The 56,919-nt window shown below is 62.7% G+C and carries 55 protein-coding genes and 1 tRNA gene (2 of these 56 only partly in view); 24 read left to right on the top strand and 32 right to left on the bottom strand.

Annotated elements, in window-relative coordinates; all coding sequences use genetic code 11:
• Positions 1-218, bottom strand: the 5' end (the start) of a protein-coding gene (gene ahpC, locus HSDC_RS11010; protein WP_064699992.1) for an alkyl hydroperoxide reductase subunit C. 346 nt of this gene lie to the left of the window's left edge; 218 of the gene's 564 nt are visible here — the first part of the coding sequence; its start codon is at positions 216-218; its stop codon lies off the left edge, out of view.
• A 152-nt stretch (positions 219-370) separates the two neighbouring features.
• Entirely contained in the window at positions 371-1,060 is a 690-nt protein-coding gene (locus tag HSDC_RS11005; RefSeq protein ID WP_064699991.1) for a type 1 glutamine amidotransferase domain-containing protein, read from the bottom strand.
• Positions 1,061-1,290: 230 nt separating this feature from the next.
• Between HSDC_RS11005 and HSDC_RS11000 the strand changes: the two genes are divergently transcribed.
• Both HSDC_RS11000 and HSDC_RS10995 read left to right on the top strand, forming a co-directional pair.
• Positions 1,291-2,916, top strand: a complete 1,626-nt coding sequence (locus tag HSDC_RS11000; protein WP_064699990.1) for an amidohydrolase — start codon at positions 1,291-1,293, stop codon at positions 2,914-2,916.
• On the top strand, positions 2,873-3,790 hold the full coding sequence (locus HSDC_RS10995) for a CobW family GTP-binding protein (protein WP_082920018.1): 918 nt from the start codon (positions 2,873-2,875) through the stop codon (positions 3,788-3,790). Before HSDC_RS11000 ends, HSDC_RS10995 begins: the two co-directional genes overlap by 44 nt.
• Position 3,791: 1 nt before the next feature.
• On the opposite strand, the gene HSDC_RS10990 is transcribed toward HSDC_RS10995, so the two are convergent.
• The 7 genes from HSDC_RS10990 to HSDC_RS10960 form a co-directional block, all read right to left on the bottom strand.
• Positions 3,792-5,255: a sodium:solute symporter family protein gene (locus tag HSDC_RS10990; protein WP_064699988.1), complete on the bottom strand. Its 1,464-nt coding sequence runs from the start codon at positions 5,253-5,255 to the stop codon at positions 3,792-3,794.
• Entirely contained in the window at positions 5,252-5,476 is a 225-nt protein-coding gene (locus tag HSDC_RS10985; protein ID WP_064699987.1) for a hypothetical protein, read from the bottom strand. The genes HSDC_RS10990 and HSDC_RS10985 overlap by 4 nt, the downstream gene beginning before the upstream one ends.
• A gap of 52 nt (positions 5,477-5,528) precedes the next feature.
• Positions 5,529-6,716: a M20 aminoacylase family protein gene (locus tag HSDC_RS10980; protein ID WP_064699986.1), complete on the bottom strand. Its 1,188-nt coding sequence runs from the start codon at positions 6,714-6,716 to the stop codon at positions 5,529-5,531.
• Positions 6,717-6,952: 236 nt separating this feature from the next.
• Positions 6,953-7,029, bottom strand: a tRNA-Arg gene (locus HSDC_RS10975).
• 368 nt (positions 7,030-7,397) lie between these two features.
• Positions 7,398-9,167 (bottom strand): GMC family oxidoreductase, encoded by a 1,770-nt coding sequence (locus tag HSDC_RS10970; RefSeq protein ID WP_064699985.1) that lies wholly within the window; start codon positions 9,165-9,167, stop codon positions 7,398-7,400.
• 76 nt (positions 9,168-9,243) lie between these two features.
• Positions 9,244-10,593, bottom strand: coding sequence for a c-type cytochrome (locus HSDC_RS10965; protein ID WP_064699984.1), 1,350 nt, complete (start codon positions 10,591-10,593; stop codon positions 9,244-9,246).
• 60 nt (positions 10,594-10,653) lie between these two features.
• A complete protein-coding gene (locus tag HSDC_RS10960) occupies positions 10,654-11,388 on the bottom strand; it encodes a gluconate 2-dehydrogenase subunit 3 family protein (protein ID WP_064699983.1) in 735 nt (244 codons plus the stop codon).
• 425 nt (positions 11,389-11,813) lie between these two features.
• On the opposite strand from HSDC_RS10960, the gene HSDC_RS10955 reads away from it, so the two are divergent.
• Positions 11,814-12,260: a c-type cytochrome gene (locus tag HSDC_RS10955; RefSeq protein WP_064699982.1), complete on the top strand. Its 447-nt coding sequence runs from the start codon at positions 11,814-11,816 to the stop codon at positions 12,258-12,260.
• A gap of 89 nt (positions 12,261-12,349) precedes the next feature.
• On the opposite strand, the gene rep is transcribed toward HSDC_RS10955, so the two are convergent.
• Genes rep through pyrE form a run of 3 tightly spaced genes read right to left on the bottom strand, consistent with a single transcriptional unit; the run spans position 12,350 to position 15,653 of the window.
• The gene (rep, locus tag HSDC_RS10950; RefSeq protein WP_064699981.1) at positions 12,350-14,407 is read right to left on the bottom strand and encodes a DNA helicase Rep; all 2,058 of its coding nucleotides are present in this window, start codon (positions 14,405-14,407) and stop codon (positions 12,350-12,352) included.
• A complete protein-coding gene (gene trmL, locus HSDC_RS10945) occupies positions 14,404-14,892 on the bottom strand; it encodes a tRNA (uridine(34)/cytosine(34)/5-carboxymethylaminomethyluridine(34)-2'-O)-methyltransferase TrmL (RefSeq protein WP_064699980.1) in 489 nt (162 codons plus the stop codon). Before trmL ends, rep begins: the two co-directional genes overlap by 4 nt.
• 47 nt (positions 14,893-14,939) lie before the next feature.
• Positions 14,940-15,653 carry an orotate phosphoribosyltransferase gene (gene pyrE, locus HSDC_RS10940; protein ID WP_064699979.1) on the bottom strand — a complete coding sequence of 238 codons (714 nt, stop codon included), beginning with the start codon at positions 15,651-15,653 and terminating at the stop codon, positions 14,940-14,942.
• 70 nt (positions 15,654-15,723) lie between these two features.
• Here pyrE and HSDC_RS10935 point away from each other — a divergent pair, with 70 nt between their 5' ends.
• Positions 15,724-16,491 (top strand): exodeoxyribonuclease III, encoded by a 768-nt coding sequence (locus HSDC_RS10935; protein WP_064699978.1) that lies wholly within the window; start codon positions 15,724-15,726, stop codon positions 16,489-16,491.
• Between the two features lie 81 nt (positions 16,492-16,572).
• Here the strand turns inward: HSDC_RS10935 and rph are convergent, their stop codons facing one another.
• Positions 16,573-17,310, bottom strand: coding sequence for a ribonuclease PH (rph, locus tag HSDC_RS10930; protein WP_064699977.1), 738 nt, complete (start codon positions 17,308-17,310; stop codon positions 16,573-16,575).
• Positions 17,311-17,492: 182 nt separating this feature from the next.
• Here rph and HSDC_RS10925 point away from each other — a divergent pair, with 182 nt between their 5' ends.
• Both HSDC_RS10925 and HSDC_RS10920 read left to right on the top strand, forming a co-directional pair.
• On the top strand, positions 17,493-18,356 hold the full coding sequence (locus HSDC_RS10925) for a YicC/YloC family endoribonuclease (RefSeq protein WP_064699976.1): 864 nt from the start codon (positions 17,493-17,495) through the stop codon (positions 18,354-18,356).
• A 170-nt stretch (positions 18,357-18,526) separates the two neighbouring features.
• Positions 18,527-19,477 carry a bile acid:sodium symporter family protein gene (locus tag HSDC_RS10920; RefSeq protein ID WP_064699975.1) on the top strand — a complete coding sequence of 317 codons (951 nt, stop codon included), beginning with the start codon at positions 18,527-18,529 and terminating at the stop codon, positions 19,475-19,477.
• Between the two features lie 53 nt (positions 19,478-19,530).
• Here HSDC_RS10920 and HSDC_RS16700 read toward each other — a convergent pair whose 3' ends face one another.
• A complete protein-coding gene (locus HSDC_RS16700; protein WP_137055269.1) occupies positions 19,531-19,767 on the bottom strand; it encodes a hypothetical protein in 237 nt (78 codons plus the stop codon).
• Here HSDC_RS16700 and HSDC_RS10915 point away from each other — a divergent pair.
• From HSDC_RS10915 to thpR, 6 genes are all read left to right on the top strand, one after another.
• Positions 19,766-20,956 carry an MFS transporter gene (locus tag HSDC_RS10915; RefSeq protein WP_064699974.1) on the top strand — a complete coding sequence of 397 codons (1,191 nt, stop codon included), beginning with the start codon at positions 19,766-19,768 and terminating at the stop codon, positions 20,954-20,956. The genes HSDC_RS16700 and HSDC_RS10915 overlap by 2 nt on opposite strands.
• A 79-nt stretch (positions 20,957-21,035) precedes the next feature.
• Complete coding sequence (gene gmk / locus HSDC_RS10910) at positions 21,036-21,668, top strand: guanylate kinase (protein ID WP_064699973.1); 633 nt, start codon at positions 21,036-21,038, stop codon at positions 21,666-21,668.
• Between the two features lie 82 nt (positions 21,669-21,750).
• A complete protein-coding gene (gene rpoZ, locus HSDC_RS10905) occupies positions 21,751-22,017 on the top strand; it encodes a DNA-directed RNA polymerase subunit omega (protein ID WP_064699972.1) in 267 nt (88 codons plus the stop codon).
• Positions 22,018-22,083: 66 nt separating this feature from the next.
• A complete protein-coding gene (locus tag HSDC_RS10900) occupies positions 22,084-24,219 on the top strand; it encodes a RelA/SpoT family protein (RefSeq protein ID WP_064699971.1) in 2,136 nt (711 codons plus the stop codon).
• Positions 24,220-24,310: 91 nt separating this feature from the next.
• Positions 24,311-24,700, top strand: a complete 390-nt coding sequence (gene ridA / locus HSDC_RS10895; RefSeq protein ID WP_064699970.1) for a RidA family protein — start codon at positions 24,311-24,313, stop codon at positions 24,698-24,700.
• Positions 24,701-24,738: 38 nt separating this feature from the next.
• Positions 24,739-25,248, top strand: a complete 510-nt coding sequence (gene thpR / locus HSDC_RS10890; RefSeq protein ID WP_064699969.1) for an RNA 2',3'-cyclic phosphodiesterase — start codon at positions 24,739-24,741, stop codon at positions 25,246-25,248.
• Positions 25,249-25,273: 25 nt separating this feature from the next.
• Here thpR and HSDC_RS10885 read toward each other — a convergent pair whose 3' ends face one another.
• Positions 25,274-26,152, bottom strand: a complete 879-nt coding sequence (locus HSDC_RS10885; RefSeq protein ID WP_064699968.1) for an SDR family oxidoreductase — start codon at positions 26,150-26,152, stop codon at positions 25,274-25,276.
• Between the two features lie 97 nt (positions 26,153-26,249).
• On the opposite strand from HSDC_RS10885, the gene HSDC_RS10880 reads away from it, so the two are divergent.
• Both HSDC_RS10880 and recG read left to right on the top strand, forming a co-directional pair.
• A complete protein-coding gene (locus HSDC_RS10880) occupies positions 26,250-27,167 on the top strand; it encodes a hydrogen peroxide-inducible genes activator (protein WP_064699967.1) in 918 nt (305 codons plus the stop codon).
• A complete protein-coding gene (gene recG, locus HSDC_RS10875) occupies positions 27,164-29,245 on the top strand; it encodes an ATP-dependent DNA helicase RecG (RefSeq protein WP_064699966.1) in 2,082 nt (693 codons plus the stop codon). The genes HSDC_RS10880 and recG overlap by 4 nt, the downstream gene beginning before the upstream one ends.
• A 53-nt stretch (positions 29,246-29,298) precedes the next feature.
• On the opposite strand, the gene HSDC_RS10870 is transcribed toward recG, so the two are convergent.
• The 6 genes from HSDC_RS10870 to HSDC_RS10845 form a co-directional block, all read right to left on the bottom strand.
• Positions 29,299-30,042: an ankyrin repeat domain-containing protein gene (locus tag HSDC_RS10870; RefSeq protein ID WP_137055267.1), complete on the bottom strand. Its 744-nt coding sequence runs from the start codon at positions 30,040-30,042 to the stop codon at positions 29,299-29,301.
• A 96-nt stretch (positions 30,043-30,138) separates the two neighbouring features.
• The gene (locus HSDC_RS10865) at positions 30,139-30,516 is read right to left on the bottom strand and encodes a hypothetical protein (protein WP_137055265.1); all 378 of its coding nucleotides are present in this window, start codon (positions 30,514-30,516) and stop codon (positions 30,139-30,141) included.
• 240 nt (positions 30,517-30,756) lie between these two features.
• The gene (gene yccS, locus HSDC_RS10860) at positions 30,757-32,934 is read right to left on the bottom strand and encodes a YccS family putative transporter (RefSeq protein WP_064699963.1); all 2,178 of its coding nucleotides are present in this window, start codon (positions 32,932-32,934) and stop codon (positions 30,757-30,759) included.
• A 126-nt stretch (positions 32,935-33,060) separates the two neighbouring features.
• Positions 33,061-33,417, bottom strand: a complete 357-nt coding sequence (locus HSDC_RS10855) for a hypothetical protein (protein WP_064699962.1) — start codon at positions 33,415-33,417, stop codon at positions 33,061-33,063.
• A 75-nt stretch (positions 33,418-33,492) separates the two neighbouring features.
• Positions 33,493-33,768 (bottom strand): HU family DNA-binding protein, encoded by a 276-nt coding sequence (locus HSDC_RS10850; protein ID WP_064699961.1) that lies wholly within the window; start codon positions 33,766-33,768, stop codon positions 33,493-33,495.
• A 227-nt stretch (positions 33,769-33,995) separates the two neighbouring features.
• Complete coding sequence (locus HSDC_RS10845) at positions 33,996-35,156, bottom strand: NAD(P)/FAD-dependent oxidoreductase (RefSeq protein ID WP_064699960.1); 1,161 nt, start codon at positions 35,154-35,156, stop codon at positions 33,996-33,998.
• A gap of 161 nt (positions 35,157-35,317) precedes the next feature.
• On the opposite strand from HSDC_RS10845, the gene HSDC_RS10840 reads away from it, so the two are divergent.
• The 4 genes from HSDC_RS10840 (at position 35,318) to phoR (ending at position 38,943) form a co-directional block, all read left to right on the top strand.
• A complete protein-coding gene (locus tag HSDC_RS10840) occupies positions 35,318-35,797 on the top strand; it encodes a chorismate--pyruvate lyase family protein (RefSeq protein ID WP_082920020.1) in 480 nt (159 codons plus the stop codon).
• A 130-nt stretch (positions 35,798-35,927) separates the two neighbouring features.
• On the top strand, positions 35,928-36,821 hold the full coding sequence (gene ubiA / locus HSDC_RS10835; protein ID WP_064700015.1) for a 4-hydroxybenzoate octaprenyltransferase: 894 nt from the start codon (positions 35,928-35,930) through the stop codon (positions 36,819-36,821).
• A gap of 108 nt (positions 36,822-36,929) precedes the next feature.
• Positions 36,930-37,619: a phosphate regulon transcriptional regulator PhoB gene (gene phoB / locus HSDC_RS10830; protein WP_064699958.1), complete on the top strand. Its 690-nt coding sequence runs from the start codon at positions 36,930-36,932 to the stop codon at positions 37,617-37,619.
• 1 nt (position 37,620) lies between these two features.
• Complete coding sequence (gene phoR, locus HSDC_RS10825) at positions 37,621-38,943, top strand: phosphate regulon sensor histidine kinase PhoR (protein ID WP_064699957.1); 1,323 nt, start codon at positions 37,621-37,623, stop codon at positions 38,941-38,943.
• A gap of 13 nt (positions 38,944-38,956) precedes the next feature.
• On the opposite strand, the gene cysZ is transcribed toward phoR, so the two are convergent.
• The 6 genes from cysZ to HSDC_RS10795 form a co-directional block, all read right to left on the bottom strand.
• Positions 38,957-39,709, bottom strand: a complete 753-nt coding sequence (gene cysZ, locus HSDC_RS10820; RefSeq protein WP_064699956.1) for a sulfate transporter CysZ — start codon at positions 39,707-39,709, stop codon at positions 38,957-38,959.
• An 86-nt stretch (positions 39,710-39,795) separates the two neighbouring features.
• Positions 39,796-40,518 (bottom strand): phosphate signaling complex protein PhoU, encoded by a 723-nt coding sequence (phoU, locus tag HSDC_RS10815; RefSeq protein ID WP_064699955.1) that lies wholly within the window; start codon positions 40,516-40,518, stop codon positions 39,796-39,798.
• A gap of 24 nt (positions 40,519-40,542) precedes the next feature.
• Positions 40,543-41,355 (bottom strand): phosphate ABC transporter ATP-binding protein PstB, encoded by an 813-nt coding sequence (gene pstB, locus HSDC_RS10810; protein ID WP_064699954.1) that lies wholly within the window; start codon positions 41,353-41,355, stop codon positions 40,543-40,545.
• Positions 41,356-41,388: 33 nt separating this feature from the next.
• Positions 41,389-42,942 carry a phosphate ABC transporter permease PstA gene (gene pstA / locus HSDC_RS10805; RefSeq protein ID WP_064699953.1) on the bottom strand — a complete coding sequence of 518 codons (1,554 nt, stop codon included), beginning with the start codon at positions 42,940-42,942 and terminating at the stop codon, positions 41,389-41,391.
• Positions 42,942-44,165, bottom strand: a complete 1,224-nt coding sequence (locus tag HSDC_RS10800; RefSeq protein ID WP_064699952.1) for an ABC transporter permease subunit — start codon at positions 44,163-44,165, stop codon at positions 42,942-42,944. Before HSDC_RS10800 ends, pstA begins: the two co-directional genes overlap by 1 nt.
• A 71-nt stretch (positions 44,166-44,236) precedes the next feature.
• Positions 44,237-45,184, bottom strand: a complete 948-nt coding sequence (locus tag HSDC_RS10795; RefSeq protein WP_064699951.1) for a phosphate ABC transporter substrate-binding protein — start codon at positions 45,182-45,184, stop codon at positions 44,237-44,239.
• A 160-nt stretch (positions 45,185-45,344) separates the two neighbouring features.
• On the opposite strand from HSDC_RS10795, the gene HSDC_RS10790 reads away from it, so the two are divergent.
• Positions 45,345-45,755, top strand: coding sequence for an acyl-CoA thioesterase (locus HSDC_RS10790; protein ID WP_064699950.1), 411 nt, complete (start codon positions 45,345-45,347; stop codon positions 45,753-45,755).
• Between the two features lie 36 nt (positions 45,756-45,791).
• Here the strand turns inward: HSDC_RS10790 and HSDC_RS10785 are convergent, their stop codons facing one another.
• The 3 genes from HSDC_RS10785 to hexR form a co-directional block, all read right to left on the bottom strand.
• Entirely contained in the window at positions 45,792-46,892 is a 1,101-nt protein-coding gene (locus HSDC_RS10785) for a TRAP transporter substrate-binding protein (RefSeq protein ID WP_064699949.1), read from the bottom strand.
• 184 nt (positions 46,893-47,076) lie between these two features.
• Positions 47,077-49,281 (bottom strand): DNA helicase II, encoded by a 2,205-nt coding sequence (uvrD, locus tag HSDC_RS10780; RefSeq protein WP_064699948.1) that lies wholly within the window; start codon positions 49,279-49,281, stop codon positions 47,077-47,079.
• Between the two features lie 142 nt (positions 49,282-49,423).
• Positions 49,424-50,284 (bottom strand): transcriptional regulator HexR, encoded by an 861-nt coding sequence (gene hexR, locus HSDC_RS10775; RefSeq protein WP_064699947.1) that lies wholly within the window; start codon positions 50,282-50,284, stop codon positions 49,424-49,426.
• A gap of 241 nt (positions 50,285-50,525) precedes the next feature.
• Between hexR and HSDC_RS10770 the strand changes: the two genes are divergently transcribed.
• Complete coding sequence (locus tag HSDC_RS10770) at positions 50,526-50,738, top strand: PA3496 family putative envelope integrity protein (protein ID WP_064699946.1); 213 nt, start codon at positions 50,526-50,528, stop codon at positions 50,736-50,738.
• Between the two features lie 102 nt (positions 50,739-50,840).
• Here HSDC_RS10770 and HSDC_RS10765 read toward each other — a convergent pair whose 3' ends face one another.
• Entirely contained in the window at positions 50,841-52,181 is a 1,341-nt protein-coding gene (locus HSDC_RS10765) for a sodium-dependent transporter (protein WP_064699945.1), read from the bottom strand.
• 324 nt (positions 52,182-52,505) lie between these two features.
• Positions 52,506-53,366, bottom strand: a complete 861-nt coding sequence (locus HSDC_RS10760) for a DUF72 domain-containing protein (protein WP_064699944.1) — start codon at positions 53,364-53,366, stop codon at positions 52,506-52,508.
• Between the two features lie 321 nt (positions 53,367-53,687).
• Here HSDC_RS10760 and nrdH point away from each other — a divergent pair, with 321 nt between their 5' ends.
• From nrdH to nrdF, 4 genes are all read left to right on the top strand, one after another.
• Complete coding sequence (nrdH, locus tag HSDC_RS10755; protein WP_064699943.1) at positions 53,688-53,912, top strand: glutaredoxin-like protein NrdH; 225 nt, start codon at positions 53,688-53,690, stop codon at positions 53,910-53,912.
• Between the two features lie 14 nt (positions 53,913-53,926).
• On the top strand, positions 53,927-54,331 hold the full coding sequence (gene nrdI / locus HSDC_RS10750) for a class Ib ribonucleoside-diphosphate reductase assembly flavoprotein NrdI (protein WP_064699942.1): 405 nt from the start codon (positions 53,927-53,929) through the stop codon (positions 54,329-54,331).
• Positions 54,321-56,501: a class 1b ribonucleoside-diphosphate reductase subunit alpha gene (nrdE, locus tag HSDC_RS10745; protein WP_244534483.1), complete on the top strand. Its 2,181-nt coding sequence runs from the start codon at positions 54,321-54,323 to the stop codon at positions 56,499-56,501. The genes nrdI and nrdE overlap by 11 nt, the downstream gene beginning before the upstream one ends.
• 137 nt (positions 56,502-56,638) lie before the next feature.
• On the top strand, positions 56,639-56,919 hold the 5' portion of the coding sequence (gene nrdF, locus HSDC_RS10740) for a class 1b ribonucleoside-diphosphate reductase subunit beta (RefSeq protein WP_064699941.1). The gene runs 694 nt beyond the window's last position; the window shows 281 of its 975 coding nt (coding positions 1-281); its start codon is at positions 56,639-56,641; its stop codon lies off the right edge, out of view.

Below are 56,919 nucleotides of genomic sequence, written 5' to 3'. Positions count from 1 at the left end.
GTGGAGACACTGTAGATTTCCACGCCCAGCTTCTTGAACTCTTCGTAGTTGTCGGCCAGATCACCCAGCTCGGTCGGGCAGACGAAGGTGAAGTCGGCCGGGTAGAAGAAGAAGATGCTCCACTGTCCCTTCAGGCTTTCCTCGGTGACGTCGATGAATTCACCGTTGTGGTAAGCGGTGGCCTTGAACGGCAGGACTTCGGTATTGAGCAGTGACATCGATGATGCTCCTTGCTGTCGTGGATGTACGTGTGTAAGACGCCGCCTAGCATATCTATCAGCGTCGCATAGGGTAAATTGAACGCTCTGATCCAGCCGATAGGGAGTTCCTAAGAACCGCCCCTTGCCGATCGCAGACGCCCTCGCGGCGCTCAGTCCCGGGACAAGAGCCGATCGCGCAGGGCCTCGCCCACACCGGTGGCCGATTGCGGGTTCTGCCCCGTCACCAGACGACCGTCGGTGACCACCTGGGCCGTCCAGTCGGCGGCAGGATGTAGCCTCGCCCCACGCTCGGCGAGGGTCGATGCCAGCAGGAAGGGCACCACCTCGGTGAGCCCGACCGCAGCCTCCTCGGCATCGGTAAAGGCCGCCACGTCGCGATCGGCGACCAGGTAAGTGCCATCGGACAGGGTCACGTTCACCAGCGCGGCAGGTCCGTGACAGACCGCCCCGACCAGGCCACCCTGCTCCCAGATCGCACGGGTCTTGTCGTTCACGGCAGCGTTCTCGGGAAAATCCCACATGGCGCCATGGCCGCCGGCGAAGAAGATTGCCGCATATTCGGCGGGGTCGATCTCGGCAAGCGCCCTGGTATTGCGGAGCCGTTCGCGGAAATCGGCATCGTTCCAGTAACGGGCATTCGTCTCGTCGTCGAGGTCGAAGCCGTCCACGGGCGGCTCGCCGCCTTGAATGGAAGCGAAGTCCACCGGGATGCCGGCCGCCTCGAACACCGCCAGTGGATGGGTGACCTCGGACAGGAAGAAACCGGTCGGATCACCGCCCTCGCCCTTGGTGCCATGGCTGGTCATCACGATGAGAATCGGTTGGCTCGCATTACTCATGGTTCGACTCCTCCGATCAGGCGATGCACGCCTGTAGTGGGATGTACCCGGAACATTCGGGCATGAACGCCATAAAACAAGGCCTGTCCTGCAATCGCAGATGACGCTCGGTCCATCACGTCGCCCATTCCCGCTCCCCCCGGCCCTCCTCGCTCCATTGTCTGGCGTTCCCGAACGGGTCGGAATCGTCTTCTCCTACACTGAAAGGGATGGCGTCTGGAGGAGGTCGTATGTCCATCACTGCCTACACGGCGAAAACCATTCGTACCATGAATCCCTCGCAACCTGCCGGCCATTGCGTCGCCGTGCATGAAGGCCGAGTCCTGAGCGTTGGACCGCTGGAGGAGATCAGGCGCTTCGGCGAGGTAGAGATCGATGACCGCTATGCCGACAAGGTGCTGGTGCCAGGTTTCGTCGAAGGGCACAGCCATGCACTGGAAGGCTCCCTCTGGGAGCATCTCTATCTGGGCTATCACGACAGGATCGACCCTGACGGAGCTCGCTGGGAAGGCCTGAAGACGCCAACAGCCGTGCAGCAACGCCTGGCGGCCCATCTCGACGAGGGTGCGCCGGCGACTCCCCTCATCGGCTGGGGCTTCGATCCGGTCTATTTCGACGGCGAGCGCCTCGACAAGCGCCTGCTCGACGCCGTCAGCCACCAGCGGCCCATCGTCGTCATGCATGCCAGCCTGCACGCCATGACGGTCAACAGCGCGACGCTTCGCCTGATCGGGCTGGAAGAACAGGTGCTGGAGGGCATCGTCCGCGATGTGGAGGGTCAACCCAATGGCGAATTGCAAGAACTGCCGGCCATGCACCTGGTCTTCGATGCCCTGGGCTTCGATATCTTCGACGGCGCCTCCAGCGAGCGAGTACTCGTACGCTATGCCCGGGCAGCCAGGCGAGCAGGGATCACGACTCTGACCGACCTGCTCAATCCGCTGAGCGATGCCACAGTCGATGCCCTGCGTAACGCCACGGCTCGTCCCGATTACCCGGTTCGCCTGGTCCCCGCCCTCAACGCCCTGGCCTGGGAGCCGGAAGCCGGCAGCAGGCGCCTGCACGAGGTCATGCAGCACAATCACGAACGCCTGCACTGCGGCCTCGTCAAGCTGGTCACCGATGGTGCCATCCAGAATTTCACGGCACGCCTGCAGTGGCCGGGTTACCTGACCGGTCCTCGGAACGGTGTCTGGAATGCACCACCGCAGACATTCCATGACATGGTGCAGCACTATCATCAGGCCGGGCTTCAGCTGCATGTCCATACCAATGGCGATGAGGCTGTGGCGATCATCCTCGACGCCCTGGATGAGGCCCTGGCGATGTGGCCCCGACCGGACCACCGCCATACCCTTCAGCATGTTCAGTTGATCCGCCAGGACCAGCTACGACGTGCCGCGCGGCTCGGTGTCTGCCTGAACATCTTTGCCAACCATATCTATTACTGGGGCGATATCCATTTGACGCGAACGCTGGGTTTCGACCGGTGCCAACGACTGGAGCCTGCCGCCAGTGCGGATCGCCTGGGCATTCCCTTCGGTATTCATTGCGATGCACCGGTCACTCCCCTCTCTCCGCTGTTCACGGCATGGTGTGCCACGACACGAGAGACCTCTGGCGGTACATCGCTCGGCGATGCCGAGAAGATCAGCCGCGCCCGGGCACTGGAAGCCATTACCCTGGGCGCTGCCTATACCCTCCGCCTGGATGACTGCATCGGCAGTCTGGAGCCAGGCAAGTGGGCGGATATCACCGTGCTTGACGAGGATCCCCTGACGAGCGAGACACCACTCAAGGATATTCGCGTGCATGACACTCTCCTCGGCGGGTACCCGACCGGCAATGGCGAGTAACGAGATGGCAGCAGACATCCCCACCACGCTGTTATGCGGCTTTCTCGGCAGCGGCAAGACGACACGCATCAACCATCTGATTCATGCCGGCAAGCTGCAGGATGCCCTGTTTCTGATCAATGATTTCGGCCGCCTCAACATCGACGCCGAGCTGGTCGAGTCACGGCAGGACAATATACTGCGGCTGACCAACGGCTGTGCCTGCTGTGGTATCTCGGGCAATCTCTCGGTACAGCTGCGCGATATCCTCGGTTGGTCGCGACGCCCCGGACGCCTCGTCTTCGAGGCCAGCGGTATCGCCCGACCGCGGCCCCTGATGCAACTGCTCGATGCCGCCCGGGGTTATCGGCTCGACGAGAGCGAGTCACTGGTCGATGCCAGCGCCGTCGAACGGCACTTAGGCGACGATGCCATCAATGAAGTCTTCACCGCACAGATTCGCGAGGTATCGCGGCTACGCATCAATCGGATGAACTGGCTGAGCGACGAACACCAGGCCTCTGTCCTGCGGCGTATTACCGCCATCAATCCCGGCGCGCGCATGACGCTCGAAACAGCGCCACAAGGGCCGCCATCGGCACCGTCATGTCCAGGGTCCGGCACCGGCCCGCTTACCACGCAGAGCGTGAGATTTGCACATCCTATCGACGTGGCGACGCTCGATATGCTGCTCGCTGACGCGGCAACGGAGCTGCTTCGGGTCAAGGGCCTGGTCATCGCCAACGATGCTGCGCGAAGCCGCTACCTCGTGCAGGTCGCCGGCGGTCGCATGACGCGCATTGCCACCACCGCCGGGCGTTCTCAGGCCCTGGTCGTGATTGGCCACAAGGGCGACGCGCTCCAGGCATTGCTGGATGCGTTGCACGATCTCTGACTCAGGCGTTGCGGTATTCATCCGCCAGCGCTTCGGGAACGGGACGCGTCAACATGCTGATGGCCACGAACACGACGATGTTGCATAACAACCCGATGAAACCGGCGTTCATGTCCAGCGGCGTGACATCGGCCACGATCTGATAATAGTAGTTGACCGCAATGCCCACGATGAGCCCCGCGATGGCGCCGCTCTTCGTGGCCCGCCGCCAGATCAGGGCACCGTAGACGGCCGGCACGAACTGGGCGATCGAACCATAGGCACCCACCAGCAGCGCGATGATCCCCGCCGCGCCGAAGATCGACAGCCAGTAGGCAGCGGCACCGATGGCGACGACCCCTAGGCGCATGATCCAGATCTGGGTACGTTCGTTCATGTCCGGCTTCAGGGGCAGCAGCACATCCCGCCCAAGCGACACCGAGCCACCGTGGGTAATGGCATCGGAAGACGACATTGCAGCCGCCAGCGAGCCGGCACCGATCAAGCCGTAGAGCCAACCACTCGCGCCCAGCTCGTAGGTGATCAAGTGCGGCAGGATCTCGTCCGCACTCCCCAGGGCATCAGGCGATACCACCCCGATGGCCGAAAAACCGATGAATAGCACCGGCACCATGAAGATCCCGAACAAGGGAAACGCCAGTGTCGTGAGCTTGATGCGCTTCTCCGTCGTGGTATAGGACTTGGTGAACAAGTGCGGCCACATGAGAAAGCCCAATGCCGATACCAGTATCACGGTGGTATAGGCCATTCCCGACATCGTGGAGCCTTCATTCCCGATGGTCAGGAAGCCAGGACGCGACTCGCTGATGGACGTGAACATGTCAGCCGGGCCACCCTGTAGCGCATAGACGAGATAGAAGCCGACGGTCCATGCCACGACAAGCATCAACGCCCCCTGAAAGACATCGCTCCAGGCCGCTCCACGTACGCCAGAGCTGGCAACATAGATCACGACGATCCCGTAGGCGAGAAGTGCGCCCAACCAATAGGGAATTACCCCGTCGGTCAGGATATTGAAGATGAAGGCCATTCCCTTGATCTGCAGCGTCAGGTACTGGATGAAGGCCAGCACCGAAATGACGCCCACGATCACGGTCAGTGACCGAGACTGATAGCGGTCTCCCAGAAAATCTCCCATGGTGAAGAAATTCTTGCGTGCTCCAATGCGCCCTACCTTAGGCCCCAGCAGGTACCAGGGCAGGATGCCCAGAGCCACGTAAGTCGGCACGAAAAAGGCCGCAGCCCCCTGGGAAAATGCCATGCCTGGCCCACCCAGGAAGGAAAAGGCACTGAAGACCGTGCCGCCCATCATGAACCAGATCACGACAAGGCCGAGGCCTCGGTCGGCAACAGCATACTCCGATACCGACCAGAATGAGCGTCTACGCCCGGCAAGCAGCCCCAGCACGAAAGCCAGCACCAGATAGACTAGCATCGCGGTCAGGGCAAAGACCCAATTGTTCATCGGTGATCTCCCTTGCCGTATTCATAGCGATAGAAAACGCAGAGTACGAGAAAGGCGACCCCCTCCATGAGCACGATCCAGAACAGACCGAAGGGTAGTCCTGCAACGAGCGGAAAGACCCGATTGGCGATGGCATATACCGGGAACGTCAGCAGCAGAAAGAGTGATATCAGAAATACCACATATGCCTTGGCGACCTTCTTTTCCTTGTTGATGGTCATCCAGTCTTCTCCCGATCATCGATTACACTGTCGGCTCATCCTTACGTTTTCGTCATGAATATTGTCGATTCAATGATGCAACCGCCAAGCGAGACAGCAAGCTTACGCCCAGCGGAATAATGCTATCATTGAAATCATATTGTGGATTATGCAAGCCATGAGGGTGATCCTCATCGCCGGAGCCGACATGAATATAAGAGCCTGGTCGAACGGCCAGCATATAGGAGAAATCCTCGCCTCCCATGCTTGGCTTGTAATCCCGAACCAGAGCATCTTCCCCGAAACACTCCTGAATCACCTTTCTTGCAGACTCCGTCGCCTCGGCGTCATTGAAGGTCACACCGAACTTGTCTTCGATCTTCAGTTCTATCGTGGCGCCGTAATAGTGCTCAAGGCTTTCGCAGAGCCGCCGCAGCCCGGACGCCACGATGGTTCGGGTCTCCTCGTCCAGAGCGCGAATCGTGCCACTCAACTTCGTGGTATTCGGGATCACCGCAAAGCCGTCCAGATCGCCCCCTTGAATGGCGCAGATACTGAGAACGGCCGGGTTCAGGGGATCCACCTCACGGGATATGATCGTGTGCGCCTTGCTGATGAGTTCCGCTGCGATGCGTATCGGATCGACACACCCATGCGGGTTGAGCCCGCCGTGCCCGCCGCGACCCTGGATCGTGATATCGACACGGTCGCCACTGGCCATGATCGGGCCGCTCACCAGTCCGAACTTGCCGACCGGTAATCCCGGCCAATTGTGCAGACCATATACTTCCTTGATGGGGAATCTTTCGAACAGGCCATCATCGACCATGGCCTTGCCACCCCCGACCCCTTCTTCAGCCGGCTGGAAGATGAAATAGATCGTGCCGGAAAACGCCCTGTTGTGCCTGAAGTACTCGACAGCCCCCAGCAACATGGTCGTATGGCCATCATGTCCACAGGCATGCATGCGTCCATGGTGCCGGGACGCATGATCGACGCCACTGTGCTCCTCGAGCGGTAGCGCATCCATATCGGCACGCAGACCAACACTCGCCCCATGCCCCTCCCGGGAGCCGACTATCCAGGCCACGATACCGGTCTTGCCGATACCCGAGACATATTCGACATCCAGCGCCTCCAGATACTCACGGATCTTGCGCGATGTCTCGTGTTCCTCGAAGCCAAGTTCGGGATGCCGGTGAACATCTCTCCTGAACGAGACCAGCTTATCGAGGTTCACTTCCACCAGATTCTTTTCCATGGCCAGTACCGGTCTTGAAGCCGTGCGATCGGACACCCATGAAAGCTAGGTGACAGTCCCTCGACTGTAAAGACAAGGCCTGCGCCTCGACGGACCGAGGCTATCGCCGGGGCGGCAAGCCGCCATCTGATCCCGTGGGGTGTTCGAGGCGCAATGGCCGAATGAGAACTCGCCCGGATGGCGCAACGAGAAACGGCCACCGCGCTGTGAGCGAGGTGGCCGTTTCTCTGCGATTCTGGCGCGCCCTAAAGGATTCGAACCTTTGACCTTCGCCTCCGGAGGGCGACGCTCTATCCAGCTGAGCTAAGGGCGCGTATTTCCTGCCTTTCGGAGTTTTCATTCACTCCGCTCGCCGGCAGCGCTTCGCGCTGCTGACGCTCCCCTCAGGCATTGCCTTCGGGTCCTGCCGATCGCCTTGCATGGCGCTCGGCGCTCCACCGGCCAGAAGCTTCGCTTCTGTTGATCCGGCTACGCCCAGCTGAGCTAAGGGCGCGTATTTCCTGCCTTTCGGAGTTTTCGTTCACTCCGCCGTCGGCAGCGATTGCGCGCATTATCCTACCTTGCCGCCCATCGGCTGTCCACCCGCCGGTGATCCTGCGTCAGGCAATCGGTGCGAGGCGAGAGCGTGGCCGTGGCCAGCGATCCCGCCTGCCTCGCTCCATGTAACGCCAGGCCAGGTGATCAGGCACGCGACATCAGCGGTCCCGGGTTTTTCAGGTACGTTTCCTTGATCTTCTTGGCCGACCAGTACGTCAGCGCGGCGATCAGATCGGTAGGATTGGCCTGGAAGTTCTGCGGGAAGGCGTTGCCGCCGGGAACGAAGACATTGTGCACGTCCCAGCTCTGAAGATACCGGTTGAGCGCCGAGTTGCTCGGATCGGTCCCCATGACCGCCCCGCCGACATTGTGCGTCGAGACGTAGTTGGTCACCTTGAAGTGATCGCCACTCAGCTGGAAGCTCTCGTCCATGTGATCCGGCTTGAGCACCTTCGCGATCTCTCTCAGCCGGTCGCGCATGAAGCGTGACAGCTTCAGTTCGTTCTCCTTCCAGTCGAAGGTCATGCGCAGCAGCGGCAAGCCATAGGGGTCCTTCCAGGTCGGATCGAGGTCGAGCATGTTGGTACGATAGGACATCACGCTGCCGGCCATCGAGATCTCCATGTGGTGACCGTAGTACTTCTTCAACGCATCCTTGTAACCTTGGCCCCAGCTGGGTGTGTGGTTGGGCAGCGGCGTCTTGATCGGCGTGCCGCTCGCCTGCGAGGCGTGCATCTTGGCGCCACCGATAAAGCCATAAGGCGCGCTGTCGAAGTTGCCCGGCGAGAAGTCGTTGAACATCCGGCCGGTGGCCCCTGCGGTGGCAAACGGGTTGAACTCGATGTCGTCGAAGTACAGATGAATGCCGCCGCCTATCTGGTAGGCGTAGTTGCGTCCTACCGTACCGGTGCGTGAAACGGGATCGTACATCTGGCCAATGCCGGAGTTGAGCATCAAACGCACGTTGTTGAGCGCGTAGGAGGCCAGGACGACCATATCCGCCGGCTGGAATACCTCATCGCCGTTTTCGTCGATATAGGTCACGCCGGTCGCGGTCTTGCCATCAGGCGCCAGCTCGACACGAGTCACGTTGGCGTGAGTCCGATAAGCGAAGTTACTGCGCTGCTTGAGCGCATTCAGGATGCAGGTCTGCGGCGAGGCCTTGGAATAGTTCACGCAGCCGTAACGGGAACAGAAGCCACAATAATTGCAGGGACCGAGCTGCATGCCATAAGGATTGGTCCAAGCGCGCGACACGTTGGCCGAAGGGTTGGGGAAAGGATGGTATCCCAGCTGACGCGCGGCCTTGTCGAACATGTCGGTGCTCTGGGTGTCCTGTAGCGCCGGCAGCGGATAAGGCTCGCTGCGTGGCCCTTCGAACGGATCGCCGCCTTCCTGGATCTCGCCGCGCAAGTTGCCGGTGGTGCCGGACTGACCACACACTTTCTCGAAGAAAGTGAAGTGCGGCTCCAGCTCGTCCCAGGTCACACCGAAATCCTGAATCTGCATGTCTTCCTGCAACACCCCGGGCTCGAAGGCCTGGTCGGCGAAGCTCTTCAACTGCAGGTCGGTCGGCGTCGGCCGAATCAGCACACCTGTCCAGTGCGCGCCGGCACCGCCCACGCCGTCACCGGGCAGGAAAGCACCCAGCTTGCGCTGTGGCAGCGCACGCTCGTCGAGATTGCGGCGGATGGTGACTGCTGACTGTTTCGGCTTCTGCATCATGGTGTGACGAACGCCGTACTGAAGCTCATCCGCCGCCTTGGGATAGGCGAAATCGGCATTGGTGCGATCGGCACCACGTTCCAGCGCCAGCACGTTCAGCCCCGCATCCGTCAGTTCCATGCCCATGATGGAACCGGTCCAGCCGAGGCCGACGATGACCGCATCGACTCGCGGTTGTTGCTTAGCCATGTGTTAACTCCTCGATTCATTCGATGCGCACTCCGGCGCATCGGCATGGCCGCCTCTTCGGGCAGCCCGCCTTCCGTTACTGGTCACCGTCTTCGTGGTTGAGCGAGCCGTTCGGATCCGGGGCCCGACTCAGCGGGGCCTGCTTGATCGATGCACGCACCCTGGCGACCTGCTCGGCCGTCACCGGCTCGGCGTCATTGCCCCAGGCACCGCGCACGAAGGTAGCCAAGGTGGCGACTTCCTCGTTCGACAGGCGCCAGCTGAAGCCGGGCATCGGCAGTTGGGCAGGGATCGTCGGCGTCGCCGGCGGCCGGGCGCCCGCCAGGATGGTGTGGATCAAGCCAGTCGGATCGTCGGCATTGATCAAGGAGTTGCCGGCGAGCTGCGGGAAGACGCGGTCGGCCCCCTCACCGGCGTTGAAGTGGCATGCCGCACAATTGTCTATATAGAGGCGCTCGCCGTCGCTCAGATGCTTGGCGGCGGTCAGGCGCGCGGCCGTCTCGCGGGTGGCCTGCTCACGTTCGTCGGCCGACGCGACACTCTCGTTCGCCGGATTGGCGGGCAATGACTTGAGGTATTGCGCAATGCTCGTCAGGTCCTGATCGGTGAGATGCGACGTACTGTGGGCAATGACAGACGTCATCTCGCCCCCCACGGTGGCGTGCACATTGCGGCCGGTCTTGAGGTAGTCGACGATCGCCTGGGTGTCCCAACCTTCGATGCCTTGCCCATCGCCACCCTTTCCGGCACGCAGGGAAGGCGCCCACCAGCCGTTCAGCTCGGCACCGGCGAGATAGGCATCGTCGCCATCGTCGAGGGCTTTCTCCTGCTGGGCGATGCCGCGCGGCGTGTGGCAACTACCGCAGTGGCCAAGCCCCTCGACCAGGTAGCGACCGCGCTCGGTCAACGCATTCCGGTCGGCTTTCGGCGTGAAGGTTTCCTGGTCGGCGAACAACCAGTTCCAGGCGGTGATGCCCCAGCGCTGGTTGAACGGGAAACCGAGCGACGTCTCCGGCGGCTGGGTCGCTACAGGCTCCACGCCTTGCATGAAGTAGGCATAGAGCGCATGGACATCCTCGTCGGTCAGGTTTGCGTAGGAAGGATACGGCATGGCCGGGTAAAGGTTGGCGCCATCGGCACGCTTGCCGTCGCGCAGGGCAGCGGCAAACTGCTCCTCGGTGTAGTGGCCGATGCCATGTTCCGGGTCCGGGGTGATGTTGGTCGAATAGATAGTGCCGAAGGGGCTCTCGATCCCCAGGCCGCCGGCAAAGCGCTTGCCCTCCGGTGCGGTGTGGCAGGCGGCGCAGTCGCCGGCACGGGCCAGGTAAGCGCCACGCTCGACGAGGTCATCGGCGTCGGCGAACACTGGGGAGGCGGTCAGCAGGGTGCAACACGCCAACAGTGGAATCAGATATCTTGCAGTCACGGTGGAAGTCCTTTTTCTAACCCTGGTGGCGAGAGATGGCTCGCGATGCCCGCCTCGCGCTCAGCCTCGCTCGCCGGTGAGACTGACCGGTCCCAGTGGGTATTCGACGTCGTGCTGGCCAACCCAATCGCGATAGCTGGCGCGAGCACCGGGAAACCCGATCATCTTCCACGCCGCCATGTGCTTGTTGCCGCCATGGATGGGGTCGGCCAGGTAGCCTTCCTTGGTGTTCTGCAACAATTGCGAGAAGAAGTCCGCTGCCTGCAGCTTATGGATCCCGCTCAGGGCGGCGAAATCGATGTCGTTGGCTTCCAATCCCTGCAGGACGCTGTCCTGAGTATTGCCATCCAACTGCTCGAAACGCTTGCCGTACTGCTGCTTGCAATACTGCTGCGTCATCGCAATGCCCTTCTGGTAGACCTCGCGCGGCGTATAGGGATATTGAAAGCCCAGGTCGGGAGAGCCATCCGTAACGAAAGGCCCTTCCATGTACCAGCGATCGGCATGGCCGTAGGGAGCATCCATCTGGCGGTCGAGGAAGACCGGCACGTTGGTATCCAGGGCACCGGGGCCCTGGCCGGCACTCTCACCGGGAATCAGGCGGTCGCAGGCGGCGAGCAGGAAGGACCACTCATCTTCACTGAAGAAAACCGGCTGGTATTCGCTGAGATTGGGAGCGGGTTCGTTCGCCTGGGCAGTGAGGCTGACGCCACCAGCCAGGCCAACGGCGGGGATGAGGGTCACGGAACCGCGCAGGAACGCGCGCCGCGACACGTTATCGGGCTGGGACGCCATTAGCACTGTGTCCTTCTGGTAACGGTCGTTTTCGTGATAGCTCGGCAAGAGCCCGGCCGGGGCGCAGGAACCTGAGTGGTGGCGCCTCCTGCCAGATACAGGCCTCAGCGTGAGGAATCCAAAAAAGCATGCGAATTAGTAACAAACTATCTTTTTATACTTTAATCGATTTTTGGGCTCACCGCACTCTGCCGATAACACGGCCGTATCTCCGGGAAGAGAACGAAAGGGGGCACCTGCCTGGTCCCCTCTTCGCGTGCCGGATGAAGTCGCTCGGGCTTGCCAGTACCTGCGCGTTTTTCCGCTTTTGCCGATGCTGGTTATACTGACCACCATCGCATGGCCTTCGGCATGCCCCGCGTGGCTCGAAGGTCGGCCGTGACGCCGTCCGGCAATTGCCGTCCAATAACAAGAGAGGTGGCACAGTGAGTTCCAGCAAGCTGATCGTGGGGTGCCTGGCCACCCTCGGCCTGACGGGCCTGACCTTCGCCCAGGAAGACGCCAGCCACGAGGCCATCGCCAAGCGTCTAGCCCCGGTGGGGGAGCTCTGCCTCGAGGGCCAGGATTGTGGCACCAGCGCGTCGTCGACCGGGGGTGGCGACACGGGGTCAGGAGGAAGCGGGGGTGGCGACATCGATGGCGCGGCCATCTACGACGCCGTATGCATGGCCTGCCATGATACCGGTGTGGCCAATGCGCCGAAGATTGGCGACACCGAGGCCTGGTCGCAACGCCTGGAGAAGGGAACCGATACGCTCTATACCCACGTCATCGAGGGCTTCAATGCCATGCCGCCCAAGGGGGGCGATCCCAGTCTCTCCGATGCCGAGGTCAAGGCGGCCGTCGACTATCTGCTCGACGAATCGCAATAGCCGGGCAAGCCCAGAGGTTCCTGCCTCCCCCTCACAGATGACTTGGCCTGACCGGGGCAGGGCTTTGCTGGATATGCGGCCAATCGCCATCAACCCAAGAGCGAGCGAATCCCCGCCAGGGCATCCTGGCCGCGAGCCTGTTTCTTCTCGGGGTCTTCGCGGTCGGCCCGGCCTTCCCATTCCAGCGCATCCTCGGGCAGTTCATCGAGGAATCGGCTCGGCGTGCAGTCCATCAGCTCGCCATAGGCCTTGCGTTGCCGGGCCAGCGTCAGGGTCAGGGTACGCCGCGCGCGGGTGATGCCTACGTAGGCCAGGCGACGCTCCTCCTCCACGCTTCCCGTTTCGATGGCGTTGCGGTGTGGCAGCAGTTCTTCCTCGAGGCCCATCAGGTAGACATGCGGGAACTCCAGCCCCTTGGAGGCGTGCATGGTCAAAAGCTGAACGCGATCGGAGTCGTCTTCCTCGGCCTGTTGCTCGAGGATGTCGCGCAGCACCAGCCGCGAGATTGCCGCTTCCACATCGTCGGTTTCAGTATCGGTGCTGGGGCTGTCCTCGTCGGGATCGGCCCGCATCGATTTCTCGAGCTGATCGACCAGGGTCCAGACATTGGCCATGCGCCGCTCGGCGATGGTCGGCGCGCTGGCGTTCTGGTAGAGCCAGGCTTCGTAGTCCATTTCATGCAGCATCCCGCGAATGGCGGCGATGGCATCGCCGCCATCCATACGACGCCGCACGCCGTCGATGAAGTGGGTGAAGCGCCCCAGACGTTCGACTGCCCGCGCCGGCAACTGCTCGGCCAGCCCCAGTTCATGGCAGGCAGCGAACAGCGAGGTCCCTCGGTCGGTGGCGTAATTGGCCAGCTTTTCCAGGGTGCCGGGGCCGATCTCCCGGCGCGGCACATTGACGATGCGCAAAAAGGCGTTGTCGTCGGCCGGGTTGATCAACAGCCTCAGGTAGGCCATGGCGTCCTTGATCTCGTTGCGCGAGAAGAAGGAGGTGCCGCCGGAGAGCTTGTAGGGAATCTGGTAGTGCTGCAGCTTGAGCTCCAGCAGCCGCGCCTGGAAGTTGCCGCGATAGAGCACGGCGAAGTCGCGCCATTCGGCGCGCTCCTTGATGCGCCGGGTGAGAATCTCGCTGGCCACCCGTTCGGCTTCCGCTTCCTCGTGGCGGTTGACCACCACGCGGATCGCTTCGCCCTGGCCCATGTCAGACCACAGCGTCTTCTCGTAGACGTGAGGGTTGTTGGCGATCAAGGTGTTGGCGGCACGCAGGATGGTCCCGGTGGAGCGATAGTTCTGCTCGAGCTTGATGACGTTGAGGCGCGGGAAATCCTCGCCCAAGGTCACCAGGTTCTCGGGCCGTGCACCGCGCCAGGCATAGATCGACTGATCGTCATCGCCGACCACGGTAAAGGTCGCCCGCTCGCCCATCAGCATGCGCACCAGCTGGTACTGGCTGACGTTGGTGTCTTGATACTCGTCCACCAGCATGTAGTGGATCTTGCGTCGCCAGCGCGCCAGCGCCTCGGGATCGTCACGCAGCAGGGTCACTGGCAACAGGATCAGGTCGTCGAAATCGACCGCATTGTAGGCCTTGAGATGACGAACATAGGCCTCGTAGACCCGAGCGGCGAACAGTTCGTCCTCATCGGCGGCATGAGACAGGGCCTGGCCCGGCAACACCAGATCGTTCTTCCAGTTGGAGATCACCGACTGGACCCGATTGATCTGGTCGGCATCGACCTGAGCGTCCTTGTTCATCAGATCGCGCAGCAAGGCCTTGGCGTCCTCGGGGTCGAACAGCGAGAACCCCGGCTTGTAGCCCAGTGCCTTGAGCTCGCCGCGGATGATGTTGAGCCCCAGGGTGTGGAAGGTCGAGACCCTCAGCCCATGTGCCTCGCGCCCCTTGAGCATCTGGCCCACCCGCTCCTTCATCTCCCGGGCCGCCTTGTTGGTGAACGTCACCGCCGCGATGCGCCGAGCGCTCATCCCGCATTCCTGCACCAGATAAGCGATCTTGGTGGTGATTACGCTGGTCTTGCCGGAACCGGCGCCGGCCAGCACCAGGCAAGGCCCATCGATGGCCTTCACGGCCTCTTGCTGCCGGGGATTGAGCTTGGCGAGGCGGCTGGCAATGCTGATCGTCATGACATGCTCCCGGCCGTCGGCGTCAGGGCGCCTTCGAAATCGAGCTGCCGCCACGCCTCATAGACCAGGATGGCGCAGGCGTTGGAGAGGTTCAGGCTGCGGCTCTCGGGGAGCATGGGGATACGCAGCCGCTGTGCTTCGGGGAGGGTATCGAGCATCGCCTGCGGCAGGCCGCGGGTCTCGGGGCCGAACACCAAGGCGTCGCCCGGCCCATAGGCCGGCTCATGATAGCCGGTGCGGCCGCGCGTGGAGACGGCAAAGACCCGTCGGGGCGAGACCGTCCCGATGAAGGCCTCCCAGTCTCGGTGCACACGGACCCGGGCCCACTCGTGATAATCGAGCCCGGCGCGGCGCAGTCGCTTGTCATCGAGTTCGAAGCCGAGCGGCTCGATCAGGTGAAGGCGGAATCCGGTATTGGCGCACAGCCTGATCAAGTTGCCCGTATTGGGCGGAATCTCGGGCTGGAAAAGCACCACATCGAGCATAGTCGGCTACCTGGGGTCGAACGCCGACGAGGCACGGCTGACCTCGTTCAGTTGGCGGTCACGCCATAGCGATCACGGTAATCGCGGATGGCCTCGGCATGACCCCGCAACGCCTCGCCGGCATGGACTTCGAGATACTCGAGCACCATATCCAGGTTGACGATGCTGACCACCGGCATGCCATAGGCCGCCTCGACCTGCTGGATGGCGCTACGCGCATCGCCGTCATCGCCGCCGCGCTCCTGGCGATCCAGGGCCACCACGACCCCGGCCGCCTCGGCGTCGGCGCTCTCGATCAGGCCCATCACCTCGCGCACGGCAGTGCCGGCCGTGATGACATCGTCGACGATCAGGATGCGGCCGGCGAGCTCGGCGCCGACGATATTGCCGCCCTCGCCATGCGACTTCGCCTCCTTGCGATTGAACGCATAGGGCAAGTCGCGGTCATGATGATCGGCCAATGCCACGGCTGTGGTCGCAGCCAATGGGATACCCTTGTAGGCAGGGCCGAACAGGACATCAGCCTCGAGCCCGCTATCCGCGATGGCCTGGGCATAGAAGCGGCCCAACTGGGCCAGGGCGGCACCGGACTTGAACAAGCCGGCGTTGAAGAAGTAGGGGCTGACCCGGCCGGACTTGAGCGTGAACTCGCCGAAGCGCAGCACGCCCTGCTCGATGGCGAACGCGATGAACGCCTGTTGATATGGTTGCAGGGACGATGCGACTCGATGATCCGCCACGGGGCCTCCTATCACGTTCATGGACCGATGCCATTTACCCAAACGTCGAAACGTCGGGTATCATACACGCGCGACGCAAAAGGGACCATGTATGAAAATCGCCACCATCAATGTCAACGGCATTCGCGAGGCAGTCGGACGAGGCTTTCTCGACTGGCTGGCCAACCAGGACGCCGACGTCGTCTGCGTGCAGAACCTCAAGGCCAAGAGCTTCGAACTCGACGACAGCATCCTCTTTCCGGAAGGCTACGAAGGCTACTTCCTCGACGCCGAGCAGGACGGTTTCTCCGGCGTTGGCCTTTACTGCCGCAAGATTCCCAAGGCCATCATGTACGGGCTGGGCTTTCCCCAGTGCGACCATGAAGCGCGCTTCCTGCAGGCCGACTACGACCGTTTCAGCATCGCTTCCTTCCTGATGCCCGACGGCAGCGACCCAGCCGCCAAGCAGAACTTCATGGCGCAGTACCAGGAGTACCTGACCAAGATGGCGCGCAAGCGCCGCGAGTACATCATCTGCGGCACCTGGCACATTGCCCACAAGACCATCGACCTGGAGAACTGGGCGGACAACCAGACCACGCCGGGGTTCAAGCCCGAAGAGCGCGCCTGGATGGATCAGGTCTTCGGCCCGACCGGCTTCATCGATACCTTCCGCGAGATCAACCGCGACGCCGGCGAATACACCTGGTGGCCGGCGCTCGACCAGGATCAGCCGCGGGAGCGCCAGGAAGGCTGGCGCATCGACTATCAGATCGTCGGACCCAACTTCCGCCGCCATGTAGTGGATGCCTGGATCGACTACGACGCGACTTTCTCCGAGCACGCGCCGCTGATCGTCGAGTACGACCTGACGCTCTGACGCACCTCCCTACGTCGCCATCGCGCTGTCGCGCGATGCAACACGCCGGCCGGAAGCCGGCGTGTTGCGTTCGAGGTGCGTTCAGCGACGGATGCCCAGCGCCTCGCGCTGATGCTCGAACAGCTCGCCACCGGCCTTCTCGGCCAGGTCGAGCATGGCGTTGAGTTCGGCACGGCTGTAGGTGCCCGATTCAGCGGTACCCTGCACCTCGATCAGTTCGCCGTTTTCGGCCATCACCACATTCATGTCGGTTCCGGCACGGCTGTCTTCCGGATAGTCCAGATCGACCACCGGCGTGCCCTGATAGATCCCCACCGACACCGAACTGATCAACTGATGGAAGGGGTCGCCCTTGATCAGCTTCTCGCGCTGCAGGTAGCGCACGGCATCCACCAGGGCCACGCAGCCCCCGGTAATGGCCGCCGTACGGGTACCACCATCGGCCTGAATGACATCGCAGTCCACGGTGATGGTGTACTCACCCAGCTTCTTTAGATTGATCGAGGCACGCAGCGAGCGGCCGATCAGGCGCTGGATCTCCACCGTGCGACCGCCCTGCTTGCCGCGGCTGGCCTCGCGACCGCCCCGGGTATGCGTGGCCCGCGGCAACATGCCGTACTCGGCGGTCACCCAGCCCTGCTTCTTGCCACGCAGCCAGCGCGGTACGCCGGCCTCGACACTGGCATTGCACAACACGCGTGTATCGCCGAACTCCACCAGCACCGATCCCTCGGCATGACGGGTGTAGTCGCGGGTCAGGCGAATGTCGCGGGTCTGATCGGTCGCGCGTCCGCTGGGACGCCGGATGTCCGAGGGCATGGCACCTCTCTTGCTGTTGGCTGTAAAGGGAATCGGATACGAACGGAATGGGCACATTCTACACGCTCCACCACAAGAATCGTGGCCATTCCGGGAAAACACCCACCCAAGACGAACCCCAGGCATTTGCCGTGGGTTTCCCTTACACTGCCAGTTTCACTGACCGCCGACCGGAGTCTGACATGGTCCACAGCATGACGGCCTTTTCCCGGCAGGACCTGGATGCCGACTGGGGGTATCTGCAACTGGAGCTGCGCTCGGTCAACCAGCGCTATCTCGAACCCCATTTCCGCCTGCCCGAGACACTACGCGACCTCGAGCCTGATTTCCGGGAGGCCCTGCGCGGCCGACTGGCACGCGGCAAGGTCGAGTGTCATCTGCGCTTCACACCCGCCACCGGCGACGCCCAGCTGAGCGTCAACCGCACGCGCCTCGAGGCACTAGCCAACGCCCTGGCCGATGTGCGCGCCGGCGTGCCCCAAGCCGCCATGCCCGATGCCCTGGCGCTGCTCAACCACCCCGGCGTTCTGGAAATCCCCGGCCCCGACATGGACATCGTCAAATCCGAGGCGCGCGCCCTCTTCCGTAGCGCCCTGGATGACCTGGAGGCCGGCCGTGCCCGTGAAGGCGACAAGCTCGCCGCCCTGATCGACGCGCGTCTCGACGCCATTCTCGAACAGGTGGCCGAGGTCCGCCGCCTGCTGCCCGACATACTGGCGCGTCAACGCGATCAACTCCACGAGCGACTGGAAAGCGCCAAGACCGAGCTCGACCCGCAACGCCTCGAGGCCGAGATGGTGCTCGTGGCCCAGAAGGCCGATGTGGCCGAGGAACTCGACCGCCTCGAGGCACATGTCGGCGAAGCGAAGCGACAATTGGCAAGCCGCGGGCCGGTCGGCCGCCGGCTGGACTTCCTGATGCAGGAACTCAATCGCGAGGCCAACACCCTGTCATCGAAATCGGTCGTCACCGACACTACCCGCTGCGCCGTCGAGCTCAAGGTGCTGATCGAGCAGATGCGCGAGCAGATCCAGAACATCGAGTGATGCCGGCCCCATCAACCCGTGGGCGCGCTGTGATGCACAGAAGGTCGACTTTCGAGCACCGTGGCCATTGCGGCATCATATGGCGTCTCAACGCGACGTCGCCCGACGCCTCGCGATAAACAGAGCCGCTTCAGCGGCCGTCAATCGATCCTTCAACGCCTGGAACACACATGCCCACCTTCGAACGCATCAATCGCCTGTTTCCCGTCTGGGCCATCCTGCTGGCCGTCATTGCTGCCCTCGTGCCGGAGTTTTTCACCGGACTGGCCGGCTATATCAAGACATTGCTGGTGGTCATCATGTTCGCCATGGGGCTGACGCTCACCAAAAGTGACTTCGCGCGCGTGGTGAAGTCACCCAAGCCGATTGCCGTGGGCGTTCTCCTGCAGTTCCTGGTGATGCCGCTGGCGGCGTTGGTGATCTCAAGACTTCTCGGCCTTTCCACCGAACTGACCATTGGCATGGTGCTGGTGGGCGCTACGGCAGGCGGTACGTCATCCAACGTGATGACCTGGCTGGCCGGCGGGCATGTGGCCCTGTCGGTATCGATGACCATGGTGTCAACCTTGATCTCGGTCATCGCCACGCCGTTACTCACGCTGCTGCTGCTGGGCCAGAGCATCGATGTGCCGGTTCTGGGGATGCTGATGAGCATCGGCCAGCTGGTGGTGGCCCCCATCATGCTCGGCATGGTGATTCACCATTTCCTGGGGGTGCATGTTCAGCGTGTGGAACCGGCCCTGGCGACGTTGGCCATGGCGTCCATCGTCTTGATCATCGCCATCGTGGTAGCGCTCAATGCCGGGCGACTGACCACCTTGGGGCCGATCGTGGCGCTGGCGGTCATCGCGCATAATGGCATCGGTCTCGCCGCGGGGTACGGTCTGGCGCGGTTGCTGCGCTTCGACACGCGCACCGCTCGTACCATCGCCTTCGAGGTCGGCCTGCAGAACTCCGGACTGGCGGTGACACTGGCCAACCAGTTCTTCAGCGCCGGCGCGGCGCTGCCCGGGGCGCTGTTCTCAGTGTGGCACAACGTGTCCGGCTCACTGCTGGCCGGTTACTGGAAGCACCGGCACGTCTCGCATGCACCGCCTGCGACTGCCACACCACGAAGATGACATCTTGGCCGGGCATGCTGGAATGCCCGGCCTTTTCGCCCCAGCCTGAGCGTTCATATCCCCTTGCTGCGCCAGCGGCCATCGCCCCCTGCCGCGCCGTGGAACTCAAGATCGAGAATGAGGGCAGTCCGCAGGGTGATCCGCTCGGGATCAAGGCGAGAGGAGGTGCCCACGGCAAATGTGAACGCCTTGGGTCGCATCCCGCGCCACCACCCTTTATACTTTCGTAGTAATTTTCCGCGATCCTGTCCTCCCGGCAGGATCGCTTTCGTTTTTTCGGAGAACACCATGTCGACCGACACCAAGGCGCACAACCCCCGCCTGGCCGAGCTCGCGCTGGCCCTGGGCGGTTTCGGTATCGGCACCAGCGAGTTCGTGATCATGGGCTTGCTCGAGCGAGTCGCCGCCGACCTGCAGGTCGCCACTGCCGAGGTGGGCTATGCCATCTCCAGCTACGCCCTGGGCGTGGTGGTCGGCGCCCCGCTGATCTCGGCGCTGGCCGCACGCGTTCCGCGTCGCCTGCTCTTGATCGTCCTGATGCTGGTGTTTGCCGTCGGCAACATCGCCAGTGCCCTCGCCACCTCCTTCTGGCCCTTCGTCGGCTTGCGCTTCCTGGCCGGCCTGCCACATGGCGCCTATTTCGGCGTTGCCGCGCTGGTGGCCGCCGCCGCCGTCCCCATCGAACAGCGCGCCCGAGCGGTCAGCCGCGTCATGCTGGGTCTGACCACCGCCATCGTGATCGGCGCTCCCCTGGCGACCTGGACGGGCCAATGGCTCGGCTGGCACAGCGCCTTCCTCGGCGTAGGCGTCATCGCCCTGCTCACCGCCTTGATGATCCGCCTCTGGATACCGAGTCAACCGCACGACCCCAACGCCAGCCCTAAGCGCGAGCTTTCGGCGCTGGTCAAGCAACGCGTACTGTTCACTCTGGGCGTGGCCAGCATCGGCTTCGGCGGCATGTTCGCGGTATTCAGCTATGTGGTGCCCACCCTGTCGAATCAGGCCGGCATGTCCGAGGCTGTGGGGCCCTGGGTGCTGACGATCTTCGGCATCGGCACCATCATCGGCAACCTGGTTGGCGCACGCGCGGCCGACAAGAATCTGATCAAGGCGATTCCCTGCATTCTGGTCTGGTGCCTGCTGGTACAGGGCGGCTTCTTCTTCGCCGCCAATCATCTCGTCACCGGCCTGATCTTCGTCGGCCTGGTGGGTACCAGCATGGCACTCGGCCCGGCATTACAGACCCGTCTGATGGATGTCGCCGGCGATGCCCAGACCATGGCCGCCTCGATGAACCATGCCGCCTTCAACTGCGCCAACGCCCTGGGCGCCTGGCTCGCCGCGGTGACCATCAAGGCCGGCGCCGTCTGGTCATCCTCCGGTCTGGTGGGCGCAGGCCTTGCCTGCGGCGGCCTGGTGGTCTTCACCATCGGCCTGTGGCAGGAGCGCCGCCGCTACGGAACGCCGAACACGGCCTGATCATGGGGTAGGGCGATGGAGGCGAATATGCGATACTCGCCTCTTTCCACGAGCCGCCCATTGCTTAGGATCTCCGCCCATGCCCCAAGGTACGCTGTTCATCGTTTCCGCTCCCTCCGGCGCCGGCAAGACCAGCCTGGTGCGTGAGCTGATCGAGAGCCTCGACGGCCTCAAGGTATCGGTCTCGCATACGACGCGCCCGCGCCGCGAGGGCGAGGTCGATGGCGTGAACTATCACTTCGTCGACCATGCGACCTTCGAGGCGATGATCGAGCGTGGCGAGTTCCTCGAGTATGCCCAGGTCTTCGACAACCTGTACGGCACCTCCCGCGCCGCCGTGGAACACCTGCTGAACGCCGGCCAGGACGTGATCCTCGAGATCGACTGGCAGGGCGCTCGCCAGGTACGGGCCCTCTTTCCCGATGCCGTCTCGGTATTCATCCTGCCGCCCTCGCGGGAGGAGCTGGAACGTCGCCTGGCCGGCCGCGGCACCGACCAGCACGCGGTGATCGCCTCGCGCATGCACGAGGCGATCAGCGAAATGTCGCATCATCATGAATACGACTACCTGGTCATCAACGACGACTTCACCACCGCCCTGCGCGAACTGCAGTCGCTGGTGACCGCCCACCGCCTGAGCCAGGCAAGAGCCAGCGAGCGCCTGGCGCCCCTGCTGGACGCGCTCTTGTCAGAGGAGCCGGGGGTCGAGTAATCTACCCTGTCTATCCACTGGAATCCCCGGGGCGCCAAGACGCCGGCCGGGGCTTTTCCCGTCAGCTCTCAGGAAGGCATCCATGGCGCGAGTCACTGTCGAAGATTGTCTGGAAAACGTCGAAAACCGCTTCAAGCTGGTCATGATTTCCACCCAGCGGGCCCGTCAGCTGTCCCGCGGCTCCCGTGACGCCCTGTTGCCGTGGGAAAACGACAAGCCCACCGTGATGGCGCTGCGCGAAATCGCCGCGGGCCTGGTGGACGCCAGCGTGCTGGACGAACCCCTGGAGGCCAGTACCCCGCCAGTGCGGCCAGATAATACCGAACAGGGTGCCCCCCTCGAGGAATGATCCCGGTCCCTCGGTTTTCCGCCGACGCCTCCTCCGGGCCATCACGAAGCATTCAGGGCGCGCCGTATGTTCACCATCGATGACCTGGCCGACCGCCTCGGCGGCTACCTACCCCAGGACGAGATCCAGCAGGTCAAGCGTGCCTTCTACTATGCCGAGCAGGCACACGATGGTCAGCGCCGTCGTTCCGGCGAGCCCTATGTGACGCATCCCCTGGCCGTCGCCAATATCCTTGCCAACATGCACATGGACCATCAGAGCCTGATGGCAGCCATGCTGCACGATGTCATCGAGGACACCGGCGTCGACAAGGAGGCCCTTGGCCAGCAGTTCGGCAAGCCGGTCGCGGAGCTCGTCGACGGCGTCTCCAAGCTGACCCAGATCACCTTCGAGGACAAGGCGGTCGCCCAGGCCGAGAATTTCCAGAAGATGGTGCTGGCGATGTCCCGGGACATCCGGGTGATCATCGTCAAGCTCGCCGATCGATTGCACAACATGCGCACTCTCGGCGCGCTGCGTCCCGAGAAGAAACGCCGCATCGCCCGCGAGACCCTGGAAATCTACGCGCGTGTCGCCAGCCGGCTGGGCATCAACACCATCCGCGTCGAGCTCGAGGACCTTTCCTTCCAGGCCCTCCACCCGATGCGCTCCGAACGCATCAAGCGTGCCGTGGCGAGCGCCCGGGGGCAGCGCCGTGCCTCCATTCGGCAGATACAGAACAGCCTGCAGAAGAGCCTCGACGACGAAGGCCTGAAAGGGTCGGTGATCGGCCGCCAGAAGCATCTACTGTCGATCTACCGAAAGATGCGCGACCAGCGGAAGTCGTTCGCCGAGATCATGGATGTCTTCGGCTTTCGCATCATCACCCAGGACGTGGATACCTGCTATCGCATCCTCGGCGTGGTGCACAACCTCTACAAGCCGGTGCCGGGTCGCTTCAAGGACTATATCGCCATTCCCAAGGCCAATGGCTACCAGAGCCTGCACACCACCCTGTTCGGCACCGGCGGCATGCCCATCGAGGTGCAGATCCGCACCCGGGAAATGGAGGCCATGGCCAACAACGGCATCGCCGCCCACTGGCTCTACAAGGCCGGCCAGACCGAGCACCCCATCGCCGAGGGTAGCCACGCCCGGGCCCGGGCGTGGGTCAAGGGACTGCTCGAGATGCAGCGCCATGCCGGGGATTCGCTCGAATTCATCGAGCACGTCAAAAACGACCTCTTCCCCGACGATATCTACGTGTTCACCCCCAAGGGCGACATCATGGAGCTGCCCCAGGGTGCGACGGTAATCGACTTCGCCTACAGCGTGCATACCGATATCGGCAACAGCTGCATCGCCTGTCGCATCGATCGTCACCTGGCACCGCTCTCCACCCGCCTGGAGAGCGGCCAGACCCTGGAGATCATCACCGCGCCCGGCGCACGCCCCAACCTGGCGTGGCTCAACGTGGTGGTCACCGCCAAGGCACGCTCGGCGATTCGCCACGCCCTCAAGCACCAGCAGCACACCGAGGCCGTCCAGCTCGGACGACGCCTGCTCAACAAGGCCCTGGCCACCTTCGAGACCAGCCTCGAGGAGTTGCCTTCCGGGCCCCTGGAAGCCCTGTTGGCGGAGAACGATCTGGCCGACGAAGAGGCATTGCTAACGTCCATCGGGCTCGGCACCCGAGTCGCCCATGTGGTCGCGCGACGCCTCGTCGATTTCCAGCACGGCGACCATATGCCAGCGCCGACCGCCAGGAACCAGGTTCAGGGTCCCATCATGATCAGCGGTGCCGAAGGCATGGTGATCAAGTTCGCGCGTTGCTGTCATCCGCTGCCCGGCGACCCGGTGATCGGCCACCTCTCGGCCGGCAAGGGCATCGTCGTCCACCGGGCGGACTGCCGCAATCTCGCCGAGCTCCGCAGCGACCCGGACAAGCTGTTCGCCTTGAGCTGGTCCGATCAGATCGACGAAGACTTCCCGGTTCCGCTGCGCCTCGAGGTGGAGAGCCGGCGCGGCCTGGTGGCGGAACTGGCCAGCCTGATCACCGATGCGGATGCCAACATCGAGCGCATCGACATCGAAGAGCGCGATGCCCGCTTGTCGATTGTCAGCCTGACTCTGGCTGTGCGCGATCGTGTCCACCTGGCGCGCATCATCAAACGACTGCGCAACCTCTCGCACGTCGGCAAGATCACCCGACTCAGCAATTGATTCGTTCCGCCCTCTCCCGTCGCGGCAGCGGCGGGCGAGGTACTCCTTTTTATTTGTCGCGTTTCAACACAGCCACCACACGGAGAACACCATGAGCAACAAGGCTGTCATCAACACCGATCAGGCGCCCGCCGCCATCGGCCCTTACTCCCAGGCCATCAAGGCCGGCAACACCGTTTACCTGTCCGGCCAGATTCCCCTGGACCCGGCGACCATGGAGATCGTCTCCGACGACTTCGAGGCCCAGGCACGCCAGGTCTTCGCCAACCTCAAGGCCGTCTGCGAGGAAGCCGCCGGCGGCCTCAAGGACGTGGTCAAGCTCAACCTCTACCTGGTGGACCTGGACAACTTCGCCATCGTCAACCGGATCATGGAAGAAGTCTTCGACACGCCCTATCCAGCGCGCGCTGCCGTCGGCGTCAAGGCGCTGCCCAAGGGCAGTCAGGTCGAGGCCGAGGCGGTGTTGGTCATCGGTGACTGAGGAAAGGCGGATTCATTGAGCCATAACAGCTTGAATTTATGAGGCTCTTTCTCGCCCTGGTGCCGCCGCCGGCGCTCCGGCGGCGGTTCGGTGAACTCGCCGATACCGCCCACGCCCATTGCCGCGGACGGCGCGTTCCCGATGACAACCTGCACCTCACTCTGGCCTTTCTCGGCGAGCAGCCCGCGCAACGGGTCGAGCAGCTCGCCAACTGGCTGAGCAGCATGCGCATTGTCCCGGGGCAATGGCGGCTTGATCGTTGGGGACACTTCGCCGGACCCGGCATCGTGTGGATCGGGGGGGAACCCGAAAGCCCTCTGGTGCAGCTTCAGCAGTCGCTGCGGGAAGAGCTGGAGGCCATCGGCATCGCCTCGCAGCCCAGGCGCTTCACGCCGCACGTCACCCTGCTGAGGCGTGCCGAACAGCCGCCCGGGCCATCCCTGCCCGACGTCGCCGAGGACTGGTCTTATACGCGGGCGGCACTGGTGCTCTCGGAACCCACTGACCAGGGGAGCCGTTACACGCCCCTCGCCTGGACTCGCGCATGAGCCGAACCAGCGTTCACGCTCAGCGTCAGCCCATGGCCGGATCCGGCAGATATCCCCCGGCTCGCAGCACCTGAGCATAGCCTTCCCGGTAACTGGGATAACGAAAGCGGTAGCCACTCTCGAGCAGGCGAGTATTGTCGCAACGCTTGCTGGCTCGCCGCCGCAATGGCGACTGAATGGTCTCGCTGGACTCGACCTTGAGCTGCCTGGCCAGCCAGGTCATCACTTCATGGATCGGCGCGGGTTCGCAGTCGCTGGCGAGATACAGCTCGTGCAACGTCTCGCCGGCCAGGGCGCGGTCGACCAGGTGGGCCAGCACACCGGCACAGTCATCCCGATGGATGCGATTGGAATACATGGTCGGCGTGGCGGCGGCAATGCGCCCTTCCCCAACCTGTCGAATCAGACGATCGCGCCCCGGGCCATAGATGCCCGAGAAACGCACCACACTGCCGGGCAGCCGATGCTCGATCAGGGCCTGTTCGGCCTCGCGCATCAGCTTGCCGGAAAAGCCCCTGGGTTCTGTCGGGCTCTCCTCGTCGACGACCTCGCCGTCCTGCTGGGCGTAGACACTGGTGGAAGAGACGAAGAAAATGTGACGAGGTGCCTGCGCACGCTCGGCGAATTCGGCGAGCACCGCCTTCAGACCATCAGGGTAAGCGGCACGATAGGCCTCTTCCTCGAAACGGTCGGCGCTGACCACATAGACCAGGATATCGGCATCCGGCAGCGCGGCCAGTGCCTCGGCATCACCAAGGTCCGCCGAGACCCCCTCGATGACCGTATCGGCCAGTTCGCGGGCATCTCGACGCACGCCGACGACCCGATGACCAGCCCCGTGCAGCTCCTTGCCCAGGACCGTGCCGATATCCCCACACCCAAGAATAAGCGTCGTCTTCTTCACCTTTGCTTCGCCCCCTGATAAAAAGTCCCTATCATATGAGTGAGCATACCCTGACGGCGGGACCCACTACGTATATAAGAGGATGCCCGGCACCACAATGACTCTAACAGAACTCCGTTATATCGTAACCTTGGCCCAGGAGCGCCACTTCGGACGCGCCGCCGAGCATTGCTTCGTTTCCCAGCCCACCCTGTCGGTCGCGGTGAAGAAACTCGAGGAAGAGCTTGGCGTGGCGCTTTTCGAGCGCTCGAAATCCACTGTTCAGGTGACGCCGCTGGGCGAGCGGATCGTCGAGCAGGCCCAGCGCGTGCTCGAACAGAGCAGCGTGATCAAGGAACTGGCCACCGCCGGCCGCGATCAACTGGCCAGCCCGCTGCGCATTGGTGCCATCTATACCATCGGCCCCTACCTGTTTCCGTACCTGGTGCCGGAGCTGAGCCGACGAGCGCCGCAGATGCCCCTCTACATCGAGGAAGGCTTCACCGGCGAGTTGCGTCGCAAGCTCCGCAGCGGCGAGCTGGACGCCATCATCGTGGCCCTGCCCTTTACCGAGACCGATGTGGTGACCAAGGCGCTCTATGAGGAGGACTTCGAAGTACTGATGCCCGCCGATCATGCCTGGGCGAATCGCGACAGCATCCCCAAGGAAGATCTGCTTCAGGAACGCCTCCTGCTGCTCGGCGAGGGTCATTGCTTCCGTGACCAGATCCTCGAAGCCTGTCCGGCCATCAGCCACAAGCTCAACAGCCCCAACAACACCCTCACCGCCGAAGGGGGATCGTTGGAGACCATTCGCCACATGGTCGCCTCACGGCTTGGCATCACGGTGCTGCCCAGCTCTGCCATCGGCAGCCACTATGAGCGTGGACTACTGACCAGCCGGCCCTTCGCACCGCCGGCACCCGGACGCACCGTGGCGATCGCCTGGCGCGCCAGCTTCCCGAGGCCCCAGGCCATCGACGCGGTGACCAACGCCATCGCACACTGTCGAGCACAGGAACCGGCCTTGGCATGAGCGAACTCGACGCCCCCGTTACCCACCTCAAGGGCGTCGGCGAGGCGCTGGCACTGAAACTGGCCCGCTTGCGGATCGACTCCGTGGCCGACCTGTTGTTTCACCTGCCGTTGCGCTATCAGGACCGTACCCGCGTGACCCCCATTGCTACCCTGCGCGCCGGGAGCGAAGCGGTAGTGGAAGGCGAGGTAGCGGCCGCGGAGGTGGTTCGGGGCCGCCGCCGCAGCCTGCTGGTGCGCCTGCGCGACGGCTCCGGCATTCTCAGCCTGCGCTTTTTTCATTTTTCCCCGGCCCAGCAGCAGCAGTTCCACGCCGGCACCCGTGTGCGCGCCTTCGGCGAAGCTCGCGCCGGTGCCACGGGGCTCGAGATCTACCATCCGGAATATCGACTGCTCAACGATGCCACCGCCCCGGTGGAAGATCACCTGACCCCCATTTACCCCACCACAGAGGGCCTTCACCAGACCCGGCTGCGCGCCTTGATCGGCCAGGCGCTGGCCCGCCTCGACGCGGCACCCGACGAGCTGCCGGAATGGCTGCCGGAGTCCCTGCGCCAGCGCTTCGCGCTCCCGGCCCTGCACGAATGCCTGCAGATCCTGCATCGTCCGCCACCGGATGCCGATCCCCAGGCCCTGGCCGAGGGTCAGCACCCTGCCACTCGCCGCCTGGCCCTGGAGGAACTGCTCGCCCATCAGTTGAGCCTGCGCGAGGTTCGCCTGCGCATCCAGCGTGACGGCGCTCCCTCGCTGCCCGACGGACGCGGCCTCCAGGCCCGCTTTCTCACCCAGCTGCCCTTTGCGCTGACCGGCGCCCAACGGCGCGTACTCGACGAGATTCGCGCCGATCTGGCCGGTGAAATGCCCATGCTGCGCCTGGTGCAAGGTGACGTAGGATCAGGCAAGACCGTGGTGGCCGCCATGGCGGCACTGTCGGCCATCGCCGGAGATTGCCAGGCTGCCATCATGGCGCCCACCGAGATCCTCGCCGAACAGCATTACCGCGCTTTCCGAGCCTGGTTCGAACCCCTCGGCATCGATGTGGCCTGGCTGTCCGGCAAGCTCAAGGGAAAAGCGCGACTCGACACCAAGGCGGCGATTCACGATGGCCGAGCGCGAATGGTGGTCGGCACCCATGCGCTCTTCCAGGGCGATGTGCACTTTCAGCGCCTGGGGCTGGCGATCATCGACGAACAGCATCGCTTCGGGGTCCACCAGCGCCTGGCGCTGCGCGAGAAAGGCGAGGCCGGCGGACTCACGCCACACCAGTTGGTGATGACCGCCACCCCCATCCCGCGCACCCTGGCAATGAGCGCCTACGCCGACCTGGATGTCTCGGTGATCGACGAGCTTCCTCCTGGCCGCACGCCGGTGAAGACCGCGGTAGTACCGGATGAACGTCGCCCGGACGTGGTCGAACGAATTCGTCACGCCTGTGCCGAGGGTCGCCAGGCCTACTGGGTCTGCACCCTGATCGAGGAATCCGAGGCACTGCAGTGTCAGGCCGCCGAGGCAACCCGGGATGAGCTGGTGGAGGCCCTGCCGGGCCTGCACATCGGCCTGGTGCATGGTCGCATGAAGGCCAGCGAGAAGGCCGAGGTAATGTCCGCCTTCAAGGAAGGCGAACTGGACCTGCTGGTGGCCACCACCGTGATCGAGGTGGGGGTCGACGTGCCCAATGCCAGCCTGATGATCATCGAGAATCCCGAGCGACTGGGCCTGTCACAGCTTCATCAGTTGCGCGGCCGGGTCGGCCGGGGCTCCACCGAGAGCTATTGCCTGCTGCTCTACCATCCGCCGCTCTCCGAGACCTCGCGACAGCGCCTCACGGTGATGCGCGAGACCACCGATGGCTTCCGCATCGCCGAACGCGACCTGGAAATTCGCGGGCCCGGCGAGGTACTGGGCACCCGGCAGACCGGCCTGGCGCAGATGAAGATCGCCGATCTGGAACGCGATGCCGACCTGCTGCCGCACGTCTCGCCCCTGGCCGAGGCCCTGCTGGCCACTCACCCGGAAGCCAGCCAGCCGCTGATCCGACGCTGGCTCGGTGAAACGGCCGACCGTTATGGGCAGGTCTAGGAACCGAGTCCTCACGAGGCCAGGCAGTTGGCTCTTTTGTAGCGGAAAGCCGCTTATGGCACGAGCCTTTCCTCTAGCCCTGAGGTCTTATAGATCAAGATTGGCTTATCATAAGGGGCAACCCCCTTGCTCCCTGTCGCGCGAAACATAAAGTCCACGCATTCCCGATCCATCCCATACTGGCCAAACTCTTCTTTCGCCAGGGTCGCGATATGCACATAGTTTGAGCGAAACACAGGAAGAACCGGATATTCAAACTCTCGCTCCCTAAGAAACTCTGTGGAATATTCAGGATTATTGTCTTTATCGCAAAGCCCCATTATATAGACTTCAGCAAGAGACGCTCCATCGATACTTCCTGATACTTCATGATTCAGGCTTGCGCCTTGCCTGATCAAATACAGTGTGATTGTCATCCGTTTCTCGACTTCCGCCTTGCTGTGTGGCTTCAAGGTCCCAGGCATTGCCTCATACAGTGCGCTTCCATTAGCGATATCGGGATCTGCCCCCTCCTCCACGAGCATTTTTACAATCTCGAAATCACCTTTACTTGCAGCAAGTCCAAGCAGCGTAAAATACCCATCAACCTTGTTGACAATACCTTTTCGGGAATCAATGGTAGCTTCAAGCAGTTCGGTATCGCCATTGCGCACGGCTTCTTTCGCCATTTCCCACTCGGAGGAGGCTCGCTGATCACCTCCTCTTGACTCTGCCGCCATCGCATCGGCCAGAATTGGGAAAGAAAGCATCATTCCTATAAAACCGACAATTATTCCTAGATAAACACTTGACCTCATGAACCACCTCACCAAGCACAATCACCAATGCAAAACATATAGAAAAAGCTCCCTCTATTCCTTGCTCTCTTCTCAAAAATCACAACCAGCCTTTCGCTAGTGACTTTTCAACACATAAACCATTATCACAATGGAGAAAAGCGCAGGAACTACACCCAGAAAGAACATTGTAACGACATGTTGTCGGATATTCTCAAAGGGTCGCCAGAAAAGCGTAGAGCCTCCCAGTACCAGCACAACAACACCGGCGAGATACAACCACCATGACGCATTCTCCGGGTGTGCTGAAACCTCCTTGTATAAGCTTCCATAAGCGCTCTCGGGTGGAAGCTGGGTGATCGTGATGTCATTGATCATCGCCACGACCAGAACAGACTGGCAAATGGCAAGCAATGTCACGCCAGACCATCCGGCCATCGAGCGCTGCCATATCCGTTTCACCAACATTTTCAATCCATTGGAGTAGACTTCCATGCTACACAGCCGCGTCCGACACATCACTCACGGTTTTCTCAGGCAAGTGTGGTACCTTCTTTGACGAGCGGAATAGTACATCAGGCACACATGATGTAAGAGATCCACCCTCCAGCCTTATTCACCGCCCCCGTGCGAGAACGGCTTCTGCAGACAATGGGCAGAGCCTTGTCCACTCGACATGCCGCTTCACGTACGAATCCATCCTCGCAGCGAACAAGAAGGCGAGCCGAGGCGAAGTCAGACACCTGCAGACTCATCGGAATGATCGAGTCTCGCCGCTGCCTGCCGCAGCGGCATCAGTTGCTGACCGATCAGCGCCAGTTGGGTACGCAGCAAGGGGGGCTCACCCGGGGTCGGCTCGGTATCCAGAGCGGCCAGCCCCGTCGACAGCGCCGTGTCCTTTTCGTCTACGGGCAAGCGCTCGCTCAGCGCGCTGGCCAGCCTCCCCAATGATGACTCGATGGCCTCAGCCGCCACCTCGATGGATCCATCGCACGGTGTGCTCTCCGTGTCTCGGTGGGCCCCGAGTGCCGAGAGGTAATTGAGCAAGGTGTGGGAGTGAAGCAGGAAACGCAGCCCGATATCGGCATCCCGGCGAAAGAACTCAGGCTCCTGCAACACATTGCCGATCAGCGTCGAGAGCTCGGCATCGGCATTGTGGGCATTGCGTCGCGCCAGTCGATAGCCGAGATCGTCGCGCTTGCCATGGCGATACTGATCGATGATCGCGACGAAATAGGCGCGGCTGGCGTCCAGGGTCGTCGCCGCCTGATGATGCAGCCGGCGGCCTTGCCAGTCGGGCAGGATCAGCAGCACCGCCAGCCCCGCGATACCGGCACCCAGCAAGGTATCGAACAGGCGTGGCCAGATCAGCCCGAAGCCATCGCCCACTTGGTTGAAGCAGCACAGCACCATCAGGGTGATCGAAGCCGTGGCCAGCAGATAGCGCCGTCCGCGCAGGGCGAAGAAGGCGACCCCGGCCAGCACCGCGATGGCCACCTGGATCGATGCGGCAGGAAACAGCGTGATCAACGCCCAGCCGGCCACCAGACCGACCACCGTGCCCAGGATGCGCTGCCTCAGGAAACGTCGCGTCGCTCCGAAGCTGGGTCGGCAGACGAAGAGACTGGTCAGCAGGATCCAGTACCCTTGGGTGGGATGAATCAGGTGCAGCATTCCGTACCCCGCCAGCAGAGTCACGGTCAGGCGCACGGCATGGCGAAACACCGCCGACCGCGGGGTCAACTGGTCAAGGATGCGTTCCCCAATGTCCCGCACGCCATGCGGTGTCCGGTCATAGAGGGCCGCATCCGCACGCGGCGTCGTGGCCTCGGGATTGCTGGCACTGGCCAGGCGCTTCTCCAGGGTCGCCAGGTTATCGGCCAGGGCACTCAGGAAGGGAAGCAGGGAGCGCCATTCAGGGCGATCCTGCTGGTCGAGATGAACCAGAGAAGCATTCAGGTCCTCCAGCGCGCGCTCGCTTCGCGCGTGCTCGAAGGCACGATTGAGCAAGAGCGAACTGGACAGGGCCCGGCAGGCCTGTCCCTGCTGGTCGAGCAGCCGTTGGGCGCGGAACAGCACGTCATGATGGAAGAAGGCCTCGGTCAGCTCCCCATAGGGATAATGCGTTGAGCTGGCACGTTCATGGATATCCTGGGCGATGAAATAAAGCTGCAGGTAGCGATCCAGCTTGCCGCTCCCCCGAGTTCCCTGCAGGCGCCGGAAGATCATCTCCTTGGCCTGGTTGAGCGCCTCGACCACGCGCCCGTTCTGTCGCGCCAGAGCCAGGCGGCGTTCCTCGACGTCCAGGTCGCGCAAGGGCTCGAACAACGCCGACTTGAGCGCCAGGTAACGACCCAGTTCACGAAAGAGACGCGCCAGGGAGAGTTTCAGGGGCTGACGCGAGAAGAGGGCGCACCAGACAACCGAGATCGCGCCATACCAGGCCGCGCCGACAACCAGCAAGGCAGGCTCGCGCCAGACATCGCCCAGAGCCGGGTTGCCGCGATGTTCGAGGCTGATCATGGTGTAGATCGCCAGGATCAGCGTGGCGCTGGCAATGGTCGCATAGCGCTGATTCACCGCACCGAGCATGGTCATGGAAAAGGTCGCCAGCGCCAGCCCGAAGGCGAACCATCCCGGCTTGTCGAACAGCAGCTCCACCGCCAGCGATGCCACCGTGAAGCAGCACAGGGTCACCAACAGGGCTCGTAGCCGGTCTCGCCAGTGGTCGTCCGTCTCGGCCAGGGCGCTGGCGATGATTCCCAGGAACAGAGGAATCAGGCTGTTCATGTCATCGCGCCACCAGCAAAGGATGACGGTGCCGGTCAGGGCGATGAAGACGCGCAGGCTGTAGGCAAAGGACTCCAGGGTCCAGAGGCGACGCAGGGGCTGGGAGAGGGAAGGCGGCAGCATAGGCTCCGTAGGCATCATGGACAGCGTGGCGTCAGTGCAGGATGACGCTCGATACTAGACTTTAGTATAACGCTTCCTCAGCAGTTCGCCGACGCCTCGGCCGCAAAGGGCCGGCTTGCGGCCCTTTCAGATATCGCGCAGCAACTTCTGTAACCGATTCAAGTCACCGGAATCGCCGACCAGACGCACCTTGCCTGCCATCATGCCGTCGAGAAAGGCTTGCTGGGTCGGCTTGCGAAGGATGCGTACCGCAGAGGCGGCATCCTCGAAACGCAGCTCCAGATCGAGATCCACCGGCAGGCCAGTGCCGGTCTCGATACCTTGCGGCGACATCCGGTAATGACGGGCAATGGAGAGATCTTCGGTGGCGATACCCCAGTCCAGCCCACGCATCTCGGTCAGGCGTTCACGGAATCGGGACTTCCGGCGCAGGGCTCGCTTGAGCAGCACACCCAGCACCCACAACATCACTCGAAGCTTCATGCAGGGATATCCGAGGCTGTTTCGGGAGGGAAATTCACGGCCCGCCACAATGGCGGGCCGTGCCGGGACGGGCCTTTACTTGGCAACAGCGTCCTTGAGCCCTTTGCCCGGCTTGAAAGCCACCGTCTTGCTGGCCGGGATGGTAAGCGGCTCACCGGTCTGGGGGTTCTTGCCGGTGCGGGCAGCTCGCTCGCGCACGGTGAAGGTTCCAAAACCGATCAATGACACATCCTTCCCGTCGGACACACTGCCGGTAATCTCATCGAGAATGACATTGAGTACCTGACTGGCCTTGTCCTTGGATAGATCGGCACGCTCGGCAATCGCCGCGGCGAGTTCTGGTTTGCGCATACAGCCCTCCTTGTTTGACATCCTACCGGTGTCGTCCCACCGGCACTCTTGTTCTTCGGGTTCTTCGACCATGAATCGTTCGACTCCGCCCATCGCACGGCCATCGGCAACCCTGTCTCGAAGGACCCGGGCCCCATGGGCGACAGCCTCGTTGGTGACACGCCAAGTGGTGCCCGCTCACAACGGCCGACAACCGGAGACACCGGGTGGCGCCGTCGTCGACGACTCTAGCCTAGCAACGGCGGAGCGATCCGCGCCAGTTCGACTTTCCGACGTACCTGGCTTCCCGTCAACGCAAATCCGATCAAACGTCCGTCTTCGGCTTCGGCCAGGGCGCTCAGATCTCGTCCCTCACCCTCGATGCGCCAGCCTGCGGGCGTCTCTCGCGGCGGCAATGAGACGACCGGCAACAACGGGGTCTTCACCAGTACCGGCCAGGGTCCATAACGCACGGCGGTGGGAGTGCCGGCAAGCGTCGCCGCCAGCGCCTTGGCACTGGCCTGCAGCGGCTGGACGTACATGGCGTTGATGCCATCGACGCACGCGACGTCCCCCAAGGCATGAATACCCGGCACCGAGGTGGCGAGATAACGATCGGTACGAATTCCCTCGGGACCCACCGACAGTCCCGCCGCCTCGGCAAGCTCGGTGCGCGGCCGCAGTCCGGTGGCCACCAGCACCAGATCGGCTTCGAGGTCGGTGCCGTCGTCGAGGGTGACGCCGGCCCGGGCGCCGGCATCGGTCAACTCGACCACGCTGCGACCTGTGTGCAGCACGATACCGGCCTCGACGAAGGCCTCGCCAAGTGCATGGCCCAGAGGTTCCGGCAACAGGCGCGGCAAGGGAGCGGCCTCCGGCGCGATCATCTCGACGGCGTGTCCGCCAGCGGTCAGGTCGTTGGCATACTCGCAGCCCACCAGGCCGATGCCGACGATGGCCACTCTCGCCGGCCTGCCCAGCGCCTCCAGGGCGGCGTGGAAAGCGCGATAATCATCGAGATCGTTGATGGTGAAGACCCGTCCGGCCAGGGACTCGGGAATGGCAAAGGGCGGCGTGGGCACCGCGCCGGTGGCCAGCACCAGCTCATCAAAGGGCAGGCGCTCGGCACCGATGACCAGCTGGCGCTCGGCCGGCTCGATGGCATCGACACGCGTCCGGGTACGCACCACCACATCGAGCGTCTCGGCGACGTCGAAAGCGGAACGGCTGGCCAGGCGCTCGGGAGGCAGGCGCTTGGAGAAGCCGGTGGACAGCATCGGCTTGGAGTAATCGTCACCGCTGTCGGCGGTGAGCAGCGTGATCGGCCGCTCCGGCTGCTGGGCACGCAGTTGGCGTACCAGGCCGAGACCAGCCATGCCGGAGCCGATAAGGGTCAGGGGAGCGGTCATGAAAATCCTCGTTGCACGGGCCGCCAGGCCCACCACGGGGCGGTATGTCGACCCGACATGGTACACTAGACGCCCCCGGGATAGGACGCGGAGAGCACGAATTGCGCAACGACCCATCACTCGAACCCCGATGGCGTCCCCTGGCGGCTGTCCGTCCGGACATGAGCCCCAGCTGGTGGGATTGGTTGGCCACCCAGGATTCGCTGACCGAGCGACTGATCGAGGCCGGCCATCCACGCCGCTTCCGGGTCCGGCTGCTCGACCAGCGTCATGGCTATCCGAGCCGCGACGAATCCCTCGCCCTGGGCCTGACGATGCACCAGCTCGCCTGGGTCCGTGAAGTGGCGTTGTGCCTGGACGATCGTCCCTGGGTCATGGCTCGCTCGGTCGCACCGCTGAATCCCGCTCACGACCACTACCGGCTGGAGCGGCTCGGCGAGCGCTCCATGGGCAGTTGGCTGTTCCGCCAACCCGATCTCGAACGCGGTCCGATCGAGATCTGCGCGACCTCGGGCCCCTTTCGCGATGCCGAAGGTCCCTGGGGACGCCGCTCGATCCTGCGACATGACCGTTTCACGGTACTCGTTCAGGAGTTCTTCCAGCAGGCCATGGTGGATGATCTTGGCTTGCCTTCACGTTAGGCTAGACACTCTTGAAAAGTGACTGCGCTCGTCCACTTTTCAGACAGCGCCCGTAAACCGTGTCCGCGCCCGCCGCGCTCTCCGCCCCGGACGAGGCATCCGGCAGGGCCGCTCCATGCGAGAGAACCTGATGGATTCATCCCTGATGCGCCCTTCCGGGCTGGCCCGACTCCCCGATTTCCTGCATCTCACCCGCCTCGACCGGCCCATCGGTACCTGGCTGTTGATGTGGCCGACCCTCTGGGCACTTTGGATGGCGGCCCAGGGCGTTCCCGAGCGCCGGATCGTGCTGGTCTTCGTCGCCGGCGTCTATCTGATGCGCGCCGCAGGCTGCGTGGTCAACGATTACGCCGACCGGCATTTCGACGGTCACGTCAAGCGCACCCGCAATCGCCCTCTCGCCACGGGCCGGATCAGTGAGCGGGAGGCCAAGGGACTTTTCGTCACTCTGGTGCTGCTCGCCTTCGTCCTGGTGTGGTTCACCAATCCTTTTACAGTGATGCTGTCGGTCGGTGGCGTTTTCCTCGCCTTCATCTATCCCTTCATGAAGCGCTACACCCATCTTCCCCAGGTCTTCCTGGGTGCCGCCTTCTCCTGGGGCATTCCCATGGCATTCGGCGCGGTGCTCGGCCATATTCCGACCGAAGCCTGGCTGCTGATGGCGGCCAACGTGGCCTGGACCGTGGCCTATGATACCGAGTATGCGATGGTCGACCGGGATGACGACCTGAAGATCGGCATCAAGTCCACAGCCGTGCTGTTCGGTCGCGCCGACAAGCTGATGATCGGCCTGCTGCAGTTCGTCACCCTGGCCCTGCTGGCCAAAGTGGGGCTATCGTTGAGCCTGGGCGGCTTCTTCTGGCTGGGGCTGGCCGCCATGGCGGCGACCTTCGTGCACCAGCAGCGCTTGATCCATGGTCGGGATCGCGACCGCTGCTTCCAGGCCTTCCTCAACAATCATTGGTCGGGCCTGCTGGTCTTTGCGGGTATTGGACTCTCCTGGTGGCCATCGCTCGGCGGCTGAAATCGGTTCCCACAAGAAGGCGACAAGACGAGGTTGTCACGGTATTGTCATAAAGAAATGCTGTCATCGTCACCGACTTGTCATTGACCTTGACCATGAGGCCCCGGGATGACCGCCAAGACCGTACTGATCGTCGATGATGAAGCGCCAATCCGCGAAATGATCGCCGTTGCGCTGGAGATGGCCGACTATCATGTCCTCGAGGCGGACAATGCCCAGACCGCCCATGCCATGATCGTCGACCACCAACCTGATCTGGTACTGCTCGACTGGATGATGCCCGGGACCAGCGGCATCGAGCTCGCTCGCCGCCTGAAGCGCGAGGAGGCCACCGCCGAGCTGCCACTCATCATGCTCACGGCCAAGAGCGAAGAGGACAACAAGATCCAGGGGCTGGAATCCGGCGCCGACGACTATATCACCAAGCCCTTTTCGCCCCGGGAACTGGTTGCCCGTCTCAAGGCGGTGCTGCGCCGCTCGACGCCCCATGGCGTCGAGGATCCGGTGGAAGTCGACGGCCTGATACTCGACCCGGTCAGCCACCGCGTCAGCGTCGACGGCAAGTCCCTGGAAGTCGGTCCTACCGAATATCGCCTGTTGCAGTTCTTCATGACTCACCAGGAACGCGCCTACACACGAGGACAATTGCTCGACCAGGTATGGGGAGGCAACGTCTATGTCGAGGAGCGTACCGTGGATGTGCACATTCGCCGCCTGCGCAAGGCGCTGGGCGACCCGTACCAGCAGTTGATCCAGACCGTGCGTGGTACGGGCTACCGTTTCTCCGCCAAGGGCTGACGTGAGTCGGCTCTGGAAACGAGAACTCTGGCGCCTGGTGGGCTTGACCGCCATCGGTGCCCTGATCGGCTGGCCCTTCTCCGCCATCGGCGCCGGTATCGCGGTGGCCCTGGCGCTCCAGCTAGCCTATCAGCTGCGCCAGTTGCACGCCCTGCACGAATGGCTGGCCCATCATCCGCATGATGAGCCTCCGGCCGCTTCGGGGCTGTGGGGCGAGCTGTTCGATCGCCTCTACCGCTACCAGAAGGGCCAGCGCATTACCCAGCGACGCCTGCGCGACACCTTGAGGCGGATCCAGGAATCCTCCGAGGCGATGCGCGACAGCGTGGTCATGCTCGACCGCCATGGCGACATGGAATGGTGGAACAGTGCCGCCGAACGCATGCTGGGACTGAAGCCCGCCCATGACCGCGGCCAGCACATCACCAACCTGCTGCGCGATCCACGCTTCATCGACTACTTTCAGGCTCGCGATTATCGCGAACCCCTGACATTGAACTCCCCCATCGACGAGCAGATGATCCTGCAGTTCCAGATCACCCTGTACGGCGACGATGAACGCCTGGTGATGGCCCGCGATATCACGCGCTTGCATCGCCTCGAGCAGATGCGGCGCGACTTCGTGGCCAACGTCTCCCATGAGCTGCGGACACCTTTGACGGTACTGAGCGGCTATCTGGAAACCTATGGCGACATGGCCGATCAGTTGCCCGGCCGACTGGGACGCGGTTTCGAGCAGATGCGCAGCCAGACGACGCGAATGCAGAACCTGGTCAACGACCTGCTGCTGCTGTCACGGCTCGAGATCGATCAGGGCGGTCAGGACGACACTCCCATCGATCTCACCGGCCTGCTGGATCATGTCCGCCGCGATGCCGAGGCGCTTTCCGACGGCCGCCATCATTTCGACGTGGAGATCGACGAATCCCGCCGCCTGCTCGGCAGCGAGAAGGAAATCCACAGCGCCTTGTCCAACCTCGCCTTCAACGCCGTGCGCTATGCCGGGGAACAAAGCCATATCGTCCTGCGCTGGACACGCCATGCAGGCGGCGCCTGCCTGGAGGTGGAAGACGACGGCGAGGGGATCGACTCGCACCACATTCCGCGCCTCACCGAACGCTTCTACCGGGTCGACAAAGGGCGCAGCACGGCCACCGGAGGCACCGGGCTAGGCCTGGCCATCGTCAAGCACGTGCTGCTGCGCCACGACGCACGGCTCGAGATCGATTCCCGCCTCGGCGAAGGCGCCACCTTTCGCTGCGTGTTTCCCGATGAGCGGCTGGTCGCCGCCGAAAGCGACAGCGGCCGCCAACAGCAAGCCTGATCCTTGGTATCGTTCAGCGCGACCGGGGCGGGACGATACCTTCGCCGATCGGGGCGAGTTCCCGATAATGGCGATCCCACATCAACACCGCAGCGGCCACGGCGCCGGGCAGCAGGAAGAGGTTGGCCAGGGGCACCCAGGTGATCAGCGTCACCCAGCCGCCATAGGTCAGGGTCGACCAACGGCGCGCCGCAAGCCGCCGGCGCATGTCGGCGAAGCTCACCTTGTTGTTGTCCATGGGATAATCGAGATAGGTGATGGCCATGGTCCAGGCCGTGAAGGCGCCCCACAGCAGTGGTGCGATCAGGTTGATCACGGGAATCCAGCTGATCACGAACAGGATCGCCATGCGCGGCAGGATGTAGGCCAGCTTGACCAACTCGCGCCCGAGGGCATCGATGCCGGCACGCACCAGGCTCCGATCGTCCAGCGGTGCACGCCCGGTCACCTCGATCTCGACCTTTTCCGCCAGAAAGCCGTAGAAAGGCGCGGCGATCAGGTGCGTCACCAGGGTGAAGGTAAAGAACACGATCAGCACCAGACTGATCACGAACAACGGCCAGATCAGCCAGGAGAGCCAATCGAGCCATCCCGGCACCATCGCCATCCAGCCGTCCAGCCAGCCACCGAAATGGCTCAGCACATAAGTCAGCATGCTCCCGTAGACGAGCAGGTTGGCAAGTATCGGCAGGAACACATAGCGCCGCAGCCCGCGCGTATAGACCAGGCGAGTCCCCCGGGAAAGCGCCGTGAAAGCATCCAGCATGGGTTCAATATCCTCGATCACGACGACATGGGCCGCCGCTCATGGCGACGGCCCATGTCACATAGCGTGCCCCGGCGAGGGCGGCTTCAGCTCTCGCCGAGCTCCTGATCGAGATCATCCGGATCCGTATGGCGAATGTCGAGTCCCTTAACCAGGTAGACGACATACTCGGCCAGGTTGTTGGCGTGGTCGCCGACACGCTCCAGGGCCCGCAGGATCCACATGATGCCGAGTACCGGCGAGATCGAACGAGCATCCTCCATCATGAAGGTCATCAGCGAACGCATGGCCGTCTGGTATTCGTTGTCGACCTGCTCATCCTCCTGTACGACCTGCAGGGCCAGCTCGGTATCGAAGCGGGCAAAGGAGGTCAGGGCGTCGCGCATCATGCGACGCACATGCTCACTGATGATGCGCACTTCAACGAACCCACGTCCGCCGACATTGTTGTCGATGAGCTCGATGGCATTACGGGCGATCTTGCTGGCTTCGTCACCGATGCGTTCCAGATCGGAGGCGGCACGGATTACCGCCAGCACCAGGCGCAGATCGGAGGCGGCAGGCTGGCGTCGAGCCAGCACGCGGGTGCACTCGTCGTCGATCTTGATCTGCATGTCGTTGACGGCGCGGTCATTGTCCACGACCCGTTCGGCCAGCGAGGAATCGCCCTCGAGAAGAGCGCTCACGGCGTCCTGCACCTGCTTTTCGACCAGACCGCCCATGGCCATCAGGTGGGTCTTGAGTTCCTCGAGCTCATGATTGAACTGGCGAGAGATATGCTGGCTGTGAATGTCACTGGTGATGTCCATGAGACTCTCCTGGGAGCAGGGCCATCAGGCCATGCGTCCGGTAATGTAATTCTCGGTACGCGCAAGGCGCGGATTGGTGAACAGCGTGTCGGTGGGGGCATACTCCACCAGTTCGCCGTCCTGCAGGAAGGCGGTGTAGTCCGAGACCCGTGCCGCCTGCTGCATGTTGTGCGTGACCAGCACCAGGGTCAGGCTCGACTTCAGGTTGCGGATCAGTTCTTCGACCTTGAGCGTGGAAATCGGGTCCAGTGCCGAGGCCGGCTCGTCGAGCAGCAGTACCTCGGGCCCCACGGCCAGGGTACGAGCGATCACCAGACGCTGCTGCTGGCCACCGGACAACGACCAGGCGGAGGCCCGCAAGCGGTCCTTCACCTCATCCCACAACGCCGACGAGCGCAGCGCCCATTCGACGATGTCGTCGACCCGCCGCTTGGGCATCCTTCCCTGCAGCCGCAGCCCGAAGGCCACGTTGTCATAGATCGACATAGGGAAGGGATTGGGCGCCTGGAAGACCATGCCCACCCGACGACGCAATTCCGCCACGGCGACCTCGGGAGCATGAATGTCCTGCCCCTCGAGGCGGATGGTACCTTCCCATGTCACATCCTCGTTGAGGTCATGCAGACGGTTGAGCGCACGCAAAAGCGTCGACTTGCCACACCCCGAAGGACCGATGAAGGCCGTGACCCGATGGCGCGGCACCCGTAACGACAGGTTGGCGAGCGCTGGCTTGTCGCCGTAGCGCAGGCCGAAACCACGAATCTCCAGGCTCGTGACATCGGGACTGAAATCGATGAACGCTCCCGGAGAAGAACGCGTCTCCTGCATGACAGTCATCAAGGTTCCCCTTGGCGCGATGATGGCACCTCACTATTTCGACAGGGTGCCATGGCGCGATCTCAAATGGTGACGCAAGAATATTGCAGTCAGGTTAAGCACCAGGATCACCAGGACCAGCAACAATGCCGTGGCATAGATCAACGGCATCGCTGCCTGAACATCGCCGCCATGAAAGGCGGCATCGAAGATGTGGTAGCCCAGATGCATGAACTTCCTATCAAGATGGAGAAAGGGGAACTCGCCGTCCACCGGTACCTGGGGCGCCAGCTTGGCGACCCCGACCAGCATCAACGGCGCGACTTCGCCGGCGGCCCTCGCCACCGCCAGGATCACGCCGGTCAACATGGCCGGCATCGCCATCGGCAGCACGATCCGCGTCAACATCTCGAAGCGGGTCGCTCCCAGCGCCAGGGCTCCCTCCCGCTGACTCTCGGGGATGCGTGCCAACCCCTCTTCGGTGGCGACGATCACCACCGGCAACGTCAACAGCGCCAGCGTCAATGACGCCCACAGCAAGCCGCCGGTGCCGAAGGTCGGCGATGGCAGCGACGACGAGAAGAACCAGTCATCCAGGTGGCCGCCAATGCCATAGACGAAGACACCAAGCCCGAAGACGCCGTAGACGATGGACGGCACGCCGGCCAGGTTGCGCACGCCGATGCGCACCCAGTGCGTCAATCGTCCCTGGTGGGCCACCTCGTTGAGATAGACTGCCGCCAGCACACCGAACGGGGTCACGAAGATCGACATCAGCACCACCATCAATACCGTACCGAAGATCGCCGGCCAGACACCGCCGGCCGTGTTGGCGGCACGCGGCCCCTCGGAGAGAAAGCGCCAGACGCCTTGGCTCCAGGCAACGACCTTCTCGCCCACCCCCATGGCATTGGGTTGAAGCGCATCGGTCACTTCCGTCAGCGGCTGGCGCAGCTGTCTGCCGTCGACGGTTTCCAGGATCAGGATATCCTTCGGCAAGGCAGCCTGCTGCTCACGCACCTGCTCCTGGGCCGCCGAGAGCCTTTCCCGTTCCAGCTCGGACGCCTCGCCCGCCTCGAGGCGAAGCACCAGAGGACGAATGACCTGGTGTCGCAATCTTTCGATCGAGGCCCGATGCTGTTCGAGCGCCGTCAAGCGCCGCTCGAGAGCCGGCCAGGCCGATTCACCCGAGATGCGCTCCCCCGACTCGGTCTCGACCGCCTCGAGACGACCGATGAACTCACTCCAGCGCCGCCGCTCCAGAACCACCAGATCGGAGGGATGGCTCACCTCGCGGATCTCGTCCAGGTCCACCCAATCCCAGATGGCACCATCCAGATCCCGGTTGCCCGTACGATACAGTCGCTCTCGACCGTCGCCACCCGGTAGGGGCGACTCCTTGACCGCCCATCCGGCCAACTGGCGGCCATCGTCCAGGGCCACCAGAGACACCTCGGCCGGCCAGAAATGGCCAAGCCCCCGCACCGCCAACAGCCCCAGCAGCAGCGCCAGCAGCGCCAGCGATGTCGCGACGCTGCCGGCAGCCAGCCAGGCCCAGGGCCCCTCGCTGCGTGCCGCCCGTCTGGATGGACGTCGCCAGGTCATCATCAGCCCAGGCCCTCCATGCGACGGTAACGCCGACGAAGCCGTGACCTGACCACCTCGGCCAGCGTATTGACGCAGAAGGTGAAGACGAACAGCAGCAAGGCCGCCAGCAGGAGCAAGCGGTAATGGGTTCCGCCAGGCACGGCCTCGGGCAGCTCGATGGCGATGCTCGCCGCCATCGAGCGCAGGCCATCGAGCGGACTGGCAGTCATCAGCGCGGTATTCCCGCTGGCCATCAGCACGATCATGGTTTCTCCCACGGCCCTGCCGGCGCCGATCATCACTGCCGACAACACACCCGGACCGGCCGCCGGCAGCACCACCTTCCACAAGGACTGCCAGCGTGTCGCACCGAGCGCCTCTGCGCCTTCAACGAGTGACTTCGGTACACCCGACAAGGCATCCTCGGCCAGCGCATAGATGCTGGGCATGACCGCAAATCCCATCGCCATGCCGACGATGATGGCATTGCGATTCGCATAATCCAGCCCCAGAGACACCTCCAGCCAGGCACGCAGATCGCCCCCGAACCACCAGGCTTCCAGCACGGGTGACAGCCAGGACGACAGAAACCAGCACACCAGCAACCAGGGCAACAGCCATAATGCCGCCCACCCCATCGGCAGGGGGCGACGCCATCGGGCGCCGAGGCGCGCCCACAGACCACCGGCAAGCAGCAGTCCCGAGGGCAGCATGACCAGCAGCGTCAGACCCAGCGCCAGGTGATCGTCGAGCCAGGGTGCCAACACCAACCCGGCCACGAAACCGATGACCACACCCGGCATGGCCTCCATCAGCTCCAGGGTCGGCTTCAAGCGGGCCCGCAAGCGACGCGACATGAACAGCGCCGAGTGTGCCGCCGCTCCCAGCGCAAGCGGCACGGCAATCACTAGTGCCCAGATCGCCGCTTCCAGGGTTCCCCAGACCAACGGCAGCATGCCGAAGCGAGGTTCGCCTCCCCCCTCGGGCATCGCCGGCTGCCAGCGATGTACCGGTACCTCATGGCCCTCGTAAGCCTGGGGCAGCCACAGCGTTTCCAGGTTGATCCGGGGCGCATCCGATGAGGACCAGAACAGCGGCACCACCTCCACCGCCAGAAAGACGCCGATGGCCATCACCGCCGCGATCACCCCGATGCCACCGGCAGTGATCAGCGCCGTGGCCAGGCGGTCACGGGTCTGACGGAAATGCCGGCGTACAGGGGGCGGTGAAGGCGTATGTTGCATGCTGGGTCCAGAGCGGAATAAATGCGGTAGCGAAAAAATACGACAGTGTCATGACAATGCAGTGACAACCGTCAGGAACCCAGTGGTTCCAGACCGAGATCGCGGCGTTGACGTTCCAGCACCGCCTGCGGCAATGCGACGAATCCCAGCTCCTCGACAATCGCCTGTCCCTCCGGCGACAGGACCAGATCGAGAAAGGCACGTTCGACCTCGGGCAAGGCATTATCCGGGGGGAGGTTCACGTAAAGCCGCAGATCGCGCGTGAAGGGATAATCGCCACTCCGCACCGCCGACGGCTCGGGCCGATGCACATTGCCATCGTCATCGCGCAAGGCCACCGAGTGCACGCCGGGGGTCAGGTGGTTGAGGCCGGCATAACCGATCGCCCGCGGGTCGGAAGCCACCGCTGCGACCACGGCGGCAGAGCCCGGATGCTCGCTGACGTCGGGGCGAAAGGCGCCATTGCACAAGGCTTCGCGCCGGAACAGTTCATGCGTCCCGGAAACCGCATTTCGCCCGTGCGGCATGATGTGTCCCTGGATATCGCCTTCGATCAATGCTGACCAACGATCCATGCTGTCATCCGCACCGCATCGACGACCATCCGAAAAGATGGCATCCAGCTCGGGGCGGCCAAGGCTGCGCAGAGGATTGTGACGATGCACCACCACGACCAGAGCATCGCGCGCCACCACCAGGGCTTGAGGCGGATAGCCGTAATGGCGTTCGAACGCCGACAGTTCGACCTCGGTCATCGGGCGCGACATGGGGCCCACCAGGGTGGTGCCAGCCGTCAATGCCGGCGGCGCGCTGGCCGAGCCGCTGGCCTGGAGTTGCAGGCGCATGCCCGGATGCTGGCGTGCCAATTGCTCACCCCACCGCAACATCAGACCCGCCATGGTATCGGAACCCACGGTACCCAAGGTGCCGACGGGCTCCTCGGCCAACGTGGGCGTGGCGCAGACGAAGCCCACGACCAGCAAGGCGACCCGAAGGCGTTGGCGAATGGCGGATAGCATGCGTCCTCCCGGTGGAACAAGCGGCTGGTGAGCCGGCCCGCGTCATGATGCCGCAAAAGGTGGAGTGACCACGACCTTGCCGTTTATCATGGCTTGCCGTAATAGGATAACGCCACTCGCGCTCCCCCTATCCACAATAACAACCCAGGCATCACGACCCATGAGCGAACTCGATGATATTCCAGCACCGCGCGGTCAGTTGGCACTGAAGCTGACCGCCCGTCGCCAGGACACCAACCTGCACGGCGACATCCCCGGTGGCTGGCTGGTCGGCCACATGGATCAGGCCGCCGAACTGACCGCCAGCCGTGAAGCCCATGGTCGAACCGCCACCGTTGCCATCGAGGCCATGGATTTTCTCTGCCCCGTCCGCGTGGGTTCGGTCGTCAATATCTTCACCGAGATCCGCGAGATCGGCCGCAGCTCGATCAAGATCGATGTCGAGGTGTGGAGCCACGCCCTACAGGATCGCAACCCCGATGAACTGCACAAGGTCACCGAGGCTCGTTTCGTGATGGTCGCTCTGGACGACAAGGGCCGCATCCGGGCCGTGCGCCAGGGAGACGACTAGAGACAAGCGCGGCCACCGTCATCGGCTCATGCGGGCTTATCCCAGCTGTTTTTCCCGGGCCTTCAGATAGGCAAACTCGCCCACATCGGTGAAGGGACGCACCTTCTGCTGGAAGGTGCGATAGGAGTCATACACACGACGTGACGCCTCGTCGCTGTCGATCTGCTTCTGCAGTACCTCCCGGGAAGACTCGTGCAGTGCCGACATGACATCGTCGGGGAAGGAGCGCAACTTGACGCCGTGCTCATCGACCAGCGTCTTCAGCGCCTCGGCGTTGCGCAGCGCGAACTCGCTGATCATGGCCAGGTTGGAGGCCCGCGCCGCTTCCGTCACCACCGCCTTGAGATCATCCGGCAACGCCTTCCAGGCATCCAGATTGACGGTACCCTCCAGGACGGCGCTGGGCTCGTTCCAGGCTGAGGTATAGTAGTAATCCGCCACCTGGTGCAGGCCGAAGGCCAGATCGTTGTACGGCCCGACCCAGTCGGCCGCGTCCAGCACCCCGGTCTGCATGGAGGTGAAGATTTCGCTGCCGGGCGTGGTCATGGTGGTCACGCCGATGCCGCTCATCGCCTCTCCGGCCAACCCGGGCAAGCGCAGCTTGAGCCCCTGCATGTCGTCCAGCGACTTAATTTCCTTCTTGAACCAGCCGGCCATCTGGGTACCCGTATTGCCCACCGGGAAGGGCTTGAGATTGTGCTCGGCATAGACCTCGTCCCACAGGGACTGGCCATCACCATTATACAACCAGGCGTTGGTCTCGGTGGTGGTCATGCCGAAGGGCACGGCGGTAAAGAACTGGGCGGCGGCGACCTTGCCACGCCAGTAATAGGAAGCAGAATGCCCCATTTCGGCGGTGCCGGCCGAGACCGCATCGAAGACCTCCATGGCCGGTACCATTTCTCCGGCGCCATGGACCTTCACGCGCATGCGTCCGCCCGACATGCGTTCGATGCGCGCGGCGAAATCGTTGGCCCCGGTGCCCAGGGCAGGAAAATTCTTCGGCCAGGACGTCACCATGTTCCAGGTGATGGTCTCCTGCGCACTGGCGGTGTTGACGAAGGGGGCGGCGACGACGCCTGCTGTGCCGGCACCCAGGGTCTTGAGACTGGTCTTGAGAAAGTTGCGACGCTCCATGGCGAGGGCGGCTCCTTGGTGGTCTTTTTTTATGTATCGTGCCAGGCGGCACCGTGTCCGACAGGCAGTATGCGCGAAGGCCGATTTCATCGGCAAGCGAACCACTGGCGCCACCCATTGTCGCGAACGCAACGATGCATCAGGGCTTGTGCCTTTCTACAAGGGCGTCCTACCAGGGCATCAACTACAGCGGCGTCAGCTTGGCGAAGCCCAGTACCAGCCATTTGTCGCCCTCTCCTTCGAAGCTGACCTGGACACGGGCACGCTCCCCCTCGCCTTCGGCGTTGAGAATCACGCCCTCGCCAAAGACCGGGTGACTGACGCGCTGGCCAAGCGACAACGACGGCAAATCCGCCCCGCCCTCGACGCCATTCTGCTGCAGACCCGGCGAAGGCCGCGAGGTGGTGACGGGACGCGAGACCTGGCCACGTAGCCTGACCTCTTCCATGAAGCCTTCGGGCACCTCGCGCAGGAAACGCGACGGTCGCTGGAAGGTCTCCTTGCCATGCAGCCGACGCAATTCGGCGTGGGTGAAGTAGAGCTTCTTCATGGCCCGTGTCATGCCCACATAGCAGAGCCGCCGTTCCTCCTCTAGCCGGCCGGGCTCTTCCATCGACATCTTGTGCGGGAAGAGGCCTTCCTCCACACCGGCCATGAATACCACCGGGAATTCCAGCCCCTTGGCCGAGTGCAACGTCATCAATTGCACGCAATCCTCGAATTCATCGGCCTCGTGCTCACCGGCATTGAGCGCTGCCTCGGCCAGAAAGGCTTCCAGGGCAGCCATGCCCTCGCCGGCTTCCACGCCATCAAGGGTCTCGCCCTGGGTGAAGGCCTTGGCCGCGGTCACCAGCTCCTCCAGGTTCTCGACCCGGGCCTGGCCCTTCTCGCCCTTCTCGTTGCGGTGATGCTCGACCAGCCCGGTGCGTTCGTTGACGCGATCGATGATCTCGTGGAGCGACAGCCCCGCGGCCTCGTTGTCGAGCTGCTCGATCAGATCGGCGAAGGCCTTCAGCGACGAGACGGCCCGACCGCGCAGGCTGCCATCCGAGGTCGCATCGTGCAGGGCCTGCCAGAGCGAATCGCCGGTCTGGCGGGCCCGGTTGCGCAGGGTTTCGACGGTGCGAGTACCGATACCCCGAGCCGGTACATTGATCACCCGCTCCAGAGAGGCATCGTCATCGCGATTGAGCAACAGGCGAAGATAGGCCAGGGCATTCTTGATCTCCAGACGCTCGTAGAAGCGCTGACCGCCGTAGATCCGATAAGGCACGCTTTGGCGAATCAGCGTTTCCTCGATGACCCGCGACTGGGCGTTGGAACGATAGAGAATGGCGATCTCGCGGCGATTGATGCCTTCGCCGACCCGCTCGCGAATGGTGTCGACGATATAGCGCGCTTCGTCGAGGTCGTTGAAGCCGCCATACACCGAGATCAGCTCGCCATGGTCCCCGGCCGTCCACAACTCCTTGCCCATGCGCTCGGCGTTGTAACGAATCAGGGCATTGGCGGCGTCGAGGATCACACTGGTGGAGCGATAGTTCTGTTCCAGACGCACCAGCTTGGTGTCGGGAAACTCGTTCTCGAAGCGGCGGATGTTCTCGATGCGCGCCCCGCGCCAACCATAGATCGACTGATCGTCGTCGCCGACGACGGTCATCGGCGTACGCATGCCGGTGAGCAGTTTCAGCCAGGCATACTGCAGCGTATTGGTGTCCTGGAACTCGTCGACCAGCACATGACCGAAACGCTCCTGGTAATGGGCCAGCAAGGCGGGATTGTCGCGCAGCAGCTCCAGGCTGCGCAGCAACAGCTCGCCGAAATCGACCAGCCCACCCCGCTCGCAGGTCAACTGATAACGCTCATAGAGCTCGACCATCTGCGACAGGTAGGCATCGCCATGCGCATCCACCTGATGGGGGCGCAGGCCTTCTTCCTTGCATCCCGAGATGAAGGACTGCACCTGACGCGGCGGATAACGCTCGTCGTCGATGTTGTAGTCCTTGAGCAGGCGCTTGATGAGGCGTAGCTGATCGTCGCTGTCGATGATCTGGAAATGCTGCGGCAGGCGGGCATCCTGCCAATGGGTGCGCAACAGGCGATGAGCGATGGAGTGAAAGGTGCCCACCCAGACATGGCGCAGTGAAATGCCCAGCAGTGCCTCGAGACGCGTGCGCATCTCCCGGGCCGCCTTGTTGGTGAAGGTCACCGCCAGCACGGCATAGGGCGAAAGTCCCTCGGCCTGCATCAGCCAGGCGATGCGATGCACCAGGACCCGCGTCTTGCCCGAGCCCGCGCCGGCCAGCACCAGCATGTTGCCTTGGGGAGCACTGACGGCCTCGCGCTGGGCCGGGTTCATCTGATCGAGGATCGCCGTGACGTCGTCCATAGGGAAGGCATCGCTGCTCGGAAAATGGAGCAACAGCTTATCATACGCTGGAAGCTGGAAGCTGGCCCCTCGAACCCCGGGTCAAGCGTTGTCTTCCCGCTTCAAGCTCATGGCGTAAAGCTCCTGAGTCGGCTATGCCGGCTCAGGACTCACCCTCTTCCGGAAAACGCAGCGGGTTGAGGCTTCGCTTCACCGCCTTGAGCTGTTCGGCGAGTTTCGGCCCTCGGGTCTTGGCCACGCCCACTGCCAGAACATCGACCAACACTAGATGGGCGATGCGTGAACTCATGGGCGTATAGATCTCGGTATCCTCGTGCACGTCGATATACAGCGGCAGGGTCACCTCAGCGGCCAGAGGCGTGTCGCTCGGGCACAGGCCAATCACCGTGGCGCCGGCCTCGCGTGCCAGGCGCACACTCGCGACCAGCGCCTTGGTACGGCCGGTCTGGGAGATCGCCACAACCACATCGCCTTCCTTGAGGGTCGCCGCCGACATGTTCTGCATGTGCGGATCATTGTAGGCAGCGGTGGAGATCTGCAGGCGAAAGAACTTGTGCTGGGCATCGAAGGCCACCGCCCCAGAGGCGCCAAAACCGTAGAATTCGACACGGTTGGCCATGGCCAGCGCATTGATTGCCTGACTCAGCGATTCGTTGTCCAGCCGGTCACGCACCGAGAGCAAGGTCCCGACGGTGGAGTCGAATATGCTCTGGGAGAATTCCGCCACCGAGTCGCTGTCGTTCATCGAGAACTGGGCGAACTGACTGCCGGTCGCCAGCATCTGTGCCAGCTTGAGCTTGAAATCCTGAAAGCCGTTGCATCCCAGCGCTCGGCAGAAGCGCACCACCGTGGGTTCGCTGACCTTGGCCTCGGTAGCCAGATCGACGATGCGCATGTGGATCACTTCTTCGGGGTTGCGCAACACGAAACGCGCCACCTTCTGCTCGGAGCGACGAAAGTGCTCCATGCGGCGTCTCATTTCATCGAACAGGCCAAGGCTCACGCGGACACTCCTTGTTTCGGCTAGCGGGCGTCCTTTCGGCGTCCCGCGCATAGGTTGAAGATCTTGTATTCACAGTATGCCCCAAGCCGTTCGGCAATGCGCACCCGGGGATTCATCGGGCCACTGCCACGACATCGGTTGACGTTACGTCATCATTCTGTCAAGTGGGGTATAGTAAGAAGTGCAGTGTCGCGCAGCGTCCAGGATGCCGGCACATTCACTGCAGACAGGAGAGTCGATCATGCGTAAAGCCGAACGGTTAACTTCCGTCAGGAGCGAACTTCTCGACATCTTCATGAGCATGGAAGTCAGCGAGCACGAGCAGCGCTCCCGCAGCGCAGCCCAGCGCAATCTTCGTGCCCGGCGCGGTATCGAGCTCCACGAGGAGTTCAAGCGCCTGAGCCAGGACATCGCCGAGCTTCCCGAGGACGAACCGAACGACGACATGCACTGATCACCAACTGCCCGACATCCGGTGCCAGGCACCAACGTAGAGCCCCGCCGAAGCGGGGCTCTAGAGAGGCGTCACTCTCGATGACGCGGTACCACCGGCCCTTCAAAGGCTGGAGATGAACACCACAATCACGCCCAGTGGCGCAATGAAGCGCGATACCAACGTCCAGACCTTGGCACCGGTATCACCCAATCCCAGCTCCTGACGCACGCCTTCACGATCCAGTACCCAGGCGACGAAGATGATCGCCATCAGGCCCGTCAACGGCAGCAGATACTTGCTGGTCAAGACGTCGAGGAAGTCGAAGACGTTGAAGCCGAGAATCAGCACGTCACTCCATACGTTGAAGGCGAGCAAGGCGGCAACGCCCAGAACCCAGGTCGCCACTCCGGCCACCAGGGTCGAGCCGACACGCGACAATGGCGTGCGCTCCTCGACGAACTCCACCACGGGTTCCAGCAGCGAAATTGCCGACGTCAGGGCGGCGAAGGTCAACAGCAGGAAGAACATCAAGCCCAGGATGACGCCGCCTCCCATGTTGCCGAAAGCCAGCGGCAGGGTAACGAAGATCAGTCCCGGTCCGGAATCCAGATCGAGGCCATTGGCGAAGACGATGGGGAAGATCGCCAGGCCGGCAACCAGGGCCACCACGGTATCGAGGATGATCACCGTGCGGGCAGTCTTGAGCAGGTTGACCTCCTTACCCAGATAGGAGCCATAGGCCATCATGATGCCCATGCCCAGCGAGAGGGTGAAAAAGGCCTGCCCCATGGCAGCCAGCACGACACCGCCATTCAGAGCGCCGAAATCGGGATTGAACATGAACCCGAGTGCTTCACCGAAGTGACCGGTGGTCATGCCGTAGCCCACCAGTACCAGCAACAAAACGCCCAGCGCAGGCATCAGGGTACGCACAGCACCCTCCAGCCCCTTGGTCACGCCGCGAGCGACGATACCGATCACCAGCAGCATGAAGACCGAATGCCCCAGCAACAGAAGCCCGGGGTTGCCCAGCATGCCGTTGAACAATGCACCGATGCCATCGGCATCCTGGCCGCTGAAGGCGCCGGTCACCGAGCTCAGGGTGTAATACAGTGACCAGCCACCGATCACGCTGTAGAACGACAGGATAAGGAAGGCCCCGAGAATGCCGCTGATGCCCACGATCATCCAGATACGTGGCTGCCCCACTGACTTGGCCAGGTCAGACATGGCATTGGCCGGATTATTCTGGCCACGGCGACCGATCAGCCATTCCGCCACCAGGACCGGTAGCCCCACCAAGGCGATACACAGCAGGTAGACCAGCACGAAGGCAGCGCCACCGCTGTCGCCCACCATGTAGGGAAATTTCCAGATATTGCCCAGGCCGACCGCGGACCCCGTCGCCGCGAGGATGAAGGTCAGCCGGGATGACCATTGTGCGTGGGAGAGTTTCGACATGTTTCACCTTGAGAGTGCGTGTCGTCATCGATCGATCGGATGCAATGACGGCGTTGTGCTTGTAGTCGTCACGTCCGCGGTGCATCGGATCACGAACCACCGCTTTCAAGGGCATGACAGGTGCCGAGCAGGATCGCTGCCAGGACGGCGTCCCGCCACCGTTCGTACAACGTAACGGGAACCTCGAGGGGCGCAGACAAGATCACCCTGGATAAGAGTGAATGCCCGCAATACCCCGTGGCAAGTGACGATCAAGCCGTAAAAATATCCGATCATACGCTTGATGGCCAGCCATCGACATGCCGTGTCGCTTGTCGAAAACGCTCAGAACAGCTCGACCTGCCGCTCTCCGGGAAACTCAGGCAGGAGTGGCGATCCGATCTGTGCGGCAAGGGCATCGTGGAGCCGTCGCGCCATCTGTGGCGCATGTCGATTATCGGCGGTATGCACAAAGAGAAAAGGGGTTATCCCCTGTTTTATCCACAACGCCAACCTGTCGATCCAGGGTTGGAAGTAACGTGCATTGATCTCGGCATCGACATGACCAATGAATCGTACGACAGGAAAATTTCCTGTGGAAATCACGTGTAACGGACGCTTTGGCTTTTCACCCTGAGCCTTGATCATGCCGGGATGGCCCTGTGGCGATGTAGAGAACAGAGGGCGAACATCGAGCATGACACGATTGGCACCTTGACTTATCAACAACCTGTTGAGTTCTTGCTCAGCCGCCCCCTTGTGGAAAAATTCACTGTGGCGAACCTCGACCCCGCAGGGAATGTCGCTTGGCCAGCGTGACAGCAATGCCTGCAGCTTGGGGAGTTCTTCGGCGCAGAAGTCCCGTGGCAACTGAACCATCAACGGGCCAAGCCTTCCTTGCAGGGGCGAGAGCGCCTCGAGAAAGGCGTCGAATGAGGCCTCGATGTCTTCCAGACGACGTTCATGCGTCAAGCTTGACGGCAGCTTGAAGCAGAATCGGAAATCGGCTGGTACCTGGCGAGCCCAGGCCGCCACGGTTTCCGCCTTCGGGGTCCCGCTATAAAAGGTCGTGTTCCCCTCGACGGCAGAAAATATCCTGGCGTAATCGCCGAGATGACCATCCGTGCCTCCATGGGGTGGATACAGGCTGCCCCGCCAGGCATCGTTGGCCCACATCGGCAGCCCCAGGTGAAGTTGTCCGCTCATCGTTGCATGTCCACCCAGGCCCTCGTTGGGATCGATCCTTCTCGGTGCATACACCGAGCGGCATACTATACCCAGCCACCACGCCCTCGATCACCCTTTCCGTTGATGTGCCGGCTTCCCCTCCCGCCATGCCGCCCTTCCCGGGGCTTCATTGGTGCGGCTTTCTGATGGTACAAATTGTCGCACGACACCATATATCCAGATCGTGTGCTATTTTCTTACCATATGTTGTATAATTGAAGGGTCGCTGCCATGGTAGCGACGTGTCGGATTCCGACCAGATGGGTTGTGTTGAAACTGTTTTAAGCGAGAATCTATATCATGTTCATTAAGATTTACAGCTCACCCGATTGCATGCAGTGCCACGCCACCTACCGCGCCCTCGACAAGCAAGGCCTCGACTACACCGTCGTGGACATCAGCAAGGAGCCCGAGGCCGCCAACACTGTCCGGGAACTCGGCTATCGCCAGTTACCCGTGGTGGTCGCCGCTGACGAGCACTGGTCCGGCTTCCGCCCGGAGCGCATTCGTCAGTTGGCCAGCTGACAGCGGAGACAAGCGTGAGCGAATTGGTCTATTTCTCGACGCGATCGGGCAACACACGGCGTTTCGTGGAGAAGCTCGGCTTGCCCGCCCAACGGATACCGTTGAGCCGCGATGAACAGGCCCTGCGCGTGCATCGCCCTTTCGTGCTGGTGGTCCCCACCTATGGCGATGGCGATCCACGCACGGCTGTGCCGGCTCCGGTGATCCGCTTTCTCAACGATGCGCATAACCGCGCTCTGATTCGCGGCGTGGTGGCGGGCGGAAATACCAACTTCGGCAGCGCTTACTGCCTGGCGGGCCACGTCATTGCCCACAAGTGCCAGGTACCGTTGCTTCATCGCTTCGAGCTGATGGGCACCCCCGAGGATGTCGCCAAGGTACGCGAATGCCTGGCCACGGAGATCAACGATGCTGGATGACACCCTGACCCACCCCGACCAAACAGAGGAAAAGGCAATGGCCACCGCCGAGACGCCGAAGGTACTGGACTTTCACGCGCTCAACGCCATGCTCAACCTCTATGACGCCGACGGTCGTCTGCAACTGGAAGCCGACAAGGAAGCGGCGCGTCAGTACTTTCTCCAGCACGTCAACCAGAACACGGTGTTCTTCCACACCCTGGAAGAGAAGCTGGATTACCTGGTCGAGGAAGGCTACTACGAAGGCGATGTGCTCGCGCAGTACGAGGCGAGCTTCGTCAAGTCGTTGTTCGATCAGGCCTATGCCCTGAAGTTTCGCTTCCAGAGCTTCCTCGGCGCCTTCAAGTACTACACCAGCTACACGCTCAAGACCTTCGATGGTCAGCGCTACCTGGAACGCTTCGAGGATCGCGTCTGCATGGTTGCCCTGACCCTGGCCCGCGGCGACGAGGCGCTGGCCCGGACCCTGGTCGACGAGATCCTCCATGGCCGCTTCCAGCCCGCCACTCCGACCTTCCTCAACTGCGGCAAGCGCCAGCGCGGCGAGCTGGTCTCGTGCTTTCTGCTGCGAATCGAGGACAACATGGAATCGATCGGCCGCGCCATCAACTCCGCGCTGCAGTTGTCCAAGCGTGGCGGCGGGGTGGCCTTTTCGCTCAGCAATGTGCGCGAGGCCGGCGCTCCCATCAAGCGCATCGCCAACCAGTCGTCGGGCGTCATCCCGATCATGAAACTGCTGGAAGATGCCTTCTCGTACGCCAACCAGTTGGGCGCACGCCAGGGCGCCGGGGCGGTCTACCTCAATGCGCACCATCCCGACATCCTGCGTTTTCTGGATACCAAGCGCGAGAATGCCGACGAAAAGATCCGTATCAAGACACTGTCGCTTGGGGTCGTGATTCCCGACATCACGTTCGAGCTGGCCAAGCGCAACGAGTCGATGTACCTGTTCTCGCCCTATGATGTCGAACGTGTCTATGGCGTGCCCTTCGGCGATATCAGCGTGACCGAGAAGTACCAGGAAATGGTCGACGATGCGCGCATCCGCAAGACCAAGACCAATGCCCGGGAACTCTTCCAGACACTCGCCGAACTGCAGTTCGAGTCCGGCTACCCCTATGTGCTGTTCGAAGATACCGCCAACCGCGACAATCCCATCGCCGGGCGCATCAACATGAGCAACCTGTGTTCGGAGATCCTGCAGGTCAATTCGCCCAGTGTGTACGACGATGATCTGGGGTATCGCCAAACCGGCGAGGATATCTCTTGCAACCTGGGCTCGCTCAACATCGCGCGGGTCATGGACTCGCCGGATTTCGGCGCCAGTGTCGAAACCGCCGTGCGTGCGCTGAGCGCGGTCTCCGAGATGAGCGATATCCGTTCGGTCCCCTCGATCGCCGAGGCCAATGCCCGCTCCCATGCCATCGGCCTGGGGCAGATGAACCTGCACGGTTTCCTGGCCCGCGAGCACATCCATTACGGTTCCGAAGAAGGTCTGGATTTCACCAACCTCTATTTCTACACCGTTACTTATCATGCCGTACGCGCCTCGAACCGGCTGGCCATCGAGCGCGGCGAGAGCTTCGCCGGCTTCGAGGACTCGGCCTACGCCAGCGGCAGCTACTTCGACAAGTACACCGACCGCGAGTGGCAACCCAGAACTCAGCGGGTCCGCGAGCTCTTCGACAAGGCCGGCATCCGGATACCCACGCGCGAGGACTGGCGCGAGCTCAAGGCCTCGGTCATGCGCCACGGCCTGTTCAACCGCAACCTGCAGGCGGTACCGCCGACCGGCTCGATTTCCTACATCAATCACGCCACCTCGAGCATTCACCCGGTGGTGTCGAAGATCGAGATCCGCAAGGAAGGCAAGCTGGGCCGCGTCTACTATCCGGCTCCCTACTTGAACGATGACAACCAGGACTACTATCGCGACGCCTACGAGATCGGTCCCGAGAAGATCATCGATACCTATGCCGAAGCCACCCAGCACGTCGATCAGGGCCTGTCGCTGACACTGTTCTTCCGCGATACCGCCACCACGCGGGACATCAATCGCGCCCAGATCTATGCCTGGCGCAAGGGCATCAAGACGATCTACTACGTTCGGCTGCGCCAGGCGGCCCTGGAAGGCACGGAGGTGGAAGGGTGTGTGTCCTGCACCCTCTGAGAGAGCTTTGACAAACTCTCGATGACAGTCGGCGCCGGAGGCAAGGCCTCGCTTCGCCTTGTCCCCGGAAAGCCGCCTCCTGATGGTTTTTTACTTCTCTCGGGGCGCTACCACGCCTCGCATGACAACCGGATGAGATGAACGCCATGACCGCTCGACTGAAACGCGTCGATGCCATCAACTGGAACCGCCTCCAGGACGACAAGGACCTCGAGGTCTGGAACCGGCTTACCAGCAACTTCTGGCTGCCGGAAAAGATTCCACTGTCCAACGACGTGCCATCGTGGAATACCCTCAGCGAACGCGAGCAGCAACTGACCATCCGGGTCTTCACCGGCCTGACGCTGCTCGACACCATCCAGGGCACAATCGGCGCACCGGTGTTGATCAATGATGCCGTGACGCCTCATGAAGAGGC

It is taken from the genome of Halomonas caseinilytica, assembly GCF_001662285.1.
Classification (GTDB): domain Bacteria; phylum Pseudomonadota; class Gammaproteobacteria; order Pseudomonadales; family Halomonadaceae; genus Halomonas; species Halomonas caseinilytica.
This window is presented reverse-complemented; position numbering and strand designations above follow the sequence as displayed.

Bases quoted from the DNA above. Each gene is read 5' to 3' on its own strand.
- HSDC_RS11005 (WP_064699991.1), bottom strand. From the start codon at position 1,060: ATGAGTAATGCGAGCCAACCGATTCTCATCGTGATGACCAGCCATGGC.
- HSDC_RS11000 (WP_064699990.1), top strand. From the start codon at position 1,291: ATGTCCATCACTGCCTACACGGCGAAAACCATTCGTACCATGAATCCC.
- HSDC_RS10995 (WP_082920018.1), top strand. From the start codon at position 2,873: ATGACACTCTCCTCGGCGGGTACCCGACCGGCAATGGCGAGTAACGAG.
- HSDC_RS10990 (WP_064699988.1), bottom strand. From the start codon at position 5,255: ATGAACAATTGGGTCTTTGCCCTGACCGCGATGCTAGTCTATCTGGTG.
- HSDC_RS10985 (WP_064699987.1), bottom strand. From the start codon at position 5,476: ATGACCATCAACAAGGAAAAGAAGGTCGCCAAGGCATATGTGGTATTT.
- HSDC_RS10980 (WP_064699986.1), bottom strand. From the start codon at position 6,716: ATGGAAAAGAATCTGGTGGAAGTGAACCTCGATAAGCTGGTCTCGTTC.
- HSDC_RS10970 (WP_064699985.1), bottom strand. From the start codon at position 9,167: ATGGCTAAGCAACAACCGCGAGTCGATGCGGTCATCGTCGGCCTCGGC.
- HSDC_RS10960 (WP_064699983.1), bottom strand. From the start codon at position 11,388: ATGGCGTCCCAGCCCGATAACGTGTCGCGGCGCGCGTTCCTGCGCGGT.
- rep (WP_064699981.1), bottom strand. From the start codon at position 14,407: ATGACGATCAGCATTGCCAGCCGCCTCGCCAAGCTCAATCCCCGGCAG.
- trmL (WP_064699980.1), bottom strand. From the start codon at position 14,892: ATGCTCGATGTGGTGCTTTTCCAGCCCGAGATTCCGCCCAATACGGGC.
- pyrE (WP_064699979.1), bottom strand. From the start codon at position 15,653: ATGAACGTGATAGGAGGCCCCGTGGCGGATCATCGAGTCGCATCGTCC.
- HSDC_RS10935 (WP_064699978.1), top strand. From the start codon at position 15,724: ATGAAAATCGCCACCATCAATGTCAACGGCATTCGCGAGGCAGTCGGA.
- rph (WP_064699977.1), bottom strand. From the start codon at position 17,310: ATGCCCTCGGACATCCGGCGTCCCAGCGGACGCGCGACCGATCAGACC.
- HSDC_RS10925 (WP_064699976.1), top strand. From the start codon at position 17,493: ATGGTCCACAGCATGACGGCCTTTTCCCGGCAGGACCTGGATGCCGAC.
- HSDC_RS10920 (WP_064699975.1), top strand. From the start codon at position 18,527: ATGCCCACCTTCGAACGCATCAATCGCCTGTTTCCCGTCTGGGCCATC.
- HSDC_RS10915 (WP_064699974.1), top strand. From the start codon at position 19,766: ATGTCGACCGACACCAAGGCGCACAACCCCCGCCTGGCCGAGCTCGCG.
- HSDC_RS16700 (WP_137055269.1), bottom strand. From the start codon at position 19,767: ATGGTGTTCTCCGAAAAAACGAAAGCGATCCTGCCGGGAGGACAGGAT.
- gmk (WP_064699973.1), top strand. From the start codon at position 21,036: ATGCCCCAAGGTACGCTGTTCATCGTTTCCGCTCCCTCCGGCGCCGGC.
- rpoZ (WP_064699972.1), top strand. From the start codon at position 21,751: ATGGCGCGAGTCACTGTCGAAGATTGTCTGGAAAACGTCGAAAACCGC.
- HSDC_RS10900 (WP_064699971.1), top strand. From the start codon at position 22,084: ATGTTCACCATCGATGACCTGGCCGACCGCCTCGGCGGCTACCTACCC.
- ridA (WP_064699970.1), top strand. From the start codon at position 24,311: ATGAGCAACAAGGCTGTCATCAACACCGATCAGGCGCCCGCCGCCATC.
- thpR (WP_064699969.1), top strand. From the start codon at position 24,739: ATGAGGCTCTTTCTCGCCCTGGTGCCGCCGCCGGCGCTCCGGCGGCGG.
- HSDC_RS10880 (WP_064699967.1), top strand. From the start codon at position 26,250: ATGACTCTAACAGAACTCCGTTATATCGTAACCTTGGCCCAGGAGCGC.
- recG (WP_064699966.1), top strand. From the start codon at position 27,164: ATGAGCGAACTCGACGCCCCCGTTACCCACCTCAAGGGCGTCGGCGAG.
- HSDC_RS10870 (WP_137055267.1), bottom strand. From the start codon at position 30,042: ATGAGGTCAAGTGTTTATCTAGGAATAATTGTCGGTTTTATAGGAATG.
- HSDC_RS10865 (WP_137055265.1), bottom strand. From the start codon at position 30,516: ATGGAAGTCTACTCCAATGGATTGAAAATGTTGGTGAAACGGATATGG.
- yccS (WP_064699963.1), bottom strand. From the start codon at position 32,934: ATGCTGCCGCCTTCCCTCTCCCAGCCCCTGCGTCGCCTCTGGACCCTG.
- HSDC_RS10855 (WP_064699962.1), bottom strand. From the start codon at position 33,417: ATGAAGCTTCGAGTGATGTTGTGGGTGCTGGGTGTGCTGCTCAAGCGA.
- HSDC_RS10850 (WP_064699961.1), bottom strand. From the start codon at position 33,768: ATGCGCAAACCAGAACTCGCCGCGGCGATTGCCGAGCGTGCCGATCTA.
- HSDC_RS10845 (WP_064699960.1), bottom strand. From the start codon at position 35,156: ATGACCGCTCCCCTGACCCTTATCGGCTCCGGCATGGCTGGTCTCGGC.
- HSDC_RS10840 (WP_082920020.1), top strand. From the start codon at position 35,318: ATGAGCCCCAGCTGGTGGGATTGGTTGGCCACCCAGGATTCGCTGACC.
- ubiA (WP_064700015.1), top strand. From the start codon at position 35,928: ATGGATTCATCCCTGATGCGCCCTTCCGGGCTGGCCCGACTCCCCGAT.
- phoB (WP_064699958.1), top strand. From the start codon at position 36,930: ATGACCGCCAAGACCGTACTGATCGTCGATGATGAAGCGCCAATCCGC.
- cysZ (WP_064699956.1), bottom strand. From the start codon at position 39,709: ATGCTGGATGCTTTCACGGCGCTTTCCCGGGGGACTCGCCTGGTCTAT.
- phoU (WP_064699955.1), bottom strand. From the start codon at position 40,518: ATGGACATCACCAGTGACATTCACAGCCAGCATATCTCTCGCCAGTTC.
- pstB (WP_064699954.1), bottom strand. From the start codon at position 41,355: ATGACTGTCATGCAGGAGACGCGTTCTTCTCCGGGAGCGTTCATCGAT.
- pstA (WP_064699953.1), bottom strand. From the start codon at position 42,942: ATGATGACCTGGCGACGTCCATCCAGACGGGCGGCACGCAGCGAGGGG.
- HSDC_RS10800 (WP_064699952.1), bottom strand. From the start codon at position 44,165: ATGCAACATACGCCTTCACCGCCCCCTGTACGCCGGCATTTCCGTCAG.
- HSDC_RS10795 (WP_064699951.1), bottom strand. From the start codon at position 45,184: ATGCTATCCGCCATTCGCCAACGCCTTCGGGTCGCCTTGCTGGTCGTG.
- HSDC_RS10790 (WP_064699950.1), top strand. From the start codon at position 45,345: ATGAGCGAACTCGATGATATTCCAGCACCGCGCGGTCAGTTGGCACTG.
- HSDC_RS10785 (WP_064699949.1), bottom strand. From the start codon at position 46,892: ATGGAGCGTCGCAACTTTCTCAAGACCAGTCTCAAGACCCTGGGTGCC.
- uvrD (WP_064699948.1), bottom strand. From the start codon at position 49,281: ATGGACGACGTCACGGCGATCCTCGATCAGATGAACCCGGCCCAGCGC.
- HSDC_RS10770 (WP_064699946.1), top strand. From the start codon at position 50,526: ATGCGTAAAGCCGAACGGTTAACTTCCGTCAGGAGCGAACTTCTCGAC.
- HSDC_RS10765 (WP_064699945.1), bottom strand. From the start codon at position 52,181: ATGTCGAAACTCTCCCACGCACAATGGTCATCCCGGCTGACCTTCATC.
- HSDC_RS10760 (WP_064699944.1), bottom strand. From the start codon at position 53,366: ATGAGCGGACAACTTCACCTGGGGCTGCCGATGTGGGCCAACGATGCC.
- nrdH (WP_064699943.1), top strand. From the start codon at position 53,688: ATGTTCATTAAGATTTACAGCTCACCCGATTGCATGCAGTGCCACGCC.
- nrdE (WP_244534483.1), top strand. From the start codon at position 54,321: ATGCTGGATGACACCCTGACCCACCCCGACCAAACAGAGGAAAAGGCA.